Origin of the sequence: Phyllobacterium myrsinacearum (assembly GCF_014138285.1) — a bacterium.
Classification (GTDB): domain Bacteria; phylum Pseudomonadota; class Alphaproteobacteria; order Rhizobiales; family Rhizobiaceae; genus Phyllobacterium; species Phyllobacterium myrsinacearum_A.
In genome coordinates this window covers 115,344-173,014 of record NZ_JACGXN010000003.1, presented here as the reverse complement: position 1 = coordinate 173,014, position 57,671 = coordinate 115,344, and the positions used below count along the sequence as shown (strand labels likewise).

Annotated in this window: 51 protein-coding genes (2 of these 51 cut by a window edge); 32 read left to right on the top strand and 19 right to left on the bottom strand. The window is 55.2% G+C overall.

The window, feature by feature from the left end; translation table 11 throughout:
* The 3 genes from chrA to FHW16_RS13085 all read right to left on the bottom strand — a co-directional run.
* A protein-coding gene (gene chrA, locus FHW16_RS13095; RefSeq protein ID WP_182549657.1) for a chromate efflux transporter crosses the window boundary here: on the bottom strand, positions 1 to 991 show its 5' portion. It extends 215 nt beyond the left edge of the window; 991 of the gene's 1,206 nt are visible here — the first part of the coding sequence; its start codon is at positions 989 to 991; the stop codon falls past the left edge of the window.
* Positions 992 to 1,035: 44 nt separating this feature from the next.
* A complete protein-coding gene (locus FHW16_RS13090; RefSeq protein ID WP_182549656.1) occupies positions 1,036 to 1,335 on the bottom strand; it encodes a PadR family transcriptional regulator in 300 nt (99 codons plus the stop codon).
* Positions 1,336 to 1,411: 76 nt separating this feature from the next.
* A complete protein-coding gene (locus tag FHW16_RS13085; RefSeq protein WP_246711748.1) occupies positions 1,412 to 3,193 on the bottom strand; it encodes an ATP-binding response regulator in 1,782 nt (593 codons plus the stop codon).
* A gap of 91 nt (positions 3,194 to 3,284) precedes the next feature.
* Here FHW16_RS13085 and FHW16_RS13080 point away from each other — a divergent pair, with 91 nt between their 5' ends.
* Positions 3,285 to 3,947 (top strand): response regulator, encoded by a 663-nt coding sequence (locus FHW16_RS13080; RefSeq protein ID WP_182549655.1) that lies wholly within the window; start codon positions 3,285 to 3,287, stop codon positions 3,945 to 3,947.
* 57 nt (positions 3,948 to 4,004) lie between these two features.
* Here the strand turns inward: FHW16_RS13080 and FHW16_RS13075 are convergent, their stop codons facing one another.
* The gene (locus FHW16_RS13075; RefSeq protein WP_348643882.1) at positions 4,005 to 4,838 is read right to left on the bottom strand and encodes a LysE family translocator; all 834 of its coding nucleotides are present in this window, start codon (positions 4,836 to 4,838) and stop codon (positions 4,005 to 4,007) included.
* A 248-nt stretch (positions 4,839 to 5,086) separates the two neighbouring features.
* Between FHW16_RS13075 and FHW16_RS13070 the strand changes: the two genes are divergently transcribed.
* Entirely contained in the window at positions 5,087 to 7,774 is a 2,688-nt protein-coding gene (locus FHW16_RS13070) for an autotransporter domain-containing protein (protein ID WP_182549654.1), read from the top strand.
* Between the two features lie 109 nt (positions 7,775 to 7,883).
* Here FHW16_RS13070 and FHW16_RS13065 read toward each other — a convergent pair whose 3' ends face one another.
* Positions 7,884 to 8,321, bottom strand: coding sequence for an SRPBCC family protein (locus FHW16_RS13065; RefSeq protein WP_182549653.1), 438 nt, complete (start codon positions 8,319 to 8,321; stop codon positions 7,884 to 7,886).
* 124 nt (positions 8,322 to 8,445) lie between these two features.
* On the opposite strand from FHW16_RS13065, the gene FHW16_RS13060 reads away from it, so the two are divergent.
* Positions 8,446 to 9,516 (top strand): adenylate/guanylate cyclase domain-containing protein, encoded by a 1,071-nt coding sequence (locus FHW16_RS13060; RefSeq protein WP_182549652.1) that lies wholly within the window; start codon positions 8,446 to 8,448, stop codon positions 9,514 to 9,516.
* Between the two features lie 94 nt (positions 9,517 to 9,610).
* On the opposite strand, the gene FHW16_RS13055 is transcribed toward FHW16_RS13060, so the two are convergent.
* On the bottom strand, positions 9,611 to 10,420 hold the full coding sequence (locus tag FHW16_RS13055) for an IclR family transcriptional regulator (RefSeq protein ID WP_182549651.1): 810 nt from the start codon (positions 10,418 to 10,420) through the stop codon (positions 9,611 to 9,613).
* Between the two features lie 173 nt (positions 10,421 to 10,593).
* On the opposite strand from FHW16_RS13055, the gene FHW16_RS13050 reads away from it, so the two are divergent.
* The 7 genes from FHW16_RS13050 to FHW16_RS13020 are packed head-to-tail and all read left to right on the top strand — an operon-like array spanning position 10,594 to position 17,207.
* On the top strand, positions 10,594 to 11,667 hold the full coding sequence (locus FHW16_RS13050) for an ABC transporter ATP-binding protein (protein WP_182549650.1): 1,074 nt from the start codon (positions 10,594 to 10,596) through the stop codon (positions 11,665 to 11,667).
* Positions 11,664 to 12,536 carry an ABC transporter permease gene (locus tag FHW16_RS13045; RefSeq protein ID WP_182549649.1) on the top strand — a complete coding sequence of 291 codons (873 nt, stop codon included), beginning with the start codon at positions 11,664 to 11,666 and terminating at the stop codon, positions 12,534 to 12,536. The genes FHW16_RS13050 and FHW16_RS13045 overlap by 4 nt, the downstream gene beginning before the upstream one ends.
* Before the next feature lie 3 nt (positions 12,537 to 12,539).
* The gene (locus FHW16_RS13040) at positions 12,540 to 13,334 is read left to right on the top strand and encodes an ABC transporter permease (RefSeq protein ID WP_182549648.1); all 795 of its coding nucleotides are present in this window, start codon (positions 12,540 to 12,542) and stop codon (positions 13,332 to 13,334) included.
* Positions 13,334 to 13,642 (top strand): (2Fe-2S)-binding protein, encoded by a 309-nt coding sequence (locus FHW16_RS13035; RefSeq protein WP_182549647.1) that lies wholly within the window; start codon positions 13,334 to 13,336, stop codon positions 13,640 to 13,642. The genes FHW16_RS13040 and FHW16_RS13035 overlap by 1 nt, the downstream gene beginning before the upstream one ends.
* A complete protein-coding gene (locus FHW16_RS13030; protein WP_182549646.1) occupies positions 13,635 to 15,005 on the top strand; it encodes an NAD(P)/FAD-dependent oxidoreductase in 1,371 nt (456 codons plus the stop codon). Before FHW16_RS13035 ends, FHW16_RS13030 begins: the two co-directional genes overlap by 8 nt.
* Positions 15,002 to 16,168 carry an NAD(P)/FAD-dependent oxidoreductase gene (locus tag FHW16_RS13025; protein ID WP_182549645.1) on the top strand — a complete coding sequence of 389 codons (1,167 nt, stop codon included), beginning with the start codon at positions 15,002 to 15,004 and terminating at the stop codon, positions 16,166 to 16,168. Before FHW16_RS13030 ends, FHW16_RS13025 begins: the two co-directional genes overlap by 4 nt.
* Positions 16,152 to 17,207 carry a polyamine ABC transporter substrate-binding protein gene (locus FHW16_RS13020; RefSeq protein WP_182549644.1) on the top strand — a complete coding sequence of 352 codons (1,056 nt, stop codon included), beginning with the start codon at positions 16,152 to 16,154 and terminating at the stop codon, positions 17,205 to 17,207. The genes FHW16_RS13025 and FHW16_RS13020 overlap by 17 nt, the downstream gene beginning before the upstream one ends.
* 123 nt (positions 17,208 to 17,330) lie before the next feature.
* On the opposite strand, the gene FHW16_RS13015 is transcribed toward FHW16_RS13020, so the two are convergent.
* A complete protein-coding gene (locus FHW16_RS13015; RefSeq protein WP_182549643.1) occupies positions 17,331 to 18,023 on the bottom strand; it encodes a GntR family transcriptional regulator in 693 nt (230 codons plus the stop codon).
* Positions 18,024 to 18,167: 144 nt separating this feature from the next.
* Here FHW16_RS13015 and FHW16_RS13010 point away from each other — a divergent pair, with 144 nt between their 5' ends.
* The 6 genes from FHW16_RS13010 (at position 18,168) to FHW16_RS12985 (ending at position 24,696) form a co-directional block, all read left to right on the top strand.
* Entirely contained in the window at positions 18,168 to 19,169 is a 1,002-nt protein-coding gene (locus tag FHW16_RS13010; RefSeq protein ID WP_182549642.1) for an ABC transporter substrate-binding protein, read from the top strand.
* 75 nt (positions 19,170 to 19,244) lie between these two features.
* On the top strand, positions 19,245 to 20,078 hold the full coding sequence (locus FHW16_RS13005; protein WP_182549641.1) for an ABC transporter ATP-binding protein: 834 nt from the start codon (positions 19,245 to 19,247) through the stop codon (positions 20,076 to 20,078).
* A gap of 4 nt (positions 20,079 to 20,082) precedes the next feature.
* Positions 20,083 to 20,952, top strand: coding sequence for an ABC transporter permease (locus tag FHW16_RS13000; RefSeq protein ID WP_182549640.1), 870 nt, complete (start codon positions 20,083 to 20,085; stop codon positions 20,950 to 20,952).
* 46 nt (positions 20,953 to 20,998) lie between these two features.
* Positions 20,999 to 22,735 carry an L-arabinonate dehydratase gene (gene araD / locus FHW16_RS12995; RefSeq protein ID WP_182549639.1) on the top strand — a complete coding sequence of 579 codons (1,737 nt, stop codon included), beginning with the start codon at positions 20,999 to 21,001 and terminating at the stop codon, positions 22,733 to 22,735.
* A gap of 16 nt (positions 22,736 to 22,751) precedes the next feature.
* On the top strand, positions 22,752 to 23,477 hold the full coding sequence (locus FHW16_RS12990) for a ribonuclease activity regulator RraA (protein WP_182549638.1): 726 nt from the start codon (positions 22,752 to 22,754) through the stop codon (positions 23,475 to 23,477).
* Between the two features lie 43 nt (positions 23,478 to 23,520).
* Positions 23,521 to 24,696, top strand: a complete 1,176-nt coding sequence (locus FHW16_RS12985; protein WP_182549637.1) for a lactonase family protein — start codon at positions 23,521 to 23,523, stop codon at positions 24,694 to 24,696.
* 76 nt (positions 24,697 to 24,772) lie between these two features.
* Here the strand turns inward: FHW16_RS12985 and FHW16_RS12980 are convergent, their stop codons facing one another.
* The 4 genes from FHW16_RS12980 to FHW16_RS12965 are packed head-to-tail and all read right to left on the bottom strand — an operon-like array spanning position 24,773 to position 29,007.
* Positions 24,773 to 25,843: an ABC transporter ATP-binding protein gene (locus FHW16_RS12980; RefSeq protein ID WP_182549636.1), complete on the bottom strand. Its 1,071-nt coding sequence runs from the start codon at positions 25,841 to 25,843 to the stop codon at positions 24,773 to 24,775.
* 23 nt (positions 25,844 to 25,866) lie between these two features.
* A complete protein-coding gene (locus FHW16_RS12975) occupies positions 25,867 to 26,715 on the bottom strand; it encodes a carbohydrate ABC transporter permease (RefSeq protein ID WP_182549635.1) in 849 nt (282 codons plus the stop codon).
* Positions 26,708 to 27,646 (bottom strand): carbohydrate ABC transporter permease, encoded by a 939-nt coding sequence (locus FHW16_RS12970; protein WP_182549634.1) that lies wholly within the window; start codon positions 27,644 to 27,646, stop codon positions 26,708 to 26,710. The genes FHW16_RS12975 and FHW16_RS12970 overlap by 8 nt, the downstream gene beginning before the upstream one ends.
* A gap of 53 nt (positions 27,647 to 27,699) precedes the next feature.
* Complete coding sequence (locus tag FHW16_RS12965) at positions 27,700 to 29,007, bottom strand: ABC transporter substrate-binding protein (protein ID WP_182549633.1); 1,308 nt, start codon at positions 29,005 to 29,007, stop codon at positions 27,700 to 27,702.
* Positions 29,008 to 29,203: 196 nt separating this feature from the next.
* On the opposite strand from FHW16_RS12965, the gene FHW16_RS12960 reads away from it, so the two are divergent.
* The 3 genes from FHW16_RS12960 to FHW16_RS12950 are packed head-to-tail and all read left to right on the top strand — an operon-like array spanning position 29,204 to position 32,208.
* On the top strand, positions 29,204 to 30,409 hold the full coding sequence (locus tag FHW16_RS12960) for an ROK family transcriptional regulator (RefSeq protein WP_182549632.1): 1,206 nt from the start codon (positions 29,204 to 29,206) through the stop codon (positions 30,407 to 30,409).
* Between the two features lie 37 nt (positions 30,410 to 30,446).
* The gene (locus FHW16_RS12955) at positions 30,447 to 31,547 is read left to right on the top strand and encodes a Gfo/Idh/MocA family protein (RefSeq protein WP_182549631.1); all 1,101 of its coding nucleotides are present in this window, start codon (positions 30,447 to 30,449) and stop codon (positions 31,545 to 31,547) included.
* Positions 31,548 to 31,566: 19 nt separating this feature from the next.
* The gene (locus FHW16_RS12950; protein WP_182549630.1) at positions 31,567 to 32,208 is read left to right on the top strand and encodes a ThuA domain-containing protein; all 642 of its coding nucleotides are present in this window, start codon (positions 31,567 to 31,569) and stop codon (positions 32,206 to 32,208) included.
* A gap of 143 nt (positions 32,209 to 32,351) precedes the next feature.
* Here FHW16_RS12950 and FHW16_RS12945 read toward each other — a convergent pair whose 3' ends face one another.
* Positions 32,352 to 35,108 carry an autotransporter outer membrane beta-barrel domain-containing protein gene (locus FHW16_RS12945; RefSeq protein WP_246711747.1) on the bottom strand — a complete coding sequence of 919 codons (2,757 nt, stop codon included), beginning with the start codon at positions 35,106 to 35,108 and terminating at the stop codon, positions 32,352 to 32,354.
* 79 nt (positions 35,109 to 35,187) lie between these two features.
* On the bottom strand, positions 35,188 to 35,535 hold the full coding sequence (locus tag FHW16_RS12940) for an SH3 domain-containing protein (RefSeq protein ID WP_246711775.1): 348 nt from the start codon (positions 35,533 to 35,535) through the stop codon (positions 35,188 to 35,190).
* Between the two features lie 728 nt (positions 35,536 to 36,263).
* Between FHW16_RS12940 and FHW16_RS12935 the strand changes: the two genes are divergently transcribed.
* On the top strand, positions 36,264 to 37,556 hold the full coding sequence (locus FHW16_RS12935) for an NCS2 family permease (RefSeq protein ID WP_182549628.1): 1,293 nt from the start codon (positions 36,264 to 36,266) through the stop codon (positions 37,554 to 37,556).
* A gap of 78 nt (positions 37,557 to 37,634) precedes the next feature.
* Positions 37,635 to 38,240: a deaminase gene (locus FHW16_RS12930; RefSeq protein ID WP_182549627.1), complete on the top strand. Its 606-nt coding sequence runs from the start codon at positions 37,635 to 37,637 to the stop codon at positions 38,238 to 38,240.
* Positions 38,241 to 38,285: 45 nt separating this feature from the next.
* Here FHW16_RS12930 and FHW16_RS12925 read toward each other — a convergent pair whose 3' ends face one another.
* From FHW16_RS12925 to puuE, 3 genes are read right to left on the bottom strand one after another with little or no spacing between them, the layout of a single operon-like run.
* The gene (locus FHW16_RS12925) at positions 38,286 to 38,771 is read right to left on the bottom strand and encodes an ureidoglycolate lyase (protein WP_182549626.1); all 486 of its coding nucleotides are present in this window, start codon (positions 38,769 to 38,771) and stop codon (positions 38,286 to 38,288) included.
* A gap of 2 nt (positions 38,772 to 38,773) precedes the next feature.
* The gene (gene alc / locus FHW16_RS12920) at positions 38,774 to 39,787 is read right to left on the bottom strand and encodes an allantoicase (RefSeq protein ID WP_182549625.1); all 1,014 of its coding nucleotides are present in this window, start codon (positions 39,785 to 39,787) and stop codon (positions 38,774 to 38,776) included.
* Positions 39,788 to 39,796: 9 nt separating this feature from the next.
* Entirely contained in the window at positions 39,797 to 41,215 is a 1,419-nt protein-coding gene (gene puuE, locus FHW16_RS12915) for an allantoinase PuuE (RefSeq protein WP_182549624.1), read from the bottom strand.
* A gap of 181 nt (positions 41,216 to 41,396) precedes the next feature.
* On the opposite strand from puuE, the gene uraH reads away from it, so the two are divergent.
* The 4 genes from uraH to xdhC are packed head-to-tail and all read left to right on the top strand — an operon-like array spanning position 41,397 to position 46,467.
* On the top strand, positions 41,397 to 41,768 hold the full coding sequence (gene uraH / locus FHW16_RS12910; RefSeq protein WP_182549623.1) for a hydroxyisourate hydrolase: 372 nt from the start codon (positions 41,397 to 41,399) through the stop codon (positions 41,766 to 41,768).
* A gap of 6 nt (positions 41,769 to 41,774) precedes the next feature.
* Positions 41,775 to 43,253 carry a xanthine dehydrogenase small subunit gene (xdhA, locus tag FHW16_RS12905; protein WP_182549622.1) on the top strand — a complete coding sequence of 493 codons (1,479 nt, stop codon included), beginning with the start codon at positions 41,775 to 41,777 and terminating at the stop codon, positions 43,251 to 43,253.
* Positions 43,254 to 43,262: 9 nt separating this feature from the next.
* Positions 43,263 to 45,599, top strand: a complete 2,337-nt coding sequence (gene xdhB, locus FHW16_RS12900; RefSeq protein WP_182549621.1) for a xanthine dehydrogenase molybdopterin binding subunit — start codon at positions 43,263 to 43,265, stop codon at positions 45,597 to 45,599.
* 7 nt (positions 45,600 to 45,606) lie between these two features.
* On the top strand, positions 45,607 to 46,467 hold the full coding sequence (gene xdhC, locus FHW16_RS12895) for a xanthine dehydrogenase accessory protein XdhC (RefSeq protein ID WP_182549620.1): 861 nt from the start codon (positions 45,607 to 45,609) through the stop codon (positions 46,465 to 46,467).
* 22 nt (positions 46,468 to 46,489) lie between these two features.
* Here xdhC and FHW16_RS12890 read toward each other — a convergent pair whose 3' ends face one another.
* Positions 46,490 to 47,404, bottom strand: coding sequence for a LysR family transcriptional regulator (locus FHW16_RS12890; protein WP_182549619.1), 915 nt, complete (start codon positions 47,402 to 47,404; stop codon positions 46,490 to 46,492).
* A 134-nt stretch (positions 47,405 to 47,538) separates the two neighbouring features.
* Between FHW16_RS12890 and FHW16_RS12885 the strand changes: the two genes are divergently transcribed.
* The 6 genes from FHW16_RS12885 (at position 47,539) to FHW16_RS12860 (ending at position 55,349) form a co-directional block, all read left to right on the top strand.
* On the top strand, positions 47,539 to 48,780 hold the full coding sequence (locus FHW16_RS12885) for a urate hydroxylase PuuD (RefSeq protein WP_182549618.1): 1,242 nt from the start codon (positions 47,539 to 47,541) through the stop codon (positions 48,778 to 48,780).
* Positions 48,777 to 50,135 carry a guanine deaminase gene (guaD, locus tag FHW16_RS12880; RefSeq protein ID WP_182549617.1) on the top strand — a complete coding sequence of 453 codons (1,359 nt, stop codon included), beginning with the start codon at positions 48,777 to 48,779 and terminating at the stop codon, positions 50,133 to 50,135. Before FHW16_RS12885 ends, guaD begins: the two co-directional genes overlap by 4 nt.
* A 303-nt stretch (positions 50,136 to 50,438) precedes the next feature.
* Positions 50,439 to 52,220, top strand: a complete 1,782-nt coding sequence (gene gcl, locus FHW16_RS12875; RefSeq protein ID WP_182549616.1) for a glyoxylate carboligase — start codon at positions 50,439 to 50,441, stop codon at positions 52,218 to 52,220.
* A gap of 120 nt (positions 52,221 to 52,340) precedes the next feature.
* Entirely contained in the window at positions 52,341 to 53,156 is an 816-nt protein-coding gene (gene hyi / locus FHW16_RS12870; RefSeq protein WP_182549615.1) for a hydroxypyruvate isomerase, read from the top strand.
* Positions 53,157 to 53,160: 4 nt separating this feature from the next.
* A complete protein-coding gene (locus FHW16_RS12865) occupies positions 53,161 to 54,045 on the top strand; it encodes a 2-hydroxy-3-oxopropionate reductase (RefSeq protein ID WP_182549614.1) in 885 nt (294 codons plus the stop codon).
* 35 nt (positions 54,046 to 54,080) lie between these two features.
* On the top strand, positions 54,081 to 55,349 hold the full coding sequence (locus FHW16_RS12860) for a glycerate kinase type-2 family protein (protein WP_182549613.1): 1,269 nt from the start codon (positions 54,081 to 54,083) through the stop codon (positions 55,347 to 55,349).
* A 13-nt stretch (positions 55,350 to 55,362) separates the two neighbouring features.
* Here FHW16_RS12860 and FHW16_RS12855 read toward each other — a convergent pair whose 3' ends face one another.
* Together FHW16_RS12855 and FHW16_RS12850 are read right to left on the bottom strand one after the other, a co-directional pair.
* Entirely contained in the window at positions 55,363 to 56,739 is a 1,377-nt protein-coding gene (locus tag FHW16_RS12855; RefSeq protein ID WP_210278116.1) for a sensor histidine kinase, read from the bottom strand.
* A complete protein-coding gene (locus FHW16_RS12850; RefSeq protein WP_182549612.1) occupies positions 56,726 to 57,391 on the bottom strand; it encodes a response regulator transcription factor in 666 nt (221 codons plus the stop codon). Before FHW16_RS12850 ends, FHW16_RS12855 begins: the two co-directional genes overlap by 14 nt.
* Positions 57,392 to 57,507: 116 nt before the next feature.
* Here FHW16_RS12850 and FHW16_RS12845 point away from each other — a divergent pair, with 116 nt between their 5' ends.
* A protein-coding gene (locus tag FHW16_RS12845) for an ABC transporter ATP-binding protein (protein ID WP_182549611.1) crosses the window boundary here: on the top strand, positions 57,508 to 57,671 show its beginning. It continues 613 nt past the right edge of the window; the window shows 164 of its 777 coding nt (coding positions 1-164); its start codon is at positions 57,508 to 57,510; its stop codon lies beyond the right edge, outside the window.

Here is a 57,671-nt window from a genome sequence, read left to right as displayed (position 1 = left end):
GGCGACGCCTCAGACCTTCCCAGAACGGCAATGTTCCATACACCAGAAGCAATCCGGGCAGGAATAACGCGATTACCGCAATAATCGCTCCAGCCAGTCCATTGGGTGGCGGACTGGCGATTGCTCCGAGATATACCGCAAATGTAAAGAGTGGGCCGGGTACGGCCTGTGCTGCGCCGTACCCCGCGAGAAACGCTTCATGGCTTACCCAGCCCGCGCCTACGACTGCCGTTTCAAGGAGGGGCAACACAACGTGTCCTCCACCGAACACCAATGCGCCGGATCGATAAAATGCATCAAACTGCAAGAGGGTCTGACAGTGGAAATATCCATAAACAAGTGAGGGTATGACAAACAGTGCAGCAAAAAGAACGAGGGCCGGCACCGCAGTCCGCCGAGATACCGGGAAATTAAGATGATGTGTGTTCGGGACATTTGCCGTTCTGCAAAGAGCAAGACCCAGAAGCGCACCGCCCGCAATCGCGCCGATCTGCCCGATAGCATTATTGAGGAATACGGCTGCAGCAATGGCTGACAGGGCAATGGCAATACGGGTCTTGTCTGGAGTAAGCGTGTGGGCCATTCCCCATATTGCTTGTGCGACGACTGCAACTGCGACAAGTTTCAATCCATGGATGATACCTTGGCCGGTTGGTCCTGCAAAACTTGCTGAGCCATAGGCGAATGCAAACAACAAAAGCGCTGAGGGGAAGGTAAAAGCTGCCCATGCTGCAATGCCTCCAAGCAAACCGCCGCCTCTGAAAATGCCGATCGTGAATCCCACCTGGCTGGAAGCGGGACCGGGCAGAAACTGGCATAGAGCCACGATGTCGGCATATGCTTCATCGGACAGCCACTTCCGACGGTTAACAAATTCTTCGCGAAAGTATCCGAGATGGGCAATCGGTCCGCCGAACGACGTAAGGCCGAGTTTCAGGAATACGATGAAAACCTCGGCAATGCGACCGGGTGCTGTCTTGACCGCTTCCATTCAGTAACCTGCCTTGGTAAGGCAGGGAATGTCGGTCCTTTTGACTAGACCATCATTTCCCCGATGAGTTCCTTTACCTTGAGGCGGGAAATCTCCAATGCTTCGCGTCCCAAGAGAGTTGCCCGGTAGAATTTGCGTACCGTGCGACCGTCGCGGCGATTTTCGGAAACAAGATAACCCTTCTTTTCCATTGCCTTCAACATCGGATAAAGGGTTCCGGCACTCAGTTTGTATCCATGATGCGCAAGCTCTTCGATCATCCATTGGCCGTAAAATTCGCCCTTGGCTGCATGATGCAGGACGTGCAGCCGAATGAGACCATTCAGTAGATCCTGATGTTCCATGGCATCCAAACATATTTCTGCGGATCACGCTATCGGTTTTCGATATCGTAAGGCTATGGTGTCAGACAGGCGGATGTCAATCAGGAACGTAGTGCAAATTATCGGCATGTAGACGCGTTGACTGCAATGCCTTGTGAATGGCTTCCTGTAACACATCCCCATCAATCGGCTTGCTCAGAAGTTGATAACCACTGTCTGAAATCTGCTTCAGAACCAGAGGAGAGGTATCACCTGTCAATATGATGGAAGGCACTCGCTGGTTCAGATATCCGTGTATTTCTTCTATAGCCTGTAAACCGTTCGTACCGCTTTCCAGTCTGTAGTCAGCGATGATCAGATCAACGGGTCGCTTGTTCCCATTTGTTGCGGTAGCATGAGCCTGAATCACTTCACTGGCCGATCTTCCAGCGTGAATCTGATAGCCTAAAACCGTCAGCAATTGGCATATTGCATCAAGTACATCCCGCTCGTCTTCGATAATCATAATGCTTGGGGAGCCTGTCGTTGACAAAGCGGAGTGAACGGTTGGCGCGGATGGCGGAGTGGCAATCAAAGGAACCGTAATCGAGAACATCGAACCGCGTCCCTGAGATGAAACAAGCTTTAGCGGGTGGCCGAGCAATCCCGATGTCCGGCGAACGATTGCAAGTCCAAGTCCCAACCCCTTTTCGCGATCTCTTGAAGGATTGCTCAATTGGTGAAATTCATCGAAAATCGTGTCCTGCTGATCTGCCGATATTCCGATGCCGGTATCAAACACTTGTATTTCGATGGATGAACCCCGTCTGCGGCAACCGAGCAAGACCCGGCCCTGATCTGTATAATGAAATGCATTGGAGAGCAGGTTTCCAAGAATGCGTTTCAGCATCATGGGGTCCGTATTCACCCAATATTGGGTATCGATGAGCCGCCACTCGAGTCGATACTCCCGCGCCTTTCCTGAGAATTCATCATGCAGGTCGTCAAAAAGGCGTGACAGAGATACGGGCTCTTTTGCAGCGGTTACAATACCTGCATCGAGCCGCGATACGTCGAGGAGCGCATTCAACAATCCGCTGAGGTTGGTCGTAACTGATTTTACTCGGCGCGCCAGATTGCGGGCGTCTTCGCCGCGTACATCGCCTCGCATGCCCAAGGCAGCCAGTGTGGAGTTGAAAAGGCTGAGTGCATGGATAGGTTGCCGCAGATCATGACTTGCTGCAGCCAGAAAACGGGATTTTGCGCGGTCGGCGGCTCGTGCCTTGTCTCTTTCTGTTTGCAGCTGTGTGATAAGCGACAGATTTTCGAAACGCAGCTGAACCGTCTCAACCATCGATCGGTATGATATGCGGCTGTAATAGAGATTAACGCCTGCAAGACAGACGACGAATAAGAAGTAGACATTGTTGATCGTATCTTCACCAACAACGGAACGGGCCGCCAAAGGCAGCAGCATGGCAACAAGTGATCCTGTGTAGGCGATGGGAAAGGCCGATAGTGATGGAATGGCGCCACAAACAAGGCCCGTCAGTACGATAGTGGTGAAGGCTTGCAGTTGCGGTTCAGCGGCCAGAAATCCGAACCATCCGAACATCCCCCACAACAAACTCGAAGCCCACGAAAGGATGGTGAAAAGCCACGCCCATGACGTGGTGTCTTCCGTGGTTCGAGCGGGTTCGCCGCGATAGCGTTTGAAATATCGATGCGAGACCAGGACGCGCGCGACAGTCAGGCAATAAATCATTCCCATCCAGGACAGCAGGAAACCGCTTTGCACGGAGTTCCACAGGACATACACAACCGGAAGAGGAATGACGAAATTGGCAAATAATACCGCATAGGATTGACGGTACAAAAGATCAACAAGATGAGGTTGCAATCGTTGCTCGGAGATCATCGTTGTCCTATTCTGATTCTTGACCACGTCAAATGACGCCGCTTCGAAATTCAATATCAAATGGGTGGAAGATATGCTTGGACTTTCGAAGGTTATCCTTGCTGACGATCATGCTCTTGTCAGAGAGGGGCTGAAACTGCTTCTGTCGGTAGTCGAAGGATTTACAGTTGTCGGTGAGGCGGCGGATGGTGACGCGGTTGAACGTCTGCTCAAGGAAGTTGCGGTTGAACTTCTTGTTCTCGACCTTGGTATGCCTGGCGTGAATGGGTTCCAGTTTATCAAGAACATCAGGACCGCTTGGCCCAATGTGAAGATTTTGGTCGTTACAGCGAATCTCGAGCCGCGCTCGGTCCGTGCTGCAATTGATGCTGGCGCTGATGGATATCTGACCAAGAGCGGAGATGCGACAGAGTTTATGGCTGCCATCACTGCCTTGCAGCGTGGTGAGGTCTATGTCGCCGAGGATGTGCGTTTCGCGGTTGGCCAGCAACGAAAGCCGGACGGATTTCCTGAACCGAAGCCGACTATAGCCTCTCCTGTTGACCTTACGCGGCGGGAACGACAGATGCTGGCGCTTATCCCGCACGGCGTGACAACACGCGATATCGCCGAGCGGCTCGGGATCAGTCCACTGACGGCGCGGAAGCATCGCGAGAATCTTATGCGGAAACTTGATCTGCACAGCGGCGCTGAACTGACGGCGTATGCTATTCGTCTCGGCCTCCCGGCAGGCTAGAAACACCGGGAGATACTGGCTATTCCCGTTTTTGATTGTCATCAACGGCCGATGTCATCAGGCGCTTTTATGTGCAAGCGCGATACCCAGACCGATCAAAATCGACCCGCATGCTTTTGGAACAAGCCATCCTGATCCGACCTTTGTAACCCGCCCAAGGGCAAAGGAAGCGATACCGACGGCAGTCAAGTCGGCAGCAGATAAAGCGAGATTGACGATCATACCGAGGAGGACAAACTGCAGCCAGACAGGTGTTCCGAGGCTCGGATCGATAAATTGCGGCAAGAATGTCAGGAAGAAGAGCGCGGTCTTCGGGTTGAGTACTTCAACGATGATGCTGTCTCGTAAAACGCCTGGTTCGGTATCAACTGAATTCCGGGATTTATTGCCACGACCAAAGAACATGGTGATACCCAACCAGACGAGATAGGCGGCGCCGGCAAACTTAATGCCGCTGTATATGAGGGGAGCATGCTCGAGGATTGCAGCCAAACCCAGTGCTGTCGCCAGGATATGCACATAGCAGCCCAGGTGGACGCCAAATGCCGCCATTAATCCGGCCCGCCGTCCATACGAGAGTGTCTGTGCGGTCATGTAAAGAATGGCAGGGCCCGGCATACAGGCAAAAAGCAGTGTTGCAAAGGCAAACGGCATCAATTGATCCAGTGGCAACATAGCAGCTCCTCCAGCTGATAAAGACAACTCTCCTTGGTCGGAGCAGTTTCGGATAAACGCCTTCCGGTTGAACCGGATGCTTTCGCCGATGCAGGGAGAACTACGCTTTGATGCGAAAAGGCGACATACGGCACGTGTCGTATTTCGACATCGATCAATGGTTGGACATGCCGTCACGGTTAATGGGTGTGCAGGAAAACCATTATCCCGGAGCATTATTCGCTCTGGGATCAACAGAAGCCGCAATCGCGTCTTTCACCAATTTGAACAATCATTCCATAGCGAAATACGGCAACTGCCGTATGGCTGGAAATATTCCGCCGATGTTAAAGCTCAACAATCGAGAGTTGTATCGTCGGGTCTTCGGAACACGGCGGATGGGGGATGTCGTTATGAGGATGGTAAACCTGTGCAGGCAGCATGCGGCTGTGCTGCTCTTAAGTGCGTGCTTTTCCGGAAACGCGTTGGCACAATCAGCAGGCGATCCAACCAATCCTGAAACCTGGTATACGCCGGAGTTCCAGGCCCAATGGGGGCTCTCTTATATTTACGCGAATTATGCCTACGCAATGGGCGTGGACGGCAGTGGCGTCAAAGTTGGCGTCATAGATTCGGGTCTTGCCAAAGATCATCCGGAATTCACCGGACGATATGAAGAAGGTATTACTGTCCAGCCTGACAAGCCATGGGATGTTGATTCAAACTCTGTAACCCATGGTTCTGCGGTAGCGGGCATCATTGCAGCAAACAGAGATGGCAAGGGAATGCATGGTGTTGCTCCGGGAGCAACTATCGTCGCCGTGAATGCTGAAGCTGAAGATGGTTACGTCAGTACTGAGGCTTCCCTCGCGGGAATATATGGTTTGGTTTCGCGTGACGTACATATCATCAACAACAGTTATGGCTCAGAATCCGCAATCACTGACTATCCGCCGGATGTCGTATATTCGATGTACCAAGCAGACATTGCCGCATACAAGCATGCGGTGGACAACGATACCCTGATGATCTGGGGATCCGGCAATGACAGCCGTGGACAACCAACTATAGAATCCGCAATACCCTACCTTATTCCGGAGCTCGAACGCGGCTGGTTGGCTGTAACCGGGTATGATTACCAATACGGCAATCACTGCGGTGTTGCCAAAAACTGGTGCCTGGCCGCCCCGGCTGAATTCATCTTTACCGTCGACGGGAATGGTGGGTATCAGAGGATTGCTGGAACGTCCTTTGCCGCGCCCCATGTCGCGGGTGTGGCAGCATTGGTCAAGCAGATGTTCCCTTACATGACGATGGATCAGGTCAGGCAAGTCCTTCTTGGAACCGCAATCGACATTGGCGATCCTGGCATTGATGACGTCTACGGATACGGGCTCCTTGATGCAGGCGGTGCTGTGCTGGGACCGGGAAAGTTCGATTGGGGTGATTTCAACGTCAAGTTGGACGGTGTTCAAAGTCGCTGGTTCAATGACATCACAGGAACCGGAGGGCTGGTCAAAACCGGTGATGGCTTGCTGATGATGTTTGGCAACAGCACCTATTCCGGCAAAACGCGTATCTATGGCGGGATTCTGGCACTGGCGGGCAGTATTGGTTCAGACACGTCGATCCAAAGCGGCGGGATACTTTCCGGTGATGGAGCAATATATGGCAATGTCGACAACCATGGCACCATTTATGGCGGGTGGGGCGCAGACGGCGGAACGTTAACGATTGATGGCAATTATCACCAGGCGGCTGATGCAGCAATGCGGGTTAAGATTGGTGCTGCGGAAGGGACAAGTCGCGTCGACATATCGGGTACGGCAGAACTTGCAGGCGGTACCGTCGACGCCTTCCTTAACCCGGGCACATATCGCGGCGACGCCCGCTATACGATCCTGGCATCTGGTGGCCTTACGGGAAAGTTCGATAAAGTGCAGGCTGATTATGCCTTCCTTGATCTGACGCTTGGCTACGATGCCAACAACACTTATCTGAATGTCATAAGGAACAAGACCGCTTTTGCTGAGGTCGGCCTGACAAAAAACCAGAGAGCAGTTGGAGCCGGCGCAGAAAGTTTAGATGGACTTGCGTTAGCCAGTGTTCCCGGAACACAGGATCCTTCCGTTTCTATTTATGACCTGATCATTGGATCAAATGCCCACGGCGCGCGGCTGGTATTCGATAGCCTGTCAGGCGAAATCCATTCCAGTGTCAAATCGGCATTGCTCGATGAAAGCCGCTTTGCAAGGGATGTCGTCTCTGGTCGCCTGCGTGCGGCATCTGGCTCTGCAATGGCTCCAGTATTGCCGTTGCTTGGCTATGGGTCAAATGGTCAAGTTTCAGTCGCTGCAGATGCGTCTTCCGCGTTGTGGGGGCAGGCTTATGGTTCTTGGGGCCATCTGTCCAGTGGCTCGAATGTGGCAAAGCTTGAACGTTCGTCAGGCGGATTTTACATCGGTGCCGATGGCGAATTCGGACGCTCTTGGCGCGCAGGCTTTGCCGGAGGATATGGCAATACGTCCCTCGACGCGAAAGGACGTGCGTCCTCGGCATCGGTCGACAGTTATACTGTTGCTGCCTATGCCGGTACCGAGATTGATGCGCTGGCTTTCCGGTTTGGTGCTGCCCATACATGGCATAGGGTGGAAACGGATCGCGCTACCGCATTTGGCCCCTCTGCTGCCGATTACGATGCCAGAACTGCGCAGGTATTTGGGGAAGCTGGTTATGCCTTCAATTACAATGGTGTCGTGTTCGAGCCATTCGCAAATCTCGCCTATGCTAACCTGCACACAGATGGCATCGGCGAAAGCGGTGCGGCAAGGCTGAAATCTCAGAGCGATACGGATGACAACGTATTCACGACCATGGGGCTGCGCGTGCAAACCGATGTTCCTGTCGGTGATAAGGCAAAGCTAATGGCTAGGGGAATGTTGGGATGGCAGCATGCTTTCGGGGACACATCCCCAGACACAACGTTCGCTTTTTCAGGAGGCGCGCCGTTCTCGATCGAAGGGACACCGATCGCTCGGAATGCCTTTGTCACGGAGGTCGGGCTCGAGTTTTCCATGACGAAAAAGGTGACTTTGGGCGTTTCGTATACGGGTCAAATGTCGGCTAAAGCACAGGCACATGGCCTGCGTGGCGATTTGAGTTGGAAGTTCTGAGTCCTGCTCCTGGGAAGAATGCAGTCGATATAACGGCCAATGTTCGCTTCGTTGTCGACTTGACGTGTTGTGGCCGCACGTGCATGCCCTGCCCGATGGGGCTCAGCCTTCACCCATCGACAGGTGTATCCGGTCCAGGATCACCTCCCGCTGCGGCCACAACCAGCCTGCGCAGATAGTGGTTCCAGCCCTTCTCATGGTTTGCGCGCTCCGTTTCGTCGGGCAGTCCGCTATGGGTGAAACGCACCAGCGTGCCGCCATCCTTTTCGATGAGGTCGATCTCGACCAGGCTCGATCCCGGCGGTACATTTTCATTCCCTTCCCAGCCGAAGCTGTAGGCCAGGCGATGGACCGGTATCACCTCGGTAAACTGTCCACGGACCGTGTGCGTGTCATTGACGCTGAGGAGATAAATACCACCGGGGTGCGGCTCAATTGTCGCCTTCGTCCCCATCCAGCGCAGGATCTTGTCGGGATCGGTAAGAAAGGCGAAAACCGTTGCCTGTGGGGCTGCGATCTCGATTTCATTGCGAAGCGTCTCGGTCATCGGCGATCTCCTCCTAACAGGGCGCAATGTCACTCCAGCAACGGCGCAGTGTAAGCCAATCGGGATTTGAGGCAAGAAACAAAAGCTCGTGACAGGTGTTCGCCATCTCTGCATGATGACCGTTATGCAATTGCCATCCGCACTTTCCTTTCTGATTGATAAGGCGATCGACATGCCGGACGGTGACGCCTTCCTGACGGCGCTCGCTGTGCGGCTTCTCGCCGACGGTGTGCCACTGACCGGTGGCGCGCTGATGCAGGCAGCGCCACACCCGATCATCAAACGGCGTACATGGCTATGGCGCGCAGATTCGGGAAAAGTGATCGAAGCGCTGGGCTTGACCGGAGCTGGCGATCCTGAGGATTCTCCCGCGCGCAATTGGCTGAGCAGCCTTGGCACAGGTGCGGTGCGGGAAGACTTCGCCGGCACTGCGTCTGATGGTGCCATGCTTGTCTGGGCTGCGAGTCGGCCGTTCAGCAGATCTGAAGCGCAACTGTTGCGCGAGGTTGCGCGCTTTGCCGCCGCCCCACTTGCCTTACTGGCCGCACGCTCCACGACGACCGCGCTGTTAACGACCTATCTTGGTCGGCGCAGCGCAACCCAGGTGCTGGCCGGGCGTCTGCGGCGTGAGACGGGTGAAACTATCCAGGCGGGCCTGCTGTTTGCTGATCTGCGCGGCTTCACAGAATTGTCCGAGACGACCGAACCAAAGGAGGTAATAGCCGCCCTTGATGCCTGGTTTGATCGCATTGCCGGTGCAGTGCATGCATTCGGCGGTGAGGTGTTGAAATTCATTGGTGACGGCGTTCTGGCGATCTTCCCGATCGGAGAACGCGATGCAGCTGCGGCATGCGATGCAGCTTTACGTGCAACTGCTGCGGCTCGAGCCGGGATGGATCATCTCAACCGCACCCGCGCAGCGCGGGACGAGCCGCCTCTTGCATTCGGAACGGCACTGCATCTTGGTGAAATGCTGTGGGGTAATATTGGTACCGCGGACCGGCTCGATTTCACGGCGATTGGCCGCGCGGTGAATCTGGTGAGCCGGTTGGAGGGCCTGTGCCGGCCGCTCGGCCATATGGTGCTGCTTTCCGGCACCTTCGCTGCGGAAACGACACAGCCGCTGATACCACTCGGCGAGCATCAGTTGCGTGGCATCAGCGCACCGTGCGCGGTTTTTACGTTACCGGACTGAAAAAGCCGGCCTCTTCGCCAGTCGCATTTCAGGTTTTGAGGTGATCTCGGATTGGACACAGTTCGTGCGAAAAGCCCAAGCGTCTTAAGCCTTGTTAGCGCGAGAGAGCCTGACTTGGGTACCGCAATGCCGGGTCAAATGGATTGAGTTTGGCGCTGATCGTGGCTGCTTCGCTTTTCAGGAGATCAGTCATGGTGGCGCGACGTGCTTCGGTCAAACGGTCGGAAAGTGTGCCGATGCTGAGAGCGGCCACGGCACTCCCCTTGTTATCGAATATTGGTACACCAAGTCCTGCCATGCCTGCGATCATGTCGAAATTGATGTGAGCCGCCCCCAGGCGCCGCACTTCCTCGATTTTGATACGCAGGTCGACTTCATCAATCTGGGAACGATCAAGAATGCGTGGCATGTTGAATTGGATGATTGCATCACGCTCCTGCTCAGGAAGAAAAGCCAGTATCGCAATACTCCCCTGACCAATTCCGAGGGGAACCTTACCACCGATATCGCCGGTGAAGGAGCGTATCGGGAATGGACCCTCAACACGATCCAGACAGACGGCATCAAAGTTACTGCGAACGAGAAGAAAGACCGTGTCATTCAGGGTTGCAGAGAGGCGAAGAAGCGCCGGTCTTGCGATCTCAAGAATGCCATCACGACGGCGCGCCTGGGCAGCCATTGAAAAGAATTCAAGGGACAGGCGGTAGTGCTTGCTGCCTGGTAATTGCTCAACGAGATTTTCGGCAGTGAGCGATTTCAGCAGGCGATGGGCTGACGGTTGATTCAAACCGACATTCTGGGCCAGCTCTTTTAGCCGCATTCCTTCTGCCGGTCCCTGCGAAAGCGCCCTCATGAGATTTACAGCTTTGTTCAGGCTCGTGCTTGTCTCGATTTGCTGTTTCATTTTTATGACGATCTGTTGGTTTTCAAATTAGCTAATTTTGTATTTCAGAATTTTTATAAATATTATTCCAGAATACAAGATTTTGTTTGATGAATCTTGCCGATTGAGGTCACTAATAGTGAAACTGCCACAAAGCAAGCATGATGGCGGATCTGAACTCAGGGGATTGCGTAATGGGATTTTTACACCTCGAGCAGGTTTCCAAATTTTATGGAGAGTTTGCTGCTGTTTGCGACTTTGATCTGGAAATCGAAAAGGGCGAGTTTATTTCGTTATTAGGGCCGTCCGGTTGCGGCAAGACAACAACCCTTCAGATGATCGCCGGTCTGGTGACACCGACCAGCGGTAAAATTGCCCTTGATGGCCGGGATATCACACAGGAAAAGCCGGCCAAACGGGGACTTGGGGTTGTCTTTCAAAGTTACGCGCTTTTCCCGCATATGACTGTTGCGCAGAATGTCGCCTTCGGTCTGGAGATGCGAAAGATTGCTAGGAGTGAACGCGACAAGCAGGTTGCGGAGATCCTTTCTCTGGTCCGGCTCACGCCTCTCGCCGATCGTTATCCGCGTGAAATGTCCGGTGGTCAGCGCCAGCGCGTGGCGATTGCCAGAGCACTTGTGATCAAGCCGCCGGTTTTGCTTTTGGATGAACCGCTATCAAATCTCGATGCAAAGCTGCGCGAAGAAATGCAATTCGAACTGCGCCGCATCCAGCGGGTCGTGGGCATTACCACAATCATGGTAACGCATGATCAGGCGGAGGCCCTGTCCATCAGCGATCGGGTCGTGGTTATGGAGGGCGGAAAGATCACTCAGGTCGACCAGCCCTATAGTCTCTATGAGCATCCGAAGAACAATTTCATTTCCTCGTTCGTCGGCAAATCAAATTTTCTGGCTGCTCGTGCGGTCAACGAAACCTCCGGTGTATCGCTGATCGTCGACAATACGGACCTGAAGATTCCTTCGACCAAAAATTACCCGGACGGCGAACTTTGCTTGTCAGTCAGGCCGGAAAAAATCTGTTTGACGGCTCCCGCCGAGGGTATGTTGCAGGGATCAATATCGAGCCGCTATTTTCTTGGAAACCAATGGCTTCTGAGCGTTACGACGCCAGCCGGCGAAATATCCGTTTCAGTTGCCAATCTGGGCGCGCCCCCGCCGCTCGAAGGAGAGATCACGGGGCTCTCCTGGAAAATAGAAGAATGCCGGATAATGGCCGCTGAGCAGGAAGTCATCGTGCAATCATGACGAGTGCTGTTGCCAAAAACTCTCCGCGTCTGCTGGCACCATTTTTGCTGGCCACGCCAGCCACGTTGCTGTTCATCGGGCTTATTCTTCTGCCCCTCGCATTGACCGCCGTTCTATCATTCAATGTGTATGACTACAGTAGCGGCGTTCAGAACCAATATACAACGGCGAACTATCTCACCGTTCTTCAGGATAAATATTATCTTTCCATATTCTGGAGGACGTTGCGCCTTGCCTTGCTTACCACGGTGATCACGGTTCTTTTGGGAACACCGGAAGCCTATATTCTCACGCGCATGGGCAAGCCATGGCGCTCGATCTTTCTACTGGTGATTATCGGGCCGCTGCTGGTATCCGTGGTTGTCAGAACGTTTGGCTGGAGCATGCTGCTTGGCCGCGATGGGCCGGTCAATCATGCTCTGGCCGCGATTGGGCTTGAACCGGCGCAGTTGCTTTATACCGAAACCGCCATTGTCATCGCGCTTGTACATATCATGCTGCCCTTCATGGTCATTCCTGTCTGGACGGCATTGCAGAAGCTTGATCCGACGGTTGAAGCGGCCGCCCTGTCACTGGGAGCTTCGCGGTTTACCGCCTTGCGCCGCATTGTTTTTCCGCAGGCAACGCTCGGTATCCTCTCAGGCAGCCTGATCGTTTTCGGACTTTCAGCCAGCGCCTTTGCCATTCCGGGTCTGCTTGGCGGACGACGGCTAAAAATGGCTGCAACGGTAGTTTACGATGAATATCTGATCGAGCTGAACTGGCCACTTGGAGCCGCAATCGCAATCATCGTGCTACTGGCAAATCTTGCGATCATGCTGGCTTATAACCGCATGGTGGAGCGTCAGGCAAAGCGGAGGCTCGGATAAACCATGCAGAAGAATGGTCTTGTCGCTCTCACATTTCACACCTTGATTGTTCTCTTTGTGATGGCACCCCTTGTTGTGGTTTGTCTTGTCGCCTTCACACCTCAGAATACGCTTTCCCTGCCATGGAATGGTATTTCCTTCCGATGGTTTTCAGCCGTTTTCAATCATCCGGACTTTGTAGCGTCGTTTTGGAACAGTGGTCGTCTGGCACTCTTCTCGGCGACCATCTCCACGATGCTTGCCGTTCCATCTGCTCTTGCCATTACCCGATATTCGTTCAGGGGCAGGGATGCGCTCAATGCACTGTTTCTGTCGCCACTCATCATTCCACATCTCGTAATTGGTGTGGCTTTCCTCCGCCTCTTCTCGTTCATCGGCGCAACCGGTTCATTCGGCTGGCTCGTGGCTGCCCACGTGATGGTCATCATGCCATATGCCCTTCGTCTCGTTTTGGCAGCACTGAACGGAATGGATCTAAGTGCCGAAATGGCGGCACGTACGCTTGGAGCAGGTGAATGGACGGTGTTCCGGCGGATTACCTTCCCGATGCTTCTACCCGGCATCAGCGGCGGATGGTTGCTCGCGTTCATCAACAGCTTTGACGAGTTGACTATGTCCATTTTTGTGACCTCACCGTCAACGGTCACCTTGCCTGTGCGCATGTACATGTATGCGAGCGAGTCGATCGATCCGATGATGGCCGCTGTCTCGACCCTGATGATCGCCGTGACCGGTGTGACGATGATCATCCTCGATAGGCTGTTTGGTCTTGATCAATTGCTCGTAGGGAAAGGCTGATGTCGGCTCATCATTCCCGATCACAGTTTCAGCGTCACTTTCGACGCGACGAAGCGCACGTCCCGTTTTCGATCGATGGCATCGCCTATTCCGGGCGACGCGGTGACACCGTTCTTGTTGCAATCATGTCGGCGACCGACCGCCTGCGCCTGAGTGAATTTACTGCCGAACCGCGCGCGGGGTTCTGTCTTATCGGAGCCTGTCAGGATTGCTTCGTGACCCTTGCCTGCGGAAGGCGGGTGCGTGCCTGTACCACGCCTCTCGAAGCCCAAATGGCGTTCGTAACGCGAGAACGCGGCAATGAATGACACTTTGCCTCCCGTGATTGTCGGAGCCGGGCCTGCGGGAATCTGCGCTGCGAAAACGCTCGTTGCTGCGGGCCTGCGGCCGATTGTTATCGACGAAGGTTTTCGCGCCGGCGGTCAGATTTATCGCCGCCCGTTCGTTGATGATGGTCGCAGCGCAACCGATCTCTACGGTTCAGAGGCCGCGAAAGCTACAAGGCTGCACCGGGAATTCGATGGTCTGCTGCCTTCCATCGATTACATGCCGCAGGCGCTGGTCTGGAATATTGCCGGCAATGAACTTCACCTTATGGCGGATGGAAAGCATCACCAGATTGGCTTTCAAAATCTCATTCTGTCGACTGGAGCGACAGACCGCATACTCCCCTTTCCGGGGTGGACATTGCCTGGTGTCTATACGTTGGGGGCCGCGCAAACTGCGTTGAAAGTACAAGGCTGCACTATTGGAAGGAATGTTGTGTTCCTTGGATCCGGCCCGCTTCTCTACCTTGTTGCCTGGCAATATGTGAAGGCGGGCGGCAATGTGGCTGCGGTCCTCGATACAGCTCCGTTCTCGGCCAAGCTCAACCTTCTCTCTGCATTTCGGTTTGATCCGCGCCTCGTGCTCATCGGAATGTCCTATGCAGCAAGGCTTGTTAGCCGCGGTGTAAAAATTCGCTACAATGTTCGTCCAACCCGTGTGGACGGCTCCCAATATGTCGAGGGGCTAAGCTTCAAGTCGGGAACAAAGGTGCATTCCATAGCATGTGACGCAATTGCATATGGTTTCGCACTTCGCCCCGAAACGCAGTTGGCAGACCTCTCTGGCTGTACATTCCGCTTCGATGACAGGGATCGCACATGGCTGCCGGTAACGGATGAGGCAGGCCGCACGAGCAGCCAGGGTGTTTATCTTGCCGGTGATGGCAGCGGTATTGCCGGGGCCGATGCCGCGGAGATTTCAGGTGAACTTGCTGCCCTCGCGCTGATACAGGATTCTGGTACTACGGTTGATCCCGGACGAATGTCGGCACTTGTCAAAGCACGCCGACGGAAAGCTGGACTGCGGGACATCCTTGAAAAAGCATTTCCGTTTCCGGATAATTGGTTTGATCAGATTCCCGGCTATACGAAGCTCTGCCGTTGCGAAGAAGTCACTGTTTCCACCGTTATTGACACCATAAACGGCGGCGAGCTTCGTGAGCTCAATCGACTGAAAGCGCTTAGCCGTTCTGGTATGGGCAGGTGTCAGGGACGCATGTGCAGCGCAGCCATGGCCGAAGTTCTTTCGGCCACTCAACACCTTAAACTTGCGGACATTGGCCGTTTGCGCGCACAGGCTCCCGTCAAGCCACTGCCACTATTACTTCAGGAAGGTGGCTCATGATCCGGCGCTTCTCTGCAGACGTTGCCATCGTTGGTGGCGGCCTTGTCGGTAGTTCTGCCGCGCTTGCGCTGCGCAAGGCCGGCTTGTCGGTCATCCTCATGGACAAAGGTTTTTGTGGAGCACAGGCAAGCGGCGTCAACTATGGGGGGGTGCGACGTCAGGGCCGCTCCGTAGCGCAGCTCCCGCTTTCACAACGGGCGCACCAGATCTGGCCACGATTGAAAGAGCTGATCGGGATTGACGGAGAATATCAACGCAGCGGGCATCTGAAGCTCGCACGCAAGCCGGAAGACTTCGCGCGGCTTGAGCAATATGCCGAAACTGTAAAACCCTTCGGTCTCAATCTTGAGCTGTTCACAGGCGCAATGGCAAAGACGCGTTTTCCATGGCTGTCAGGCAACGTTGCCGGCGCTTCGTTTTGTCCGGATGACGGGCAGGCCAACCCTCGGCTGGTATCGCCAGCCTTTGCAAAGGCGGCACGCGATGCCGGGGCTATTGTTCTTGAACAGACTGCTGTGCACGCTGCGGTACGAACGAGTGATGGATTTGCGCTTCAAGCAGGTACTGACTGCGAGATAACGTGCCACTTTCTCATCAACAGCGCCGGTGCCTGGGCCAACAAAATCGCCACGGACTTCGATGAACCCGCGCCACTCTCCCGTATATATCCGTCGATGGTTGTGACAGAACCACTGGCCTTGCGGTTGCCAGTCAGCCTGGGCGAAGAAGGCGGTGGATTCTACTGCCGACAGGTTCAACGCGGGAATTACATCATGGGCGGTGGACGCGGTTACGCTCTTATCGACCCCGATTTCTCCCGGCCGTCAACCGCGGCAGCTCTGGCTGTCATGAAACGGGCCACCACACTTTTCCCCCATCTTGCGGGAGCGCACGTGATCCGTTTCTGGTCGGGTACGGAAGGGCAACTCCCAGACAATAATCCTGTCATCGGCCGAAGTGGCACGACACCGGGCCTTTTCCATGCGTTCGGTTTTTGCGGTGCCGGCTTTCAGGTGGCCCCGGCGGTGGGTGCCATCCTGTGCGACCTCGTCACATCAGGCGAAACAGCAACGCCGATCGCCGCTTTCTCGATAGAGCGTTTCCATAACATGCCTCCACAACACAACAAGAAAAAGGGAACTCACAATGAAATGGTTGAATAATTGCCTGGTATCCACACTTACTCTGACGGTGGCTGGCTTAGCCGCCTCACACGCTCAGGCGGAGACCAAAACACTTTACGTCGGGATGAACGGCGGAAATTACGAACGCACATTCACTCAGGACGTTTTTCCCGAGTTTGAGAAAGCCAATGACGTCAAAGTGGTTGTTGTCCCGGGAACGTCCGCCGATATTCTCGCCAAGGCGACAGCAGCAAAAGACAATCCGCAGATGCACGTCATGTTCCTGGACGATGGTGTCATGGTCAGGGCCATTGGTACTGGCCTCTGCCAGAAATTGCAGGCTTCCCCTGTTCTCGATGACATTACACCGGGCGCGCGCATGAAGGACGATATGGCTGTCGGCATTGACATGGGCATGACCGGCCTTGCCTACAACAAGCAGATGTTTGACCAGAACGGCTGGAGTGCGCCCACATCGTGGATGGATCTCGCCGATGCCAAATTCAAGGGCAAGGTGGTCTTTCAATCAGCCTCGGTCTCAACCTTCGGCCTCCACGCGTTTCTGATGTTCAACCGTATCCAGGGCGGCGATGAGAACAATGTCGAACCGGGGTTTGAGAAATTTGCCGATACAATTGGCAAGAATGTTCTGGAGTACATCTCCAGCTCGGCAAAAATTTCAGAAATGGTCCAGACTGGCGATGCCGCGATCTTTCCCCTTACACCGACTGCGGTCAATAATCTGAAGGAGAAGGGAATTCCGGTCGAATATGCGCAGCCAAAAGAAGGATCGGTTGTGCTGACGGTCTCCGAATGTGTGATAGCAAATAACACCGAACCGGAACTCAGCCAGAAGCTGGCCCAGTATCTCCTTTCCGCCGAAGCGCAGGCCAAGGCGCTGGACAAGGGAAACATCGTTCCCTCAAACGTGAAGACGCGCGCTGGAACAGCCGGAGGAGAAGAGAAGCTGACGGCGTTTCAGACCTATATGAGCAATGCAAAGGTCGTCGATTGGGACGCTATCAACAAAAACCGGCCCGAATGGAACAACCGCTGGAATCGCAAGATCGAGCAGTAACTCCTGATCGTATGGCACGGCATTTCGGTCAAAGCCGCGCCAATACTTCAGGTTGCTTCGGCAATTCTAACCAAAACAGACCGTTGTCGTGTCAACAACGACTTTGTCGATTGCCGGTTCATCTCACTGGCGGATGTAGTCAGGGAACTGTTCGCTGATGATATCGATGATCGACAAAGTTCCGGAAAGATGTTTGCGAAGAGCATGGGCTGCTGCTTGTGGATCCCTTGACTTGATCGCGCTGATAATGTGGCAATGATCTTCCAATACCGTCTGCATTTTGCCCGGCATCGGAAGATTGAGGCGACGTAACCGATCAAGGTGCACGCTCTGGCGACGTACGGTCGACCATAAATTGAGAACACCGGCGCGTTCATAAATCTTGCGATGAAAATCCTTGTCGAGCGTATCGAACAGATCAAATGTTTGCGGGGAGGCGACCTGTTGCTGCCGCAACAGAATCTCGTCCAGTTCGGCTGCGATTTGGTCCGGGCATTCCAGGGTCAGCCGCCGAACCGCTTCGAGTTCGATAGACAGGCGCAGGAACTGGGCCTGTCTGGCATGCCCGATATCGATTCTGGCGACAACAGTGGCATATTGTGGGTAGACCTCGACGATACCTTCCTCTTCGAGCCGCATCAGAGCGTCCCTGACCGGGGTTTGACTGACACCGAATTCCAGCTGCAGAGATGCCCGCGACAAAACTGTTCCGGGCACGAGCTCAACAGCAAGGATCCGGTCTCTCAATATTTCATGAATCTGATGGGCTACCTGCCTGGTCCGATCCAGAACGCCACCGTTCACTCTGCCACTCATATGCCGATTCCCTGATTTCCTGGTTTAACCAGTATCATAATTATTTTGTTGATGCACTGATGTATTAGTGCTTTAACGACGAAGACGATGTCGGAGGATCATCGCCAGCCGTGGAAATGCACATAAAATTATTGGGAGGAAACAATGCGAACATTTATCCGCGAGATCACCGCGCTTGTCATGGTCTTGGGTTGGAATTCTGCGGGTTATGCGCAGGAGAAGACCGAGATTTCCATAACGCGCCAACCGGGCATATTGTATCTGGCGAGCCATGTCATGGAGACCCAGAAGCTCATTGAAAAGCATGCTGCTGAAGACGGCCTGAAAGGCGTCACGGTCAATTGGCGAACGTTCAGCGGTGGCGGCGCGCAAACGGATGCGCTTCTCTCTGGCAATGTCGATATCGTCAATACCGGCACCGGTAACCTTTTGCTGCTGTGGGACCGGACGCGCGGCAAGGTAAAGGGGATAATCACCAGTTCGGCACAGCCGGTTATCCTGGTTTCAAGGGACCCAAAGATCAAAACACTGAAAGATATCGGGCCAAGCGACAAAATCGCCGTACCAACCGTTGGCGTGTCAACCCAGGCCATTTTGTTGCAGATGGCTGCTGCTCAAATGTTCGGTGACGGCGACGTCAAGCATTTCGATCCCAACACGGTGCAGCTTGGACATCCCGATGCCATGGCTGCCCTTGCCAACAAGAACCATGAAGTGGCCAGCCATTTCTCGGCACCGCCGTTCCAATACCTGGAGATTGCGGCTGGAAATCACATCGTCGCCAACTCCAAGGACATTATCGGCGGCCCGCTGACACAGGCAACATTCTTTACGACAACAACATTTGCCGAGGCGAACCCCGTCATCATCAAAGCGGTGCGCGAAGCGACGGTTGAAGCGATTGACCTAATCAAGAAGAACCCGCGCGAGGCTCTAAGTGCCTACAAACAAATTTCCGGTGACAAGACTGATCTCGATGCGTTGGTCAAGATTATCGAACAGCCGGATATGATGGACTTCCGTATAGAACCTCAGGGCACCATGAAGTTTGCAACCCATCTGCACAAGATTGGCACTCTCAAAACAATGCCTGCTGCCTGGACAGACTATTATCTGCCGGAGTCCGCCGACCTGAAGGGCAATTAGCACCGGATCGCCAAACACTGACGGTCCGGCGGGATTTCTACCGGGCCGCCCACTCAGAATTGAGGAAGGGCTGAAATGCTACAAACGACACAGTACGCGAACAACACGACAGCGGAACGTGCGGACTCTCTCCAGTGCGCTTCGGCGCGGCCGCTGCTAACCGTGGACAAGGTGACACTGCGCTACAAGACACCGAACCTGTTGATTACTGCAACGGAGGATGTCAGCTTCTCCGTCGAGCAGTCGGATCGTTTTGTTCTTCTCGGTCCATCCGGTTGCGGCAAGTCGACACTCCTGAAAGCGGTGGGCGGCTATATGGCCCCAGTGAGCGGCGCCATCCATATCAATGGGCGTCCCGTCAAAAAGCCCGGTGCTGACCGGATGATGGTGTTTCAGGAGTTTGACCAGCTTCTGCCATGGAAAACAGTGCTTGAGAACGTGATGTTTCCGTTGCTGGTCGCACGCAAATTACCACGCAGCGAGGCAGAGGAGAGGGCGCGCGACTACATTGACAAGGTAAAGCTTACGCGGGCGGCCGACAGTTATCCGCATACATTGTCAGGTGGAATGAAACAGCGGGTTGCAATTGCCCGTGGCATGGCCATGCAGCCGGATATTCTGCTCATGGATGAACCCTTTGCTGCACTCGACGCTCTGACGCGCCGCCAGATGCAGGACGAACTGTTGCAACTGTGGGAAGACACGAAATTTACGGTCATTTTTGTCACGCACTCCATTGCCGAGGCAATCAAGATCTCCAATCGGATTCTGCTGCTGTCACCGCATCCGGGACGCGTTAAAGCTGAAGTCATCGATGTCGATCATGCACGCCACGATGACGGCAGTGCAGTTGCACTTGAGCGCGATATACACAATCTGCTCTTCTCCGAGCCGGGTCACAGGGAATGACGCCATGACCAATCCGCAAATCATCCTTGCCGCCGACGTTACCACCAATCGTCCCCATGCCAATGTGGCTGAAATCGAGCAGAAGCTCGGAGCTCTGGAACTGATCTGGGGCATAGGCGCTGTCCGCAAAACAGTGCTGATTATCGTTCTGGCAGTGATCTGGCAGGTCTATGCGAGCTATCTCGATAACCCGCTGCTGTTTCCAACGCTGAGCGATACGCTCACCACGCTCTATGATCGTTTCGCCGACGGTGTACTGCCCGCGCGCATCTGGACGACACTGAAGGTGCTGATCACCGGCTACGTCGCTGGTACGGTGCTTGCTGGCGTTTTGACAATCCTTGCCATCAACACGCGCATCGGCACTGATTTCCTCGAGACCATGACGGCGATGTTCAACCCTCTGCCCGCGATCTCGCTGCTGCCGCTTGCGCTGATCTGGTTCGGGCTGGGAGCTTCCAGCCTTGTCTTCGTTCTTATCCATTCCGTGCTGTGGGCGGTCGCACTCAACACACATGCGGGGTTTCTCGGGGTGTCGCGAACCCTGCGCATGGTTGGCGGAAATTATGGTTTGACGGGACTTTCCTACGTGGTGCGGATCCTGGTGCCGGCTGCTTTCCCGTCGATTCTGACCGGACTGAAGATCGGCTGGGCCTTTGCGTGGCGAACACTGATCGCTGCCGAACTGGTCTTCGGCGTTTCATCCGGACAGGGCGGTCTAGGCTGGTTCATCTTCGAAAACCGCAATCTGCTCGATATTCCGGCAGTCTTTGCGGGTCTCCTGACAGTCATCATCATTGGTCTTGTGGTGGAAAATCTCGTTTTCCAGACAATCGAACGTCACACCATTCAGAAATGGGGGATGAAGGAATGATCGGGTTGCCGCTCTTCTCCCTGCCTTCGCATTTCGAGGTCCAGTCATGACAACAAGAAAATCACCTGACACCCTGCGCAGTGCACGCTGGTTCGCGCCGGATGATCTGCGCAGTTCGGGACATCGTTCGCGCACGATGCAGATGGGCTATGCGCCGGAAGAATGGGCGGGCAAACCGGTCATTGCCATATTGAACACTTGGTCCGATGCCAATCCATGTCATGCGCATTTCAAGCATCGCGTGGAAGATGTGAAACGCGGTGTATTTCAGTCAGGCGGGTTTCCTCTGGAGCTACCTGCGCTCTCGCTGTCCGAAAGCTATGTGAAGCCGACAACGATGCTGTATCGCAACATGCTCGCCATGGAGACAGAAGAACTGTTGCGCTCCCATCCGGTCGATGGTGCGGTGTTGATGGGGGGCTGCGACAAGACCACGCCGGGTCTGGTCATGGGCGCACTGAGCGCCGGGTTGCCGATGATCTATCTGCCGGCCGGTCCGATGTTGCGTGGCAATTATCGCGGCAAGTCGCTGGGCTCTGGCTCCGACGCCTGGAAATTCTGGGATGAACGGCGAGCGGGCAATCTTTCAACCGAAGAATGGGTGGAGGTGGAAGCAGGCATAGCGCGTTCCTACGGGCATTGCATGACCATGGGAACGGCAAGCACGATGACCGCCATTGCCGAGGCCATGGGGCTGACCTTGCCGGGAGCAAGCTCGATACCTGCAGCGGACTCCAACCATATCCGCATGTCGTCCGCCGTGGGGCGGCGCGCCGTTGAAATGGTCTGGGAAGACCTTGTGCCTGGTAAGATCATGACGAAGCCAGCCATATACAACGCGGTGGCCGTTGCCATGGCAACGGGCTGCTCAACGAATGCCATAGTCCATCTCGTGGCAATGGCGCGCCGGGCGGGGGTCGACCTGACGATGGACGATCTTGATCGCGCCGGGCGTACGACGCCCGTGCTGGCCAATGTGAGACCGACTGGCAGCACCTATCTGATGGAAGATTTCTATTACGCCGGTGGCCTGCGGGCGCTGATGGCAAAACTGGCCAGCAAGCTCGATCTTTCTGCACTGACCGTTTCGGGGCGGACGCTTGGCGAAACACTGGAAGGTGCAGAGTGCTTCAACGACGATGTCATCCGTTCACTCGATGATCCGGTGTATCAGGAAGGCTCTCTTGCCGTGCTCAAGGGCAATCTGGCACCGACGGGCGCCGTGATGAAACCGGCGGCCTGTGATCCAAGGTTCCATCACCACGAGGGCCCGGCGCTTGTATTCGACAGTTACCCTGAGATGAAGAAAGCGATCGATGATGAGAATCTGGATATAACTCCCGATCATGTTCTCGTCTTGCGCGGGGCAGGTCCGCAGGGTGGCCCCGGTATGCCGGAGTGGGGCATGCTGCCCATGCCAAAAGTTCTGCTCAAACAAGGTTATCGCGATATGCTTCGCCTTTCCGATGCCCGCATGAGTGGCACCAGTTACGGCGCATGTGTTCTGCATGTTTCACCGGAGTCGCATGTGGGCGGGCCGCTTGCGCTGCTCAAAACAGGCGACATCATCCGGCTCGATCTCAATGCACGCCGGATCGACATGCTGGTGGATGAACATGAACTTGAACAGCGCCGTGCCGCATGGACGAAACCGGCAGAAAAAGCTGGACGCGGCTATGGCTGGATGTTTGCCCGGCATGTTGGTCAAGCCGATACCGGGGCGGATTTTGATTTTCTTGAAACGCGTTTCGGATCATCTGCCCCTGAGCCCGATATTTACTGACATATGAGGACCTGAAATGACCGACTACAATCTTGACGAACAAACACACAAAAAACTCATGGGAGTCGCGACGCCGACCATTGCCACCGCTCTGTTCAAACGCGGGTTGCGCAACCAGTGCATTCAGGATGTGCGGCCGCTTTCGACCAAAAAGGCGAATATGGTCGGTCAGGCCTTCACATTGCGCTATATTCCGGCGCGTGAAGATCTGAACACAATCGAAGTGTTCAAGAATCCAGATCATCCGCAGCGTGCTGCAGTGGAACAATGCCCAAAGGGTGCTGTTCTCGTCATGGACAGCCGCAAGGATGCGCGTGCAGCCTCCGCAGGGTCGATCCTGATTACGAGGCTGCAGGTCCGTGGTGTTGCCGGTGTTGTGACTGACGGCGGCTTCCGCGACAGTCCCGAAATTGCCAATCTGTCGATCCATGCCTACCACAACCGGCCTTCGGCGCCGACCAACCTTACCCATCATCAGGCTTACGATATCAACGTACCGATCGGGTGCGGTGACGTTGCAGTCTTTCCGGGCGATGTTCTCGTGGGGGACAATGAAGGTGTGATCGTCATCCCGCTTCATCTGGCGGACGAGATTGCCGATGAGACCGTCGAGATGACGGCCTACGAGGACTTTGTCACCGAGCAGGTGCTGAACGGTGCAACAATTATTGGTCTTTATCCCGCAACGAGCGACAAGCCCAAGCTCGAATTTGCCGCCTGGCGCAAACAGAACGGACGATGACAGGCAGCATCATTCGCAGGTATTTAGGGGAGAGGGTGCCTTGATGAGATTGGCGTTGAGAACGGTAGTGATGATGGCGGGTCTGATTCCACTGGCATTTGCGGGCAGCTCGGCCAGTGCGAAGACCTTTGTTTATGTATCGGCGGCAACGGACGGGATGATCGATACCTACGTGATGGATGAGGCCACCGGCGTGCTCACGTCATCAGGCAAACTCGATGCGGGCAAGATGGTCATGCCGATGACAGTCAGTCCTGACAAGAAGCACCTTTACGCGGTTGTGCGCTCGCAGCCGTATCGCGTGTTGACGCTGGCGATTGACCCGGTGACGGGTGGTTTGAAGCAGGAGGCGGTAGCCGCGCTTCCGGACAGCATGCCTTATGTATCGACGGATAAGTCCGGACGCTTGCTGTTCACTGTGTCTTACGGCGGGGACAAACTGGCCGTCTTGCCGATCAACGCCGAGGGCCTGGTCGTTGATGGTACCCGGCAACTGATTGCAACCGGCCGCAATGCGCATTCCATCGTCAATGATCACTCCGGCAAGTATGTTTTCGCTACCAATCTCGGCTCGGATGTTGTCCTCCAGTTTGTCCTGAATCCGATGACCGGAATGCTTGAGCCAAACGATCCGCCGAGTGTCCGTACACGATCAGGTTTCGGACCTCGGCATATTGCGATTTCCCCCGACAACAAGTCGGTCTATGTCATTACAGAACTGACCGGTCACGTGATCCACTACACTCTAGACAATACAAAGGGCACGCTGCGGGAGATTGCGAGTATTTCGTCGGTGCCTGCGGATACAGGCCTCGTTCCCGGTATCGCGCCACCTGCACCACCACCATTCAACGCTCCGTCAGGGTTGACGAACCAGAAAACATCAGGGGAGGACAAGCCGAGAATATGGGCTGCAGACATCGGGATAACCCCGAATGGTCGGTTCCTGTATACGACAGAGCGTACGACCAGCAAGATCGCGCTCTTTACTGTCCAGGCGGGCACCGGCAACCTCGCTTACATCGCTAATTTCCCCACCGAGAAACAGCCGCGGGGTATCAGGATCGATGCATCCGGCCGTTTCCTGATCGCATCCGGTGAGAAATCGGACAAGCTATCCGTTTATGCGATCAATCAGACGGATGGCACGCTTGCCGAAGTTGGACGGTACCCGGTTGACGCCGGTGCGAACTGGATCGAGGTCGTGTCATGGCCATGACTGAGTACCCTGTTTCTCAGCCAAGTTATTAAAACCTGTGAGAGGCGAAAACTGTGCCTCATTCGATCTTGTCCATTTAGATAGAACGGCCGCTTTCTTTGTCAAAGACGTAGACAAGTTCGGAATCGATATTTACTGAAAACGGGGCGCCCACGCGCACTGTGGTGTCTCCGTTCACCAAAGCGGTCACCTGGCTTGCAGCCATGTCGAAAAGCACATGCGTTTGGGCGCCAGTTGGCTCCACGAGCAGTGTTTGGCCACGCAGGATGCTTCCGCCTCCAGACACAGTCAGATGTTCCGGTCTCAAGCCCACTTTGACGATTTGCCCTCGTTTTATATGTCTTTTGGCGCTGACACTTATGGGCGTCCCATCGTTGAGGCGAATAGCCGGATTTCCGTCGACGCCCTCCACCACGCCATCAAGGATATTCATGGATGGTGATCCGATGAATCCAGCGACGAAAAGATTGGCGGGGTTGCGGTAAAGCTCAATGGGAGCGCCTTGTTGTTCGATACGCCCGTGATTGAGGACCACGATCTTGTCGGCCAAAGTCATGGCTTCGATCTGATCATGGGTGACATAGATCGATGTAGTCTGCACTTTCTGATGCAATGATTTGATTTCAGCGCGCATTTGTACGCGAAGTTTCGCATCAAGATTGGAGAGCGGTTCATCAAACAGGAACACAGCGGGATTGCGTACGACAGCGCGGCCCATGGCGACGCGTTGGCGTTGTCCGCCGGAAAGTTGCGAAGGCTTGCGATCAAGAAGACTTGTCAAATCCAGCATGCGCGCCGCTTCCGCTACACGCTTGTCAATCGTAGCAGCCGGTTCCCCGGACATCTTGAGGTTGAAACCTATATTTTGCGCAACGGTCATATGGGGATAGAGCGCGTATGATTGGAATACCATGGCGATATTGCGCGCGCGTGGTGTCAGGCTGTTTACGGTCTTTCCGTCAATCAGGACGTCACCGCCGGTGATCTCTTCCAGTCCGGCAATCATGCGGAGAAGTGTGGACTTTCCACAACCGGAAGGACCGACAAGCGCGACAAATTCGCGATCTTCTATTGCAAGCGAGAGATCGTGAATGACATCCAGAGTACCGTAAGCTTTTCTGATATTGTTCAATTCTACGGATGCCATGGGTTTGCTCCAGCGGGTTCGGTTTATGATTTGACGGCGCCAGCGGTAAGCCCGGCAATGATATGTTTCTGTGCAATGAAAAAGACGATGATCGTGGGGAGAATCGTGAGGGTGATAAAGGCCAGCGCGAGTTGCCAGCTGGTGCCGTATTCGCCCCGGTACACCATGATCCCAAGCGGCCATGTGTACTTGCTTTCGGAGTTCAGCATGATGAGAGGCAAGATATAACTGTTCCAGCTGCCAACGAACGAGATGATACCGACCGTGGCAATGATGGGGCGGGCGAGGGGAAGTGAGATATACCAGAAGAAGCGGATGTAACCGCAGCCATCGACAAATGCCGCCTGAAACAATTCCTCTGGCAGATTGCGGAAATAATTGCGGAAGAGGAGGATGCTCATGCCGAGGCCAAAAGCGACTTGAGGTAGGACGACACCCCAGTAAGAATCGAGCAATCCAAGGTCGCGGATGCGGATGAACAATGGCAGAATGGCGGTTGCTGCCGGAAACATGAGGCCGATCAGAAAATAGTTCAGCAAAAAGCCGGAGGCGAAGAACCGGACATGGGCAAAGGTAAAGGCTGCCATTGCTGAGACAACAAGCGTCAGAAATACGGTCAGGGCAGCAATCACCAGAGAATTGATCATCTGTCGCCAGTAGCGGTCACCAAACAGGATGTCTGTGTAGTTCGACCAATACCATGTCGAAGGCAGACCAAACGGGTTGGTGCGAAGTTCTCCGAGTGATTTGAACCCGCCAAGTGCCGTTGTCAGCAGTGGAATCAATACCAGTACGGCAATGATCGACAAAGCGACGTAGAGGTAGAGCCTGGTGGCAGCGCTCGTGCGCATGGAGGAATCGGCATCAGTCATTGCGCATGAATATCCGTTTGTAGCCAAAGGCGAGGGTGACACAAATGACGAAAAGAACGACACCGACGGCACTGCCCAGACCGACCTGCATGCGGGTGACGCCATAGGTATAAAGGAAGGTCACCATGGTTTGCGTCGAGTTGGACGGCCCGCCGCCGGTGAGGGGCATGATCATGTCGAACAACTGCAACGAACCGATCACCGCAAAAAAGATCGAGAGACGTACGGTTGAACCAAGAAGGGGCAGCGTGATGTGCCGGAATTTCTGCCAGCCGGTTGCGCCGTCTATTTCGGCTGCTTCAATTACACTTTTATCAATGGACTGGAGTCCAGCGATGAACAGCATCATGTGGAAGCCGAAATATTTCCAGACGATAACGGCAAGTACCGCATAGATTGCGAGGTGGCGGTCGGCGAGCACATAGGGTGTCGATACCCCCAGAAATCCCGACACAGCGGCAAACAGCCCGTAATCGCCATCGTAAACGAAGCGCCAGATCAGACCTGCGGCCACGTCCGCCAGCACATAGGGCAAGAAGAAAATGAGGCGAAAGACCACAACGCCTGCAATACGATGAGCAAGCATCATGGCCAGCCAGATCGCCAGCGGAATCTGGATCAGTATCGATACCAGAATGATCAGGCCGTTGTTCCAGAGCGCCTGCGTAAACGCTGCGTTGTTGAACAGGACCTGAAAGTTGCGCAATCCGATAAATTGCTGGGGCGAGCCATATCCATTCCAGTGATAAAGGCTGTACCAGGCGGCTTCTCCCATCGGCAGAATAACGAAGATTGTAAAGAGCAGGATGGCCGGCGGCAGAAACAGCAGAAGAACGGGAAGCCGTCCGCGCGCCAACGGATTTCCGGACTTTGCCACACGCGCCCCTCGTTTCGAGGGCAGTATCGTTGTTGGTAAACTCAGTTCAGTCATGCTCATCCTACCTTGCCGGACATTTTGTCCGGCGATATTGCGACTGACGGGGCTCAGAATTTTTCCAGTTCGAATGCGTCCTGAATCATCTGAGCGCCTTCTTGCGATTTCATCTGACCGGATGTGATTTCAACCGCAACATCGTTGACAACGCGGCCAACCGAAGGACCAAGCTCCTGATCGAAGAAATTCTGGTGCCAGGTCGACGTGGCAAGTTGCTGGGCAGACTCATGTACGAGCGGGTTCACAACGCCGTCTTCTGCGCCAATCGCTACAGGAATGAGCATACCCGCCTTCGCCATTAAACGTTCATTGTCGGCGTTGGTCAGATAAGCCAGAAAGTCGATGGCTTCGGGCGGTGCATCTTTCGAAACAGCCCAGCCATTCAGACCTCCCAAGGTATCGGTTGCGGCGCCTGCGCCGCCTTCAACGACCGGAAAGGCAAAGCGGCCAATGTTCTCGGGAGCAAGGCCTTTGCCATCGCCTGCATTGTTGCGCTGGTTGGCATCCGTATTCTCAAAACCAAGGATGATCGCAGCCTTTCCATCGCCGAATAGGCCCAGAGCCTGCGGCCAGGTTGTCCCGAGATACCCCGGCTGGAATGGTTCAAGCGCGCCAAGTTCAGCAAGCTGGTCGCCTGCTTTGATGATGGCCGGATCCAGAAAGCCATTGCCTTCGCCGTTCTTGGCAGCGGTGAATACGGACTTGCCACCGTCACGCATGACGAGATAGCTCCAATAGAAGTGTAGAGGCCATTTTTCGCCGCCTCCGCCTGCAATGGGGACGATGCCTGCGGCTTTGATTTTCTTCACAGTATCGAGAAAGTTGTTCCAGGTTTTGATGCCTGTTGCATCGATGCCCGCCTTGGTGAAAAGATTCTTATTATAGAAGAAACTGACGGTGCCCATTTTCATGGGAACAGCCCATATCTTGTCGTTGAAAGTAAGCCCTTGCACGGCTGCAGGATTATAGGATTTCTCCCATGTGTTATCCTTGGCTTTCATGGCCGCCGTCAAATCCATGAGTGAACCGGTTTCTGCTTGCTGCTTCAGAACACCGCCGCCCCAGGTATAGAAAATATGCGGTGCATCCGGAGACTGGAGCAGGGTAGGAAGCTTTGCTTTGAATGCCTCGTTTTCCAGAAACTGCATCTGGATATCGACATTCGGATGATCGGCTTCATATTTCTTGGCAATATCATTCCAGATGGCGACGTATCGCGGATCGGTTTCAAGGTGAAGCCACTTGACCACGGTTTGAGCGTTTGCTGCAGCCGTGCACAGCATCATGGCCAATCCAGCCGCTGCGGCGCGCACAGCTATACGCTCGCCCTTGAGAGCGATGCTCATAATCCTGTTCATAATTTCTCCTCCCGAGAAACCAGATAATTTTTCCTTAATGCGGATTAATTCAAAGCAATAATTGCATGATGTCAACCAAAAATTACAATTTTTGCTTTATTCGCTTGACATTCAAGGGATCCGGCCTGCTATTTATTCCGTATCACGTCTAAAATAGCGTATCATCGTATACGTCCTCAACTGCCCGGTAGTTTTGATGAAAACCGCAGACCCAGAATTGATGCGAGCGATCAATCGCTTCACCATATTGGACACGATCCGCCGCCATGGGCCAATATCCCGCATAGAAATCAGCGAACGAAGTGAGCTCTCAACGACGACTGTTTCTGCCATCACGGCGTCATTGCTGGATGATGGGCTCATTTTGACGCGGCACGAAGGGGATTTACGGGATGCCGCTGTCCGCGGCCGGCCGAGGGTGATGCTCGAACTAAACCCTGACGCTGCACGCGTGGTGGGAGCCAAGATTGCATCGAACCGAATGACGTTTGTTGTAACGAACTTCAAAGGCGAGGTTCGTTCAGCCTTGACGCTTGATCTGCGGGTTGACCGGCAGCCAATTGCCGTCATTGCCGACCTGATCGAAGATGGGGTGCGGCGGTGTGTTGTCGATGCCGGCCTGTCACTCGAGGAAATTGATTCCGTGTGTATAGGTCTGCCCGGGGTGATCGAGCATCGCACGGGCCGTGTCCTCACAAGCCCGGTGTTCCGCGATACGGAAGTGAATTTTGCTGCGGAAATGACGGAGCGGCTGCGAACCGCAACAATCGTCGAAAGTGATGCCCACGCCGTAACACTTGCTCATCACTGGTTCGGCAAGGCGCGTGATCTGAACGATGTCGTTCTGGTCTCGCTGGAGCGTACGCTTGGCCTCGGTGTATTGCACGGGGGGCAGTTATTCCGGGGCGCTGGTGGCTTGAATCACAATCTCGGTGATCTCGTCGTCGGTATCAGTTCCGAGGGGCCGGTACGTCTATCAAGCAAGGCTGGTGAAAGTGCCATCCTGGGAGTGCATCCGGCAGCAGGCCGTTTTGCCGAAGCTATTCAACTGGGTCGCGGAATGCAGCATGCCCAAGGTCTTATCGAAGCGGACGACAATGCGCTTGTCAGCGCGGCTGTGAGTGCAGGCGAGGCTGTGGGTATAGCGCTTGCCAATATCGTGACGCTGTTCGCTCCGCCACGCATCATCGTTGTCGGATCAAGTCTCGCGCTGGGCAAACCTTTTCTTGAGAGCATGAGCACAGCCTACGCGGTTGCCATACCACCATCACTCAAGAATGTCGCAGAACTGGTCTTTGATCATTCGGTGGAAGAGATCTGGGCACAAGGGGCAGCGGTTGTTGCGCTGTGCGAACTTTACGAATCCCCATGGGGAACAACGGGACCGGCACAAGGGCTCTGATCGGGTCGGCTCATACGTGCATTCGGGAGGAAATGGAATGAAAGCTGTCGGCGTAGGCATTATCGGCTGCGGTAATATTTCAAGCGCTTATTTGAAGGCGATAGCGTCTTTTCCGATCCTGAATGTTGTTGGGCTCGCCGATCTCAACGAGGATCTGGCTCGGTCAAGGGGAGCGGAGTTCAACATTCCCGCTACAAACGCGGCTGCATTGTTGGCTGACCCGGATATCGAGATCATCGTCAATCTGACTGTTCCCAAAGCCCATGTTGCTGTCGGGCTTCAGGCATTGGATGCGGGAAAACACACCTATTCAGAAAAGCCATTGGGTATCAATTTTGCCGAGGGCAAGAAGCTTGCGGAAACGGCGAAGACAAAGAATCTGCGCATTGGTGCTGCACCGGATACATTTCTGGGTGGGGCACATCAAACCGCACGCGGTATCCTGGATGAGGGGGCAATCGGTCAGCCTGTTGGCGGAACAGCAACATTCATGTGTCCTGGTCACGAGCGCTGGCATCCGAACCCGGATTTCTATTATGAAATTGGCGGCGGTCCCATGCTTGATATGGGCCCGTATTACATCACCGACCTTGTCAACTTGCTGGGCCCCGTCGCGCAGGTTGCCGGGTTCGCTTTTGCGCCTCGCAATGAACGTGTCATCACCAGTGAACCACGCAAAGGCGAGCGCATTCCCGTAAAGGTGCCCACTCATATAGCCGGCGTTCTGGCTTTCGCCAATGGTGCAATCGTGCAGATCGGCATGAGTTTCGACGTTGCTGGTCACCAACACGTGCCGCTCGAAATCTATGGCACGGAGGGTACGTTGATCGTTCCCGATCCGAACCATTTTGGTGGCCAGATTGAATATCTGCAAAAGGGTGGTGCATTTGAAAACAGAGATACGCGCCATCCCTACGCGGACGGAAATTACCGGTCGCTTGGGGTAGCGGATATGGCGCACGCTATTCGCTCCAACCGGCCGCACAGGGCAAACGGATCACTGGCATTACATGTTCTGGAAGTCATGGAGGCGTTTGAGATTGCCTCCCAAACCGCTCGAACCGTGACGATCACGACGACAACCGAGCGCCCGGCACCGCTGGCCGATTCATTGGTCGACGGGCGGATCGGAAAATAAAGTTTTAGGAGGAAAAAACATGCGTGAAGCACTTATTGTCTGGGGTGGATGGAGTGGCCACGAGCCGCAGGAATGCGCCGCCATCATCAAGGATATCCTCGAGGGTGATGGTTTCAAGGTTTATGTCGAGCATAGTACCGAAGCCTTTGCTGACCCGTCGATCCATGATCTCAATCTGATCGTACCAATCATGACGATGTCGAAGATCGAGAAGGAAGAAGCCAAAAACCTTGCGGAGGCTGTTCAGAACGGCGTTGGGATAGCCGGCTATCATGGCGGAGCTGGAGATGCCTTCCGTGAATGTGTCGAGTATCAGTTCATCATCGGCGGACAGTGGGTTGCGCATCCCGGAAACATTATCGACTATACTGTCAACGTGACGAAACCCAACGACCTGCTGATGCAGGGGATCGAAGATTTCCCGTATACATCTGAACAATACTACATGCACGTTGACCCCTCTAATGAGGTACTGGCAACGACCACGTTCAATGGCGACCACGCGTACTGGATTGATGGTGTGGTCATGCCGGTCGTCTGGAAGCGTAAATACGGTAAAGGCCGGGTATTTTATTCAGCGCTTGGACATGTTGCCAAGGAGTTCGAAGTTCCTCAGATGCGAACTATTTTCCAGAGGGGAGCAAACTGGGCGGCACGCTGACCACCGCCCGGGTTCCATCCAGCGGAAATACAATCGGCCTCATTCATGACTTCAGCCCTTGCACACAATCCGCCTATTGACGGACCAGGCATAGAGAAATTTGAGAAGGCTGGAACGGCTGGAGTAAAATGGATGGTGTTACCCTACCATTTTACGCGCAGACCAAGGTTTCCATCAATTGTTCTTCTTTTTTCACCATTGATATCAAAGGTGTAGTCGGCTGTCGCAAATGTGCTGAGGGATTTCGAAAAATCATAGACAACACCGCCCCCCAGTTCGAGGGATGTGGCGTCATGATCTGTCCCGATCGCATCGCTTGCGAATAGCACACTGTCGCTACCACTGAAAGTGTGCCAGATGTTCGCCTTCAGGTAAGGCTGAAGCAGTCCGGTGGATAGCGCGTATTTGCCTTGAAGCCGGACACCGAGCCTGCCGGTGAACCCGTTATCCGTATCGAAGGAGATCGACGAGAATCTGTCCTTCTCGTCGTCGAATGAGAGATGCTGCCAGATCAGTTGCGCCTGCGGTTCCAGTACCCAGTCATCCGAGAGGTTGACGGGATAACCGCCCTCGAGAGACGCTGTGATACCCGTTCCGTCAACATCAATACCGATGCCCCGCTCGGAGGTTGCATCGCCGCTGAACCAGCTTCCCATAAGGACGCCATCAAGGTACCAGCCTGACGGACCGATATGAGTCCAGTAGGCACCCACGCTTGTCGTATCGAGATCGAGATGGCCGGTCTTCAGATCATTCCAGCCGATTGCCTGTCCCTTTGTTGTCGCATCCATGCTGGCATAGCCGAAGAACAGCCCCGCAATGTCGCGGTGACCACTGTCGGAGTCCGACCGCAGGATATCAAGGCCGGCCTGTATCCCGTAAATCGAACCGTCAATGGACGGAGCGACGGTTCCGGACCATTTCTGTTTTGTGTCCTGTCCAAAGGCGCGTGCCCATGCTGCGGAGAAATTATTCCGGGGATCAACGATGCTCTGCGCACCGCGCCGCTCATGAAACGTGCCGAGTGTTGCAAGTGCCGACTCTCGCGCTGCAGGAGCGATGACGGAATAGGTCGGCACTTCCACGCGATACAGAGGCACGACATCGGCGACAACGCGTGTTGCCCCGGATGTTGGCGGCGTCGATAATCCTGTAGGTGAGGGGACCGGTGCGGGTGTTGTCGGCACAGGCACGGCAGGAGGTGGAGAATTGGGCGCCGGGGCTGGCTGTGGAGCCGGTGGCGCAACAGGTGCTGGATCACCCGGCAAGACCGGTGGTTCAGTCGGTGTCGATTCCGGCGGTGGTGCAGGAGCCGGTGGCGGAGCTGGCGGTGTCACTACCGGCGGTATCGGTTCAACAACAGGTGTTGGTTCAACCGGCGACGGTGCAGGAGCGGGTTCCGGCGGGGTTGGGACATTGATGAGAGCGGAGCGCAGATACCAGTTTTCCGTAGTGCCTGCACTGACGCCGCCCTTGAACAGGTAATATTCGTAAGCGCCGGCGGCTACGGCGCTGTTGAGGCCGAACGTGCCGCTGCCGGTATTTGCACCATTCAAAGCCTGTACGACGAGAATGCCGTCCTGCACGGTTGAGGCGCCCGTTCCGCCGAGATTGACGATGGTCATACCGGTTGTACCGGATGCCGTGCCGCTATCAATCACCAGCTTGTCCGAAGCCGATGTGTCATCGCCAAGGACCGTATCAAGAAAAAGGCCGCCGTTGTTGCCGACATAGTTGCCAGCGATGGTAAATGAGTCCGTTGCACCGGGTGTGCCATTGGTCAGGTCAATGCGTCCGGCATTGGTGACATTGACCAACTGACCTGATGTGAATGCGGTAATCGCGGCGTTCGACCCGCCGCCATAGAGCGTGCTGCTAGCATCGACACTCAGCGAGCCGGTCCCGGTGGCTGCGTCGCCAAGAGTGAGATTGCTGCCGAAGGTCAGCTCGGTGTCATTCGTGGCAGCGACCGCTTCCCATCCCTGAAACCGTGCGAGCCCATCGGTCTTGACATTGTCGAAGGTCAGGCTGTCCGCGCCGTTCCCACCGGAAAGGAGTGTCATGCCGCCCAGATTGGCATTGGTCAGATTGCTCAGCCGGGCGGTATCATTGTCACCCTCGAGAATGATCGAATTGTAGATGATGCCGCCACCATTCCAGGTAAATACATCATTTCCATCACCGGTCTTGATACCGTTGCCGATACTGCCGCCGGTCACTGTGATGTTGTCGACGCCGCTGCTGGTGCTGATATTGCCGCCAATGGTACCACCGCTGATGATGATCGTATCGCGCCCAAGACCGGTTACCAGATTGCGGTCAATCGTACCTCCTGACATGTTGAAGTAGTTGTCATCAAGCTTCATGTTGACCCGGCCGATGCGCCCGCCGGTCATGACGCCATAATCGCCATCATCAAAAAAATCGACTATATGACCGCCCGACATGGAGAAGGTATCGAGCCCGTCACCCTGATTAAGCGCGTTGATGGTTCCACCGGTCATCTTGAAGTCGTCAATGCCCGAGCCTTGCTGAACGTTACCAACAATCTGTCCGGCATTGATTTCGAGGGAGTCGCGTCCGTCGCCCTGATCAACATTCCCGGTAATGGTACCGGAGTCCATCAGGATGCGGTCAGTCCCTGCACCGAAGGTGACGTTACCGTTGATCTGTCCCGTACCGGCGGCTGGAAATGTCAGCGTGTTATTGCCGGACAGATCAGTCAGCGTGCCATTTGTTCCGCTGTCACAAACGTAGCTGTCGTTGCCGCCTGTGGGGACCAGCAGGCAGGCAGCACCTGCCGAGGGAGTGAAAACCCAGTAGGCAAGTGCCGATGTTGTCGCAAGGAGAAATCTGCGTGAGACAAACGTTTGCAACTGCATCGTAAAACCCTTCTTCATTTTGGCACTACCCGGTCAGGGTATATTTCAGGCATGCTTCTGTTTCGCGTCAGCAGTCTAAGACTGCTCGTCTCGAAAATTACCGGCAGGGAAATCCAGGTGCGATCTTGCACGTAGGACGGGGACGATGCGGCCTTGGCGGCGGGCGATGTCCGTGATGATAGGGCGGACGCACGACAATTGTTGGTCGAACGATGATTGCAGGCCGTTGAACAACCACCCGGTCAAGATAGTTGGCCGACACCCACCCTCGGATTCCTTGCCGCCCGATCCGGCACCAGTTGGCCTGGCAAGCCAGAACATTCACGCGCACCCCGGCTGCTAGAGTTGCAGCACGGGTATAATGCGTTCCCGGACCCGTCCGAAGGTTAACATTGCCAGTTGTATGAGCAATTTCAGCAAGCGCTGCGCTTGCTGGTAATATCATCGCCCAAAAGAAGCTGAGTATTATGAATAAATTCTTCAAGTTCATTGCTCATCCCCCTGCAAGAATCTTGATTCTTACTTACAAATAACTGGTTCTGTGTACATTTGTCGAGAAGCGTTAAACAACTATGGTGAATTTCGTGAAATGAAAATTAATCTGGGAGCGGATTTTCTGGAGATTACCAGGTTCTGAGCCACGGGGCCCTTGGATCCGCTTTTTCCTGCTTATCGAATAATTGAGAAGCTCTCGATGTAATGATATGCAAAGGCAATGGGCGTTGAAAAGGGATGTATATGATACATTCATTGCCCCGCAAAAGGTTCAAAATTATAGGAAATCCGGACGCTAATCGCGTTGATGAAGCGTATCACTCGGCCATAAATATCAAATAATCCAGCTACGCCCCGTGCCTCCATTCTTTACGTCAGATCGCGAGCGCACCCAAAACCCCCCCTCATTCGACTCAGATAGAGTTCATACTGCATCAATAAAATATTGAAGCTGTTTCGCGTATGCTTGCGGAAATCAGAGCCTAGCATCACCGCAATAGAAAACGCACAATCAGCGTGACAGTGGTGACACTGAGGAGAAACTGGCCGTGGAGGAGAGTGCGCCAGTTTTCTCTTGATTGCAGACGTTTGAAAACTCAAAACAGGCAGCCACGCGACTCGCTACTCACAGCAGTCATGCAGCCACCGGAGACTCGGCGTGAGCCAAGGGGAGGAATTATGCTCGAAAAGCTTTTCAAGCTGAGAGAACACAACACAACAGTGCGCATCGAGATGCTTGCTGGACTAACGACATTCCTGACGATGTCATACATCATCTTTGTCAATCCGGAGATTCTGTCGTCGACGGGAATGGACCGCAATGCAATCTTCGTTGCCACTTGTATTGCAGCGGCACTCGGCTCGCTGGTTATGGCACTCGTTGCCAACTGGCCAATCGGCATGGCGCCGGGCATGGGTCTCAATGCGTTCTTCGCATTTACGGTTGTCGCGGCGATGGGCTTCACATGGCAGCAGGCACTGGGCGCTGTTTTCATTTCGGGGTGTATTTTTCTCGTGCTCACTGCTACGGGCGTGCGCAGCTGGCTCGTTGCCGGAATTCCCAAATCGTTGCGCAGTTCCATAGCCGCGGGTATCGGACTTTTCCTGGCATTCATTGCGTTGAAAAATTCCGGAATCATCGTTGCCAACCCCGCGACTTTTATCGGATTGGGACACCTTGGCAGCACCAGCGCCCTGTTCGCCATTCTTGGCTTCTTCATTATTGCCGGTCTTGACGCGCTCAAGATCCGCGGCGCCATCCTGATCGGTATTCTTGTAGTGACTGTCCTTTCCATGCTTGTCGGTGCAAGCGAGTTCAAGGGGGTCTTCTCGGCACCGCCGAGCCTTGCACCGACCTTCCTGCAACTCGACATCTTGGGCGCGCTGCATACGGGCCTTTTGCAGGTAATCCTTGTCTTCGTTCTGGTGGAGGTGTTTGACGCTACCGGCACGTTGATCGGTGTGAGCAAGCGGGCTGGTCTTATCGAGGAGGGAAAACCCAACCGTCTCGGCCGGGCCCTCTTTGCCGATAGCACGGCCATTGTTGCCGGTTCCCTGCTGGGTACCAGCAGCACGACAGCCTATGTGGAAAGTGCTTCGGGTGTTCAGGCTGGCGGGCGCACAGGACTGACGGCGCTCACCATTGCGGTCCTGTTCCTCGCTGCACTCTTTATCGCACCGCTGGCTGGCGCTGTTCCGGGCTACGCAACGGCACCAGCCCTGCTTTATGTTGCCGGTCTGATGATGCGCGAACTCACGGACATCGAATGGGTTGACGTGACGGAAGCGACACCGGCAGCATTAACCGCCTTGATGATCCCGTTCACTTACTCGATCGCCAATGGTCTGGCATTCGGCTTCATCAGCTATGTGGTGCTGAAAACCGTTACCGGTCGGGTCAAGGATGTTCATCTGGCAACATGGCTTGTTGCGATCCTCTTCGTCGTCCGCTTCGTGTTGTTCCCCGTGTAAGTCAATGTCCGGCTGCAATACGATGACTGCAGCCGGACATTGCGGTTTCCCGTTACAGGACAAAAGGAAAATGCCCCGATGACACAGGACAGATCAACAACCCATCTTATCGACGCGCTGCTTGATGCTATGGAACACCGGATCATTCCGATGACGGAAAGCGGCGTTGCTGCGGGTAACAAGATATTCGGTGCCGCGGTTTTGCGCAAATCCGACCTGTCGGTTGTGTTGGCCGAGACCAACAATGAAACAGAAAACCCGCTCTGGCATGGCGAGGTTCATACGCTGAAACGCTTTTACGAAGTGAATGAAAGCAGTCGGCCTGACCCGAAAGAACTGGTCTTTCTCTCGACACATGAGCCCTGTTCCATGTGCCTTTCGGCCATCACCTGGGCGGGGTTCGACAACTTCTATTATTTCTTCAGCCATGAGGATTCGCGTGATGCTTTTGCTATCCCGCATGATCTGAAGATATTGAAGGAAGTCTTCACGCTCGAGCCGGGTGGCTATAACAGGGAGAATGCGTTCTGGAAGAGCTACGGCATCCATGCGCTGATTGCTGCCGAGCCCGAGCCGGAGCGGAGCAGGTTGCAAGCCAGAGCCGTTAAGATCAGCGAAAAATATGCGGATCTCTCGAATCTCTATCAGTCCGGAAAAGACGGAAATTCGATACCGCTCAATTAAAGCGACCGGGCTGACGCGTATCAAAAACGTCAGCCCGATCTTTTTTCAACGAATAATGAATGGCTCTCTGTAGAAGTGTTCTTCCAGATTGATGCCGTCGCCGCCGCGATCCACAACGACGAAGTCTGAGACAGCATCGAGCGGCGTGAGGATTCCATGCCAGATATTGCGGTGAATGTTCACACCCTGTCCCGGCTTCGTTATGAAGGCGACGGGATTGCCCGCGCCTGCTGCTTCGTCATGGGCTACCACGACCAGAAACGGGCTGGCAGACAGAGGCATGAAGGCCTGACTTCCGAGAGGATGCCGTTCAACCATGTCGAGTTTCAACGGCAGCTGATAAGGCTTTCCGCGCAAGAGGCTGATGAGAACCCGGGGATTTTGACCCGTTGTTTCGACCTTTGCCAGATCGTGATAGCGTTCGCACATGCCGTGATTGATCGGGAAACTCGATGATCCCTCGAGTTCGATGACATCCCCAAAAGGCCGAAAACTGTCCCGAGATAATGGCTGCAGCAAAATTTCGCGCATGTCTATTTGCCCGCGATCTTGCCGAAAAGGCGCAGGCGGCTCACGCCGCCATCGGGATAGATATTCAGCCGCGCATGAGTCACGGCACCATTCTGCCTGATCTGGTTGGCACCGTATTCATGAGCCGTATCGGCGGAGAGTTTCTGCTGCGGCAGGATCTCCTCCCAGAACATTGACGAGGCCACGACAAGCTGATCAAGGCTTTCGCTGTTGTCGCCAAGATCGGCAACTTGAATGGAACAGGAATCCGGATAATTGCCCTTGAAATGCGCTGTATCGACAACGGCGCTTTCAATCGTGCCGCGGGCTGCGAGTTTAATGATGATCCAATCGTTGCCAGGCTCGCGGCGACGGCGGGTTTCCCAGCCATCACCCATGTTGATACCACGTCCGGGCGCCAGGAGACGTTGATGGCCATAATGGGCATTGGACATGGCAACGACGCGTCCGCCGAGCAGTGATGAGGCAAGATCAAGGCTGGCCTTGTTGGCGCTGCCGGTATCCAGCGAAGGCTGGCCGTAGACGCGCAGCCGTGCGACACCGCCATCGGGATGGATGTGCAGGCGCACATGACTCCAAACGGTGGTGGATTCGCAGGCGAAGAAATGATGTGCGCTGGGTCCGAGCGGGCTTAGGTCCAGCACCTGTGTCCATACGGTTGTCTCGTCGGGTATGCCGGTTGAGTTGGTGGCTTCTATGCGGCAGGCCGGCGGATAATTGCCGGTGAAATGAGTTGTATCGACATCAAAGCCTAAGATTGTTCCCGGTGCTGCAAGTTCAATGATCGCATGATCATGGCCGCTGCTGCGCCGCCGCCGGGTTTCCCATCCATCCATCCACTTGCCGTGATCATCGAATTTCTCGGGATAGAAAATGGCGGGCTCGTCATTGAGCATGCGAGCGAGCGGGGCAAAGAATTCATCCGTGGCAAAGAGCGGTTTTGCGCCGAGACCCTGAGATGCAAGGTTGATCGAGTTGCGCGCAAAGGCCGGCAGGTCATCGGTGGAATGTGACATGTTCGTTCCTCAATGTTGCAGCATGTCCTGGAGACGGAGCAGGGCGATCCGTTCCACCTGTTGGCAGGCGGTGTTGAACTCAGTTTGCCGATCATTCTTGATCCGCATCCTGAAAGCGTCGAGGATTCCATCTTTACTGTGATCCTTCACCGCGATGATGAACGGGAAACCGAAGGTCTCGACATAGAGCCCGTTTAGCGCTTCGAATTGCGCGCGCTCCGCGTCGGTCAGCGCATCGAGACCAGCGGATGCCTGTTCCCGTGTTGAGCTTTCCGTCAGTCGCTTTGCCAGAGCAAGTTTTCCGGCCAGATCCGGATGCGCTTTGAGTACGGCAAGACGTTCTTCGTGTGAAGCATTGCGAAATATACCGGTGAGCACGGTGTGAAGCCCTGCGGCGTTGTCGTGCGCGAAGGACAATTCCGATTCAAAAGCGCGCCGCGCGATCCACTCGGAATGTTCGAATACCCCGCCAAAACGTTCAACAAATGCAGGTTCTGCAAGCGTTGACGGGCGTGGTTGATCCGGGTGGTGGGGATGCGTTTTTATCCAATGCCTGGCAATGTCAACACGGCGTGCCAACCAGACATGGCTGTGGCTTTGCACATAGTCGATGAACCGTGCAACCGCTGCCGCGCGCCCTGGTCTGCCGACAAGACGGCAATGCAGGCCGATGCTCATCATCTTTGGAGATCCCGCTTCGCCTTCGGCGTAAAGCGTGTCGAAACTGTCCTTCAAATAGGAAAAGAACTGTTCGCCGGAATTGAACCCCTGCGGCGTGGCAAAGCGCATGTCATTGGCATCCAGCGTATAGGGGATAATCAGTTGATGCCGGTCTGCGGTTTCGTGCCAATAGGGCAGATCATCTGCATAGGAATCGGAAACGTAGTCAAAACCGCCTTCCTCTGCCGCAAGATCCACGGTGTTGACAGAGCATCGGCCAGTGTACCAGCCATTCGGCCGTTCCCCTGTGATCTCCGTGTGCATGCGGATGGCCTCCCGCATGTGTTCGCGTTCGGCCTCCTTCGTGTAGTCCTTGTATTCGATCCACTTCAGCCCGTGCGAGGCGATTTCCCAGTTTGCGTCCAGCATGGCGCGAACCTGCGCCGGGGAGCGCTGCAAGGCAGTCGCCACGCCATAGACCGTCACCGGCACATTCTTGCCCGTGAACAGGCGATGCAGACGCCAGAAACCGGCACGGGCGCCATACTCGTAGATAGATTCCATGTTCCAGTGCCGCTGGCCTTCCCAGGCCTGAGCGCCAACAATCTCCGATAGAAACGCTTCCGAAGCAGCGTCCCCGTGCAGGACGCAATTCTCGCCGCCTTCCTCATAGTTGAGCACGAACTGCACGGCGATTTTCGCATCGTCCGGCCAATGGGCGTGCGGAGGGGTTGCTCCGTATCCATGCATGTCTCTAGGGTATCTCATGGCAGCGATCTGTCCTCCACTGTGCTGGTCCGATCCCATGAATAATCAAATAAGCGAAGATCCATTCCCCCAGAAAATTTTGAAAGTCCTGTAATCAAGCGCGGCCTACTGCACAGTCGCCGCGCCGGGCAAACTGGGTGATGCAAAAGCGGAAAGTCCGCCTTGGGAGGGAGGAACGCTCATGAGTTCTCAGAACGAAACATCAGGCCGTCTGACGACGCATGTGCTGGATACGGCCAGTGGAAAACCTGCCGCCAACCTTCGGATTGACCTCCTGCGCCTTGAAAACGAACAGTTTTCAGCATTGCGCAGCACGCGCACCAATCAGGATGGGCGTTGTGATGCGCCGCTTCTGGCGGGCGCAGAGATGCGTGCGGGTACCTACGAGCTGCATTTCCACGTCGGTGCTTATCTGGGTGAGCAACAAACGGATGGCTCCCTGCCATTTCTCGATGTTGTGCCAATCCGCTTCGGCATCGGTGACGAGGGTGCGCACTATCACGTGCCGCTGCTTGTTGCACCCTTCGGCTATTCAACCTATCGCGGGAGCTGACCGGCCATGGACATTCAGATCCGCAACAGCATTCGTTTTCTGCTTAATGACAAGGCTGTCGAACTGACCAACGTAGCGGCAACACAGACACTTCTCGACTTCCTGCGCCTTGACCGCCGGTTGCGGGGTACCAAGGAGGGCTGTGCCGAAGGCGATTGTGGCGCCTGTACGGTCCTGGTCGGCCGCCTGAACCATGGTCAGCTCACCTATGAATCAGTCAATGCCTGCATTCGGTTTGTCGGTTCGCTTGATGCCTGTCACGTCGTAACCGTGGAAGCACTCGCCGCGGCCGATGGCTCTCTGCATCCGGTGCAGCAGGCTATGGTCGACACCCATGCATCCCAGTGCGGGTTTTGCACGCCCGGTTTCGTGATGTCGCTCTATGGCCTCTGGATGCACAATCCAAGCCCGGCGGTGCGGGACATCGAAAAGGCACTGCAAGGCAATCTGTGCCGCTGTACCGGCTATGCCGCGATCATTCGCGCGGCAGAAAGCGTGTCGGCGTGCAACGCGGGCAATGATCCGCTTGTCGCTGAACGCGCGCGGGTCATCGAACAGCTGCAGGCGCTGAAGGACGGCAGACGCGTCGATATCGGCGAAGGCAAACAGCGGCATGTTCTGCCTGCCAACGTCGATGACTTTGCCGACTTCATGGAAGCCAATCCCAGCGCAACCATTGTTGCCGGTTCGACCGATGTGGGGCTTTGGGTGACAAAATTCATGCGGGAGATTGGCCCTGTCGTCTTCACCTCTCATCTGGATGGCTTGCGGCAGATCACGGCGGACAATGACGGACTGACTCTCGGTGCAGGTGTCAGCTACACCGATGCATATCCGGTTATCTCAGAACATTTCCCGCAATTATCCGAGCTGTGGAACCGCATCGGCGGCGAACAGGTGCGCAATATGGGCACGATCGGCGGCAATGTTGCCAACGGCTCACCCATCGGCGATACACCGCCGGCCCTTATCGCGCTTGGTGCTCACGTCCTCTTGCGCAAGGGACAGAACCGCCGCTCCGTGCCGATGGAACAATACTTCATCGCGTATGGCAAACAGGATCGTATGGCGGGAGAATTCGTCGAGGCCATACACATTCCCCGGCTCAAGCAGGGAGAACAGTTTGCCGTTTACAAGATATCGAAGCGCCTTGACGAGGATATTTCTTCGGTTTGTGGAGCATTCAAGGTGGTGCTCGATACAGCTGGAAAGGTGCAGGCCGCCGCGATTGCTTTCGGCGGAATGGCAGGTACGCCAAAGCGCGCGGCGACCGTTGAGGAGACGCTGATCGGTTCCTCCTGGAATGATGAGACCATCGAGCGGGCCATGTCCGTATTTGCTAAGGATTTCACACCGCTGACCGATTGGCGCGCCTCGGCGGATTACCGTCTTTTGACCGCGAAGAACCTGCTGCGCCGCTTCTATCTGGACAGTACGGGTGAAGGAAACGTCAGGTTGAACCGCTATGAAGCGGCTGTGGGGTAGGAGGGTATCATGAATTCGATCCAACCGATTGCACGCATCAGGGGCGGGGTGCACGAACAACAGCCGCATGAATCCGGCCACAAGCACGTTTCCGGTTCTGCAGAATATATCGATGACATGCCGGAACCGGCAGACACGCTGCATGCCTATCTCGGTCTGTCGCAGCGTGCTCATGCGGAAATCGTTTCGATTGATTTCGAAGGGGTCAGGGCGTGCGCGGGCGTTATCGGAATTTTGACGGTGGATGATATTCCCGGACACAATGATGTAAGCCCGGCTGGCAAGCACGACGATCCAGTCTTTGCCGTGGGCAAGGTGGAATTCCATGGCCAGCCCATGTTCGCGGTGGTTGCCGAAACACGCCAGATTGCTCGTCAGGCGGCCTCAAAGGTGAAGGTCGAATACCGTGATCTCGATCACGCCATTGACGTACTTGAGGCGGAGAAGGCCGGATATCCTCTGGTCATTGATCCGCTCAAACTCGAGCGGGGCGATATTGCGGGCGGGCTTGCCAATGCGGCGAACCGCCTGAGTGGTGAAATGCGCATCGGTGGCCAGGATCACTTCTATCTCGAAGGCCATATCGCCTTTGCCATGCCGGGCGAGGATGACGAGGTGACTGTATACTCATCGACCCAGCACCCGAGCGAAACCCAGCACATGGTCGGCCATGTTCTGGGTGTTCCCTCCAATGCGGTTACGGTCAATGTACGGCGCATGGGTGGCGGTTTTGGTGGTAAGGAAACACAGGCCAATCTGTTTGCAGCCGTTGCAGCGGTTGCGGCGAAGAAATACAAGCGGGCGGTGAAGATCAGGCCGGACCGCGACGACGACATGGTTGCCACGGGCAAGCGCCACGATTTCCATGTGGCCTATGAGCTGGGCTTTGACAACGCGGGACGGATCGAAGCAGTGGATGCGACGTTTTCGGCGCGTTGCGGTTTCTCCGCCGATCTCTCCGGGCCGGTGACCGATCGGGCACTGTTCCACGCGGACAATTGCTATTTCTATCCGAATGTCCGCCTGCGCTCGCGTCCGCTTAAAACCAACACCGTGTCCAACACAGCATTTCGCGGCTTCGGTGGTCCCCAAGGTATGGTCGGCGGTGAACGGATGATCGAAGATATTGCTTATGCTCTTGGCAAGGATCCGTTGGATATCCGCAAGGCCAATTTCTACGGCGACACTGACAGGAACGTTACCCCTTATCATCAGACCGTCGAAGACAACATTATTCCGCAGATCGTCGCCGAGTTGGAGGCATCCTCAGACTATGCGGCACGGCGCGAAGCAATCCTTGCCTTCAACCGCGAAAACCGGATCCTCAAGCGTGGGATCGCGCTGACGCCGGTCAAATTCGGCATCTCCTTCACGAAGACCGAATACAATCAGGCTGGCGCGCTGGTGCATGTCTACACCGACGGTTCGATTCATCTGAACCATGGCGGCACGGAGATGGGGCAGGGACTCTATACCAAGGTGGCGCAGGTAGTTGCCGATGAATTCCAGGTCGATCTCGACCGCATCAAGGTGACCGCCACGACAACAGCGAAGGTACCGAATACATCGGCGACCGCGGCGTCATCAGGGTCAGATCTCAATGGCATGGCGGCGGCCAATGCGGCGCAACAGATCAAGGCTCGTCTGGCGGATTTTGCCGCCGAACATTATGCGGTTCCCAAGAGCGAGGTATTCTTCGAACCCAATACAGTCCGGATTGGCAATCGCCTTGTGCCGTTTGCGGAATTTATCAGAACCGCCTATGGAGCACGCGTGCAGTTATCGGCGGCGGGTTTCTACAAGACGCCGAAAATCCACTGGAACCGTGCAGAAGGCAGGGGCCGCCCATTCTATTATTTTGCTTATGGTGCCTCGGTTTCGGAAGTGAGTATCGATACGCTGACCGGGGAGTATCAGGTCGACCGGACGGATATCCTGCACGACGTGGGAAAATCGCTCAATCCGGCCCTTGATCTTGGACAGGTCGAGGGGGCCTTCGTGCAGGGTATGGGCTGGCTTACCACCGAGGAACTCTGGTGGGATGCCAAGGGACGCCTGCGCACCCATGCACCCTCCACCTACAAAATACCGCTCGCCTCGGATCGCCCGCGTCAGTTCAATGTGAAACTGGCAAGTTGGTCCGTTAACCGCGAGGAGACAATCCGCCGCTCCAAGGCAGTTGGCGAGCCGCCGTTCATGCTGGCTATTTCCGTGCTGGAAGCGATTTCCATGGCTGTCGCCAGCGTTGCGGAATACCGGATTGCGCCACGTCTTGATGCACCGGCAACGCCGGAGCGGGTGTTGATGGCTGTCGAGCGGCTGCGTGCAGCGCGAAACGGGAAGTGAGTGTCGCATGCCCTCAAACCGCGATGATATCAGGGACTTTCTCAACAGACGCAAGAATGTGGTGCTGGTCGAGGTAAAATCCGCCAGCGGGTCCACGCCACGCGAAGCGGGCGCCTGGATGCTGGTTGCGGTCGACTGCATTTTCGGAACCATTGGCGGCGGTCAGCTTGAGTTCATGGCCATCGACCATGCGCGCGGACTGTTAAATGAGGACGGGGCGTTTAGCGATGATATCTCTATCCCGCTTGGGCCCGAGATCGGACAATGTTGCGGCGGACGGGTTGCGCTTGGTTTCAAACAGGTGGACAGGCATTTGCGTTCGGCGCTTGTCGAAAAGGTCGATCTGGAAATCGCCCAGCGTCCGCACGTCTATATCTTCGGTGCCGGCCATGTGGGCGATGCGCTGGCCATGGCATTGTCTCTGGTGCCGTTGCGCATTGTTCTCGTGGACACGCGAGAGATCGAGCTTTCCGCCACACGGGTTCCCGGCATTGAAACCTGCCTGACAGCGATGCCGGAAATGGTGGTGCGTGACGCCCCGGCAGGCAGCGCTTTCGTTGTTCTCACCCACGATCATGCACTTGATTTTCTGATCACCGCCGAAGCGTTGGCGCGGGGCGATGCCGCCTATGTCGGAATGATCGGATCAAAGACAAAGAAGGCGACGTTCCGTAATTGGCTGGAGCGTGAAGTGGGTCGACCGGAAATCTTTGACGGGCTCGTGTGTCCGGTGGGCGAAACCTCGGTCAAAGACAAGCGCCCTGCCGTCATTGCAGCACTTGCGGCAGCGGAGATCATGATCTCCGCTCTCAATCACCGGATCGGGCAGGAAAACCTGCCGAAGCAGCGAGCGCGCCTGCACGCTTGATTGCAACGTTCGAAATGTGGATTTATTCGAGCATGGCGCCAATCAGGCGCTGGCAGCGTTCGGTCATGAAATCAATCATGAGCCGCACCTTCGGATCCTGAAACCTCTTGTGCGGATAGATCGCCGCAAGCTGGATACTGACCGGCGGTGTATTCTCAAGGATCCGCTGCAATGTCCCGTCATTGATATGGCTTTTGACCTCGAAAAGCGGTTTGTTGATGATTCCCCGGCCATCGAGCGCCCAACGGGTCAGCACATCCCCGTCATCGGAATCGTAGGGACCGCTGACTTCCAGTTTGCGCGGACCATCAGGTGTTTGCAGTGTCCAGTAATATTCCTTGGAACCCGGATAGCGCAAAAGCAGACAATCATGATGCCCGGTTATGAGTTCGTCCGGTGTGGCTGGTATGCCGCGCTTGGCGAGATAATCCGGCGAGGCACAGATCACCCGTTCACAATTCATGATGCCGCGCATGCGCAGATTGGAATCCTCAAGAATGCCGAGCTTGAAGGCAACATCGACGCCCTCGCTCATGATATCGATGTTGTGATCGGATAGCCTCAGGCGCACCTCGATATCCGGATATTTGTCGTGGAATTCCGGTACACCCGAAGCGATCAGCCTCCGGCCGATCCCGAGAGGGGCGGTGATGCGGATAGCACCCTTCGGCTTTTGCGATAGGTCGGCAATGGCAGCTTCGGCCTCGTTGATCGCCTCGATGATCTTGACCGCGCCTTCATAGAAAACGCGCCCATGCTCCGTCGGTGTCAGCTTGCGCGTGGTACGGTTGAAAAGGCGCACGCCAAGATAGCGTTCCAGCTCCTTGATACGATTGCTGGCGACAGCCGGGGACGCCCGCTGGTCCCGGCCGGCGGCGGAAAGGTTTCCCAGTTCGACGACGCGAACGAAAACACGAAGATTATCGAAATATGACATGGTTCCCGCCCCTGTCTTACACCGTTCACCGGTTTAGCATTTTATAGTTTTTTTTGAAAGAGATGGGCGATTTATGGCGTTTTCCTGCGGCTCAGGCTTTGGCACATACTCTTTCACATAAAAGGGAGAGCTGCATGTATGAATATGCCATAGCCTGGGAGTGGCTGAATTTTGCCGTCCGCTGGTTGCACGTTATCACCGGCATCGCGTGGATCGGTTCGTCATTCTATTTCGTGGCACTTGATCTTGGGCTGCGGCAGCGTCCAGACCTTCCGGTCGGCGCCCATGGCGAGGAATGGCAGGTTCACGGTGGCGGCTTCTATCACATCCAGAAATATCTGGTGGCTCCGGCGCAAATGCCCGAACATCTCACATGGTTCAAATGGGAATCCTATGCGACGTGGCTCTCGGGCTTCGCCATGTTGTGCATCGTCTATTATGCGGGCGCGGATCTCTATCTGATCGATCCGCATGTGCTTGATGTCTCCCGGCCGGTGGCTATCGCCATCTCGCTGGCCTCTATCTTTGGCGGCTGGCTTGTCTATGACACCATCTGCAAGTCGCCACTTGGGCGCAACGATACGCGGCTGATGGTGCTGCTCTATTTCATTCTGGTTGGAATGGCATGGGGTTACACCCAGCTCTTTACCGGACGTGCCGCCTTCCTGCATCTCGGCGCTTTCACGGCGACGATCATGTCGGCAAACGTGTTCATGATCATTATTCCCAACCAGAAGAAGGTGGTTGCGGACCTGATTGCGGGGAAGACACCAGACCCGAAGCTGGGCAAGCAGGCCAAGCAGCGCTCTACCCATAACAATTACCTGACGCTGCCGGTGCTGTTCCTGATGCTGTCGAACCATTATCCACTTGCATTCGGCACGCAGTACAACTGGATCATCGCATCGTTGGTCTTCCTGATGGGCGTAACCATCCGCCACTGGTTCAACACGCGCCATGCCCGCAAGGGCGACCCGACATGGACATGGCTGGTCACCGCAATCCTGTTCATCGTCATCATGTGGCTGTCGACGGTCCCGAAGATCCTCTCGGGCAGTCCGGCGGCGGACAAGATATCGGCGGTGCAGCAGCCATTCATTGCCTCGGCGGAGTTTCCCAAGGTGCGCGATACGGTCCTCGGACGATGCTCCATGTGCCATGCGAAGGAGCCGGGCTGGGAAGGCCTTATCGCCCCGCCCAAGGGTGTCACGCTTGAGACCGATAGCCAGATCGCCGCGCATGCCCGCGAGATTTATCTTCAGGCAGGGCGTTCGCATGCCATGCCGCCAGCCAATGTGACCGCCATTTCCGACGAGGAGCGGCAATTGCTGGCCAAATGGTATGAAACCACAGTCAAGGGAGGAACAATCCAATGAGCCAACTGCTACTGCGCGGCCGGGTGCTGACCTTCATCGATGCGCCGAAGAACATCGATGATACCGCTGCCTATTCCTATTTTGAAGATGGCGCGGTCCTCATTGAAAACGGCAAAGTTGCCCGCGTGGGTGAGTATGCAACGCTTGCACGTGTTGCTGGTCCCCAGGCGGAAATCGTCGATCATCGGCCGCATCTGATCCTGCCGGGGTTCATCGACACGCATCTGCACTTTCCTCAGACGCAGGCTATTGCGTCTTACGGTGCACAGCTGCTTGAGTGGCTCAACACCTATATCTTCGTAGAAGAGCAGAAATTCTCCTCTTCTGCTCATGCCAATTTCATTGCAGGCCGTTTCATGGACGAGCTGCTGCGCAACGGCACGACCTCGGCAGTTGCCTATTGCTCCGTACACCCGGAAAGCGTTGATGCCTATTTTGCGGCGGCAGAAAAACGCAACATGCTGATGATTGGTGGCAAGGTCATGATGGACCGCAATGCCCCTGAAGGACTGCGCGACACAGCACAAACCGGCTACGATGAGACCAAGGCGCTGATCGCAAAATGGCATGGCCGGGGCCGTGCGCACTATGCCATCAGCCCGCGCTTTGCCATTACCTCGACACCGGAGCAGATGGAGATGAGTCGGGTTCTCGTGCGCGAGCATCCCGAATGCTATGTGCAGACCCACCTCTCCGAAAATCGCGACGAAGTTGCCTATGCAACGTCGCTATATCCCGCCGCCAAGGACTACACGGATATCTATGCCGACTATGATCTGCTGGGAGAAAAGATGCTGCTCGGACACTGCATCTTCCTGTCCGACCGGGAAATTTCGGTGCTGGCCGAGACCAGATCCGTGGCAGTTTTCTGTCCGACTTCCAATCTTTTCCTCGGCAGCGGACTGTTTGATCGCGATCGTTTTCAGAAACTGGGCGCACGGTTTTCTGTTGCAACGGATGTCGGCGGTGGAACCAGCTTTTCCATGCTGGAGACGATGGCCGAAGCCTACAAGATCCTGCACGTGCAAGGCCAACGGCTCACGCCCTTCGCGTCCTACTACATGATGACCCTCGGCAATGCGCGCGCGCTTGGCCTTGAAGACCGGATCGGTTCGCTGCATGCGGGTGCCGATGCGGATATCACTGTGCTCGACAGCCGCGCCAAGCCCGCGATGGAATTGCGCATGCGTACGGCAACAACTCTGGCTGAGGAGCTGTTCGTCCTCCAGACCATGGGCGATGATCGTTCCGTGGCTGAGGTTTACGTGGCGGGCAAGCCTATGAAAAGCGGACTCGACAAACATCCGTTCCTGGATGGTCCGGCGCGATCTCCGGCCGATCTGCAGATTGCCTGAAACACAACACTCAAAAGGGGGCCAATGGCTCCCTTTTTTGTCGACTGATGTTCAGCGGATTGAGGGAGTGGTCACACCCTGAACCGAGGAGAGAGCTACGTCCCTGCCTGCTTTTTCTGTTGTCTACTGTGAAGTCATACCGCCCTCCTCCCCGATATTTCCGTTTCATTGGCAGAAGCCGGCTCGATTCATTTTAACAATTTTATTGAAAATCTTTATTTCCATATAATGAGATAAATTACCATTTTTTATTGAATAAGATATTTTATGGGGTATAGTTCCATTGAATTTGGAGGAACGATCATGACCAAAATGCGTGCTGTCGATGCTGCGGTTCTTATTCTGGAGAAGGAGGGAATTGATTGCGCTTTCGGTGTGCCGGGCGCTGCCATTAATCCGTTTTACTCGGCGCTGCGCGCCCGTGGTTCGGTACGTCATATTCTGGCACGTCACGTCGAAGGTGCGTCGCACATGGCCGAGGGTTATACCCGCGCCAATCATGGAAACATCGGGGTGTGCATCGGAACTTCAGGGCCAGCTGGAACAGACATGATCACCGGTCTCTATTCAGCTTCGGCCGATTCCATTCCCATTCTCTGCATTACGGGACAGGCGCCGCGTGCACGTCTCGACAAGGAGGATTTCCAGGCGGTCGATATAGCGTCTATCGCCAAACCGGTTACCAAATGGGCTGTAACCGTGATGGAACCCGGTCTTGTGCCCTATGTCTTCCAGAAGGCATTCCACATTATGCGTTCGGGCCGTCCGGGGCCGGTGCTGATTGATCTGCCTGTCGATGTGCAGGTGGCCGAGATCGAGTTTGATCCGGATACCTATGAGCCACTGGAACCTTACAAGCCCGCAGCCACTCGCGCGCAGGTGGAAAAGGCGCTTGCCATGCTCAATGAAGCTGAGCGGCCGTTGATCGTGGCGGGCGGTGGTATCATTAATGCTGACGCATCCGACCTGCTGGTGGAGTTTGCCGAAATCACCGGTGTTCCCGTTATCCCGACATTGATGGGTTGGGGAACAATCCCCGATGACCATAAGCTGATGGCCGGGATGTGCGGGTTGCAGACCTCGCACCGCTACGGCAATGCAACATTGCTAGCATCGGATTTTGTGCTTGGTATCGGCAATCGCTGGGCCAATCGGCACACGGGTAACGTGGCAACTTATACGGAAGGCCGCACATTCGTTCACGTCGACATCGAGCCAACGCAGATCGGACGTGTCTTCGCACCGGATTTCGGCATCGTTTCCGATGCAGGCAAGGCGTTGAAGCTTTTCCTCGATGTCGCAACCGAATGGAAAACCGCCGGCAAACTGCGTGATTGGTCAAAATGGGCGGAGGAATGCCGAGAGCGCAAGCGCACTATGCTGCGCAAGACGCATTTCGACCAGATCCCGTTGAAGCCGCAGCGCGTCTACGAGGAGATGAACAAGGCATTTGGCCGGGATACGTGCTATGTAACCACAATTGGCCTCAGCCAAATCGCCGGGGCGCAGTTCTTGCATGTTTACCGCCCGCGCAACTGGATCAATTGTGGTCAGGCCGGGCCCCTCGGCTGGACACTTCCCGCGGCTCTCGGTGTGCGTGCTGCCGATCCCGAACGGACAATTGTTGCGCTCTCCGGCGACTATGACTTCCAGTTCATGATCGAGGAGCTGGCTGTTGGCGCCCAGCACAAGCTGCCCTACCTGCACGTCGTCGTAAACAACTCCTATCTCGGATTGATCCGTCAGGCCCAGCGCGGCTTCAATATGGATTTCGAAGTCAGTCTTGCCTTCGACAACATCAACGCTTCGGGTGATGCGGAAAAGGGATATGGCGTCGATCACGTCGCTGTTGCGGAAGGGCTCGGATGCAAGGCCATTCGCGTGCGCAGCCCGAACCAGTTCACGGAAGCGTTTGAACAGGCAAAGGCACTGATGGAGGAGCATCAGGTTCCCGTCGTTGTCGAGGTCATTCTCGAGCGTGTCACCAATATTGCGATGGGCATGGATATCAATTCGGTCGTTGAGTTCGAGGAATTGGCTGACCGGGTTGAGGACGCTCCGACCACGGTTGGTGCCTTCAACTGAAACGCGCATCGTTTTGGAGAGGGTGATCAGTTTTCCGCACCCTCCCGTCACCCGCAAATACGCCCATCCCGGTAAATGCTGACGGACGCAGAGCCGAGACCCCCAATGATGGAGGAATGTATGCCGAAATTTGCAGCTAATCTGACAATGCTATTTAACGAGGTTCCATTTCTGGAGCGGTTCGATCACGCCGCGAAAGCGGGGTTCGAAGGTGTTGAATTTCTATTCCCTTATGATTTCGGTAAACAGGAACTGAGATCCGCACTCGACCGCAATGATCTGACCCAGGTGCTGCACAATCTGCCAGCTGGCGACTGGGCCAAGGGTGAGCGCGGTGTTGCCGTGCTGCCGGACCGGATTGACGAGTTCCGCAGGGGGGTGATCCAGGCGATCGACTACGCGGCGGCCCTAGGGTGCAATCAGGTCAATTGTCTGGCGGGCATTGCACCGGCCGGACTGTCCGACGATGTCCTGCGCACAACGTTCGTGAGCAACCTCAGGCTTGCGGCGACTGAACTGGCCAAGCATGGCATTCGCCTGCTGATCGAACCGATCAATCATTACGACATTCCCGGCTTCTATTTAAACACGGTCGAACAGGCTGCCTCGATCATCGAAGAGGTTGGCAGCGACAACCTGTTTATCCAGTACGATCTTTATCATCAGCAGCGCACGCGCGGCGAACTCATCGCAACCTATGAGCGGCACAAGAAGCGCATTGCCCACATCCAGCTTGCCGACAATCCTGGAAGACATGAACCCGGTACCGGCGAGATCAACTACCCCTTCGTGTTTGAAGCACTGGAGCAGGCTGGTTACGACGGCTGGATCGGGTGCGAATACAAACCCAAAGCAGAAACGCAACGCGGATTGGGCTGGCTTAAGGAAGCTTCAGAAGCACAAAAGCCTGCCGACATTTTGAGAATGAGGAGCTAAGCACATGGCAGATATAGGTTTCATCGGATTGGGCATCATGGGAACCCCCATGGCACGTCATCTGCAAGACGCCGGGCATGACGTCTATACGTCGAAGTTCTTCATTGAGCCGCGCCCCGAACTCATCGAGAATGGCCTGAAGATTGTCGACAGTCCAAAAGCTCTTGCTGAAAAAACAGATATCATCATCCTGATGCTGCCTGACACACCTGAGGTCAAAGACGTGCTTTTTGGCGAGAGTGGTGTGGTTTTCGGGTTGAAGGCGGGAAAACTCGTCATCGATATGAGCTCGATTTCGCCCGTCGAAACCAAGGAATTCGCCAAGAAAGTTCGCGAGACGGGCAGCGAATATATCGATGCACCTGTCTCCGGTGGTGAAGTCGGCGCCAAGAATGCCACGCTCAGCATCATGGCCGGCGGCGAACAAAGCGCCTTCGACCGGGCCTTGCCGCTGTTCAAGCTGATGGGCAAGAACATCACGCTTGTCGGTGATTGTGGTGACGGTCAGGTGACCAAGGTGGCCAACCAGATCATTGTTGCCCTGACCATCGAGGCAATATCAGAAGCACTGGTTCTGGCGTCGAAAGCCGGTGCTGATCCTGCCCGGGTGCGTGAGGCATTGATGGGTGGCTTTGCATCCTCGCGCATTCTCGAACTGCATGGCGACCGGATGATCAAGCGCACGTTCGAACCGGGTTTCCGGATATCGCTGCACCAGAAAGATCTGAACCTGGCACTGCAGAGCGCCAAGGCACTTGGTGTCTCGTTGCCCAACACAGCGTCAACGCAGGAGTTGTTCAACAGCTGCGCGGCAAATGGCGACAGCGGCCTCGATCATTCTGGGCTCGTCAAAGCGCTGGAACGTATCGCCAATCACGCGGTGGCTTAACCTTGACATTCGACACTATGGGGGCGGTTGCCAAAATGACAGTGATAGCCGACCCCAGAGCGTTTCTGACCGGACTGTTTGATGCTGCAGTTTCGGCGGCACAGGCCGAACACACCATTGTAGCGAACCTGCCGGATCGTCCGAAAGGACGCACAATCGTTGTAGGTGCCGGGAAAGGTTCGGCACAGATGGCACGCGCCTTCGAGAAGTCGTGGGATGGCCCACTGGAAGGCGTGGTTGTTACCCGTTACGGTTTTGGTGTGCCGTGTGAGAGGATCGAGATTATCGAGGCTGCACATCCGGTGCCCGATTCTGCAGGTCTCAATGCAACGACAAGACTGTTCGAAGCTGTTTCCAATCTGACAAAGGACGATCTTGTCGTTGCGCTGATTTCCGGTGGCGGTTCTGCCTTGTTGCCTGCACCGCCGGAAGGCATGAGCCTTGATGACGAGATCGAGGTCAATAAAGCGCTGCTGGCGTCCGGGGCGCCCATCTCCGCAATGAATACGGTGCGCAAACATCTTTCAACCATAAAGGGTGGAAGATTAGCTGCCGCCGCCTTTCCGGCGAAAGTTGTGACACTGGTTATATCCGATATCCCCGGGGACAATCCGGCTCTGGTCGCCTCGGGTCCCACCGTGCCTGACGACGCATCGCTGGAGGACGCATTGGAGATTGTGCGCCAGTACAATTTCGCTTTACCGGCTGCAGCGTTGCGGCATCTTTGTCTGGATGCGGCCCGTGCGCCAAAATCCGGTGATCCACGTTTTTCCCGAAATGAAGTTCGGGTTATCGCATCCGCGGCAGTATCGCTTGAAGCAGCCGCAGCCGAGGCACGGCGAAATGGAATTGATGCCGTCATTCTTTCCGATGCGATTGAAGGGGAGGCGCGGGAAGTGGCGCATGTCCATTCGGCACTTGCCCGGGAAGTACTGACGAGAAACCGCCCGTTCACTGCGCCCGTGGTTATCCTTTCTGGAGGCGAAACCACAGTCACGGTGCGCGGGAGAGGGAAAGGCGGGCGTAATACGGAGTTTCTTTTGTCATTTGCTGTTGATATTGCTGCGACCCGAGGTATCTGGGCGCTGGCAGCTGACACAGATGGTATTGACGGTTCAGAAGACAATGCCGGGGCATTTGCTGATGGCAGCACCACTGCGCGACTGGCAATGCATGGGACGGATGCTCGAAATTTGCTTGGCGAGAACGATGCTTGGACGGCATTTGATGCTCTGGGCGACCTCTTTCGGCCGGGGCCAACAGGAACAAACGTCAACGATTTTCGCGCGATTTATGTTTCTTGATTCCAGGCCTCCGCTATCGGAGTTTGCTTGTTGATAGTGTCAACCGGACACAAAACTCATCTGGGCTATTCACAAATGACAGCTCGCCGCCGTGAGCTTTGGCGACTTCTGCTGCTATCGTCAGCCCAAGTCCTGTCCCGGCTGATTGCCCCCGCCCTACTTCAAAAGGCGTAAGCAACCGGGCCTGTTCTGTAGGCGGAATACCGGAGCCATCGTCGCAGACGCTGATCCATGCTTCGCTGTCAGTCTGTCCAACGCTGACTGATAGCCGGGTTGAGGCCCCATGTCTGAGAGCGTTGCTGATGAGATTGGTCAGCGCTTCGCGAATGCTGATTGCGTCGCCCAGTATGTGCAGATCATTCTCGCTAGGGACGAAAGCGATGGATACTTCGCGTTCGAACGATAGGGGTACAGCTTGAGCGAGAGTAGCCTTCGCCAGAGCATTAAGATCTATTGTGTCAAATCTGACGGTACCAGCGCGATGAATGACCATCGCATGGTCCAGCAACTGGCTGGTCAGATTGCCAAGTTCGGTAACTTTGGCACCAAGTCGCTGAATCTGATCTTGCAATTTGGGATCGGCATCGTTTGACAGAATTTCCACTTGCGCATTGAGTTCAGCCAAGGGCGTGCGCATCTGATGGGCGGCGTCAGCGATAAAGCGTTGCATCAACGCAATGCGGTCTGCGAGGCGGCGCATAAAGTCGTCCAGGACGCTGACCAATGCCCGGATTTCATAGGGAGGTGTAACGCGTATGGCGCGCAGATCGTCAGGTTTGCGTGCTGCGATTTCCCGTTCGATACGGGTTAGCGGCTTTAGTGCAATACGAACCGAGATAGCTCCGGCAATCAAGGCCAACAGGCTCATGATGGCAATCATTCCGACAGCCTTGCCGGCGAGATCCCGTGCAAGGGCCTCCCGTGCTCGCAATGTTTGCGCCACTACGATTTCCACCCAGCCGGTTCCTGTGTCGGTATCAATTTGCTTGCCGATTGCTGCAATGCGGACCAGTTGCCCCTGATAGATATCGTCGGTGAGTACAACGCCTTTGCGGATGTTTCCCGACGATATTTTGGGAGCAAGATCCCCATACCCGGCTACAACGACCCCGCGTGGATCGGTTACCCTATAGAAGACCAGATCGTAAGCCGACAACGTTGCAAAGGCAGCAGCAGGCGGATCGAGAGTTACAACTCCGCCTTGCATGTAGACGTTTTCCGCAACCTGTATTGTCCCGCCGATCAGCAGTTTGTCATAGGCATCGCGTGCGGCGATACCTGCGTATTGCCAGGCGGCAAGAGCAAGGACGACTGCACCCACGCCGAGAATGAGCGCGATGAATATGATGATCCGGATGTGAAGGGAGTAGCGGATATCATTTGATTGCAAGTTGATAACCCAGCCCCCGCATGGTGCGAATTTCGATTGAAGTATCTGTGAGCTTGCGTCTCAGCCGCGTTACATATTGCTCGACAGCATTGGCGCTTGGTTCCTGATCGAAGTTGAAAAGCTGCTCCACCAGTTCTTCCTTGGAGATAAAGCGTTTGGGCCGTGCCGCAAGAATCTCAAGGACAATCAATTCACGCCGGGTCAGGTCAAGAGGGGTATCGGCAACACTGGCTGTGCGCCCGGCCCGGTCAATGACGAGATCCCCGAAACGCAGGGCATTGTCAGACATACCGATGCTCCGGCGCAGAAGCGCGCGGGCGCGTGCTTCCAGTTCACGAAAATCGAACGGCTTGGTCAGGTAGTCGTCAGCGCCAAGATCAAGGACGTCGACCCGGTCGTCGACAGCCGATCGTGCGGTCAGGACCAGGACAGGCGTCTTGTCCTTGCGGCCACGCAATCCTTTGAGAATCTCAAAACCATCAGCGCCTGGCAACATCATGTCGAGGATGACGAGATCGTAGTCCTGCACCCGCAGCACTTCGCTGGCGGTACGGCCATTGGGTTCGCAATCAACTGCATGGCCGATCTTTTCAAAGCGCTGAGCAATCGCCTTGGCGATATCGGGCATGTCTTCCACGACAAGAATGCGCAAATCGTGCCCCCCGAAACGTGAGTCAGGTATGTGTCAGTTACCGCAAGTACAGTTGGGGCGGGAGTTTTGTCAACGTTACTGCGTTGCGCAAAAGAGACGACGCATTGGGAGGAAGTATGACTTTGCATCAGTTCGTTGATGCTCGCAGCGCATTATTGAGCGTCGAGGGCGTCACATTGCAATACAAGACAGAAGATGCGCTGGTAACAGCCACGCATCGCGTCGATTTTCAGGTCTTTCAATCCGATCGCTTTGTTCTTCTGGGCCCGTCAGGCTGCGG

Coding starts and splice junctions, on each gene's coding strand:
- FHW16_RS13090 (WP_182549656.1), bottom strand. CDS start 1,335: ATGGAACATCAGGATCTACTGAATGGTCTCATTCGGCTGCACGTCCTG.
- FHW16_RS13080 (WP_182549655.1), top strand. CDS start 3,285: ATGCTTGGACTTTCGAAGGTTATCCTTGCTGACGATCATGCTCTTGTC.
- FHW16_RS13075 (WP_348643882.1), bottom strand. CDS start 4,838: ATGCTCCGGGATAATGGTTTTCCTGCACACCCATTAACCGTGACGGCA.
- FHW16_RS13065 (WP_182549653.1), bottom strand. CDS start 8,321: ATGACCGAGACGCTTCGCAATGAAATCGAGATCGCAGCCCCACAGGCA.
- FHW16_RS13060 (WP_182549652.1), top strand. CDS start 8,446: ATGCAATTGCCATCCGCACTTTCCTTTCTGATTGATAAGGCGATCGAC.
- FHW16_RS13055 (WP_182549651.1), bottom strand. CDS start 10,420: ATGAAACAGCAAATCGAGACAAGCACGAGCCTGAACAAAGCTGTAAAT.
- FHW16_RS13050 (WP_182549650.1), top strand. CDS start 10,594: ATGGGATTTTTACACCTCGAGCAGGTTTCCAAATTTTATGGAGAGTTT.
- FHW16_RS13045 (WP_182549649.1), top strand. CDS start 11,664: ATGACGAGTGCTGTTGCCAAAAACTCTCCGCGTCTGCTGGCACCATTT.
- FHW16_RS13040 (WP_182549648.1), top strand. CDS start 12,540: ATGCAGAAGAATGGTCTTGTCGCTCTCACATTTCACACCTTGATTGTT.
- FHW16_RS13035 (WP_182549647.1), top strand. CDS start 13,334: ATGTCGGCTCATCATTCCCGATCACAGTTTCAGCGTCACTTTCGACGC.
- FHW16_RS13030 (WP_182549646.1), top strand. CDS start 13,635: ATGAATGACACTTTGCCTCCCGTGATTGTCGGAGCCGGGCCTGCGGGA.
- FHW16_RS13025 (WP_182549645.1), top strand. CDS start 15,002: ATGATCCGGCGCTTCTCTGCAGACGTTGCCATCGTTGGTGGCGGCCTT.
- FHW16_RS13020 (WP_182549644.1), top strand. CDS start 16,152: ATGAAATGGTTGAATAATTGCCTGGTATCCACACTTACTCTGACGGTG.
- FHW16_RS13015 (WP_182549643.1), bottom strand. CDS start 18,023: ATGAGTGGCAGAGTGAACGGTGGCGTTCTGGATCGGACCAGGCAGGTA.
- FHW16_RS13010 (WP_182549642.1), top strand. CDS start 18,168: ATGCGAACATTTATCCGCGAGATCACCGCGCTTGTCATGGTCTTGGGT.
- FHW16_RS13005 (WP_182549641.1), top strand. CDS start 19,245: ATGCTACAAACGACACAGTACGCGAACAACACGACAGCGGAACGTGCG.
- FHW16_RS13000 (WP_182549640.1), top strand. CDS start 20,083: ATGACCAATCCGCAAATCATCCTTGCCGCCGACGTTACCACCAATCGT.
- araD (WP_182549639.1), top strand. CDS start 20,999: ATGACAACAAGAAAATCACCTGACACCCTGCGCAGTGCACGCTGGTTC.
- FHW16_RS12990 (WP_182549638.1), top strand. CDS start 22,752: ATGACCGACTACAATCTTGACGAACAAACACACAAAAAACTCATGGGA.
- FHW16_RS12985 (WP_182549637.1), top strand. CDS start 23,521: ATGAGATTGGCGTTGAGAACGGTAGTGATGATGGCGGGTCTGATTCCA.
- FHW16_RS12980 (WP_182549636.1), bottom strand. CDS start 25,843: ATGGCATCCGTAGAATTGAACAATATCAGAAAAGCTTACGGTACTCTG.
- FHW16_RS12975 (WP_182549635.1), bottom strand. CDS start 26,715: ATGACTGATGCCGATTCCTCCATGCGCACGAGCGCTGCCACCAGGCTC.
- FHW16_RS12970 (WP_182549634.1), bottom strand. CDS start 27,646: ATGACTGAACTGAGTTTACCAACAACGATACTGCCCTCGAAACGAGGG.
- FHW16_RS12965 (WP_182549633.1), bottom strand. CDS start 29,007: ATGAACAGGATTATGAGCATCGCTCTCAAGGGCGAGCGTATAGCTGTG.
- FHW16_RS12960 (WP_182549632.1), top strand. CDS start 29,204: ATGAAAACCGCAGACCCAGAATTGATGCGAGCGATCAATCGCTTCACC.
- FHW16_RS12955 (WP_182549631.1), top strand. CDS start 30,447: ATGAAAGCTGTCGGCGTAGGCATTATCGGCTGCGGTAATATTTCAAGC.
- FHW16_RS12950 (WP_182549630.1), top strand. CDS start 31,567: ATGCGTGAAGCACTTATTGTCTGGGGTGGATGGAGTGGCCACGAGCCG.
- FHW16_RS12945 (WP_246711747.1), bottom strand. CDS start 35,108: ATGAAGAAGGGTTTTACGATGCAGTTGCAAACGTTTGTCTCACGCAGA.
- FHW16_RS12940 (WP_246711775.1), bottom strand. CDS start 35,535: ATGATATTACCAGCAAGCGCAGCGCTTGCTGAAATTGCTCATACAACT.
- FHW16_RS12935 (WP_182549628.1), top strand. CDS start 36,264: ATGCTCGAAAAGCTTTTCAAGCTGAGAGAACACAACACAACAGTGCGC.
- FHW16_RS12930 (WP_182549627.1), top strand. CDS start 37,635: ATGACACAGGACAGATCAACAACCCATCTTATCGACGCGCTGCTTGAT.
- FHW16_RS12925 (WP_182549626.1), bottom strand. CDS start 38,771: ATGCGCGAAATTTTGCTGCAGCCATTATCTCGGGACAGTTTTCGGCCT.
- alc (WP_182549625.1), bottom strand. CDS start 39,787: ATGTCACATTCCACCGATGACCTGCCGGCCTTTGCGCGCAACTCGATC.
- puuE (WP_182549624.1), bottom strand. CDS start 41,215: ATGAGATACCCTAGAGACATGCATGGATACGGAGCAACCCCTCCGCAC.
- uraH (WP_182549623.1), top strand. CDS start 41,397: ATGAGTTCTCAGAACGAAACATCAGGCCGTCTGACGACGCATGTGCTG.
- xdhA (WP_182549622.1), top strand. CDS start 41,775: ATGGACATTCAGATCCGCAACAGCATTCGTTTTCTGCTTAATGACAAG.
- xdhB (WP_182549621.1), top strand. CDS start 43,263: ATGAATTCGATCCAACCGATTGCACGCATCAGGGGCGGGGTGCACGAA.
- xdhC (WP_182549620.1), top strand. CDS start 45,607: ATGCCCTCAAACCGCGATGATATCAGGGACTTTCTCAACAGACGCAAG.
- FHW16_RS12890 (WP_182549619.1), bottom strand. CDS start 47,404: ATGTCATATTTCGATAATCTTCGTGTTTTCGTTCGCGTCGTCGAACTG.
- FHW16_RS12885 (WP_182549618.1), top strand. CDS start 47,539: ATGTATGAATATGCCATAGCCTGGGAGTGGCTGAATTTTGCCGTCCGC.
- guaD (WP_182549617.1), top strand. CDS start 48,777: ATGAGCCAACTGCTACTGCGCGGCCGGGTGCTGACCTTCATCGATGCG.
- gcl (WP_182549616.1), top strand. CDS start 50,439: ATGACCAAAATGCGTGCTGTCGATGCTGCGGTTCTTATTCTGGAGAAG.
- hyi (WP_182549615.1), top strand. CDS start 52,341: ATGCCGAAATTTGCAGCTAATCTGACAATGCTATTTAACGAGGTTCCA.
- FHW16_RS12865 (WP_182549614.1), top strand. CDS start 53,161: ATGGCAGATATAGGTTTCATCGGATTGGGCATCATGGGAACCCCCATG.
- FHW16_RS12860 (WP_182549613.1), top strand. CDS start 54,081: ATGACAGTGATAGCCGACCCCAGAGCGTTTCTGACCGGACTGTTTGAT.